Origin of the sequence: Legionella erythra, from assembly GCF_001467615.1 — a bacterium.
GTDB lineage: Bacteria > Pseudomonadota > Gammaproteobacteria > Legionellales > Legionellaceae > Legionella_C > Legionella_C erythra.
In genome coordinates this window covers 64,588-122,258 of record NZ_LNYA01000023.1, presented here as the reverse complement: position 1 = coordinate 122,258, position 57,671 = coordinate 64,588, and the positions used below count along the sequence as shown (strand labels likewise).

Genomic DNA, 57,671 nt, shown 5'->3' with positions numbered 1-57,671 from the left:
TCAATCACAATGAATGGTTTCTCTTCATAAACTGCTTCCCCGTATTGCCGATCGCGGGTTAATCCCGGGAAATCGGCAACCAAAGCATTCTGCGTACGCGTCAAACGATTAAAGAGCGTCGATTTACCCACATTGGGCCGACCAACCAGAGCAATAACAGGTATCATCGATTTAGCTCACTGTATAACGGCTTAATTTACCATTCGACGTCATGACATAAAGGTTATTACCTAATGCCAGCGGAGCGACGCTCACAGCACCATTCATCGGCGCCCTGGCGAGAAATTCGCCGCTTTGTGTTGACAACACATGCATCATGCCGGTTTTATCACCCACAAACAGGCGATCGCCCATTAACACGGGTTCTGTCAATCCTCGGGCTTTTAAGGCAACCTGTTTCCAGTTCACCTGGCCATTGCGGGTATTGATAGCCCAAATGACGTCATTGCTGTCAGTGAGGTACAAACTCCCTCCACGAACAACCATATTTTTATAAAGCGACACGGGTTTGCTCCACAGGAATTGCCCATCGGTCAGCGAAATGGCGCCAATATAACCCTGGTAACTGCCGAGAATAGCCACATTACCGCGAATAATCGGATCGGCATCAATATCGACTAACCGTTCAACATCGCTGGATCCTGTCGCATACACAAGGCTTTTTTGCCACAGCAAGTGCCCGGATTCCAAATCGACCGCATCCATTTTACCATCGGAGTAACCCACAACAACCACATTGCCCATGACCACAGGTGACGAGCTGGCTTTAAGAATCAGATTGGGAGCCCCATGCACAGAGACCCATTTTTTCTCGCCCGAGTGCACATCAAAAGCGTACAGGTTGCCGTCAATCGTTTTGGCGATGACTTTGCCATGAGAAATAATGGGTTTTGCCAATACTTCGCCCGATACCTTGGCTTTCCAGAGCTCGGAACCATCCTGTTGTTTTAAAGCAATGATGGAGGAATCATCAGAGGCCAGTATCAGGCTGCCATCACCAACTGCCGGGCCGCTAACAAGCGCATAGGGTACTTTTTTAGCCCACTGCTGAGCGCCGGTTGATTTATCAATAGCCTGAACATACCCGCTATGATCCGCACTGTACAGTACATTGCCAGCGACAGTTGGCCTCAAACGAAGGTAGGTCTCATTTTTTCTTGACCCACCAACAGGCGCATTCCATTTTTCAATCATTGCCACTTTGGCTTTGACTGGTTTTAACTCGGAGGGTTGCGGCGTATTGTCTTTGCCGAGCATGTAATCATCAATTTTACTACAGGCTGGCAATAAACCAATCAATGCCAGCGCCATCATGTTTTTACTTAACTTAAGAAACATAAAACCTCTTATTATGCAGCTTGTAAGGAATGATTATCTACAGTCGTAGACTGAGTCATGGCCGCCAATTCATTGGTTTTCATCTCAAGAAAGAGATTGCCCATGCCATGAGTACGAACCTCGGTAATGGCTTCCTTATAAGAAATAATCGCCTGCTGATATTTACCGGTGGCCGCATAAATATCGCCTTTCAATTCATTAATGACCGGCATGTAGGCATTATCATCCACAACGGACAATTCCGTTAAAGCCTTGTCATAGGATTTCTCCGCCACAAGCAAACGAGCAATGCGTATTTTGGCAATTTGTTTTAAGGCAGAAACCCTGGATGCCGAAGCGACCTGATTCAACAATTCCCGAGCTTCGTTATACTTTTCTTTATTAACCAGCAGCTTGGCCAGCGTCATTCTTGCCGCATCAGCATAAACCGTTTGACCATAGTCATTTATTAACTGTTTGGCATAGGACTTAATCCCTTTATTATCATGATTGGAAAAAGCAACCATCAGGTGCTCGTAGGCCGATGATGCCTGCGTATTTATTTTTTCCTGATGCCAATGCCAATATTTGTAGCCGGCAGCACCCAGCATGATAAACGACAGAATGACTGTTATTACCGTGCTGTAACGATTCCACCATTTTTTAATCGCTTCTAATTGCTCTTCTTCAGTCATATAAACCGACATCATCTTCTCCTGCCATCATCCAAGATAGTCTGTAAATGAGTTGCTAAATCCTGTTGTGGGATAGTGACCTGATCTTCCTGATTACGCAAGTTTTTAAGGCTCACTAACCCATTTTTTACCTCATCATCCCCTAAAATCAGGGCAAAATCAGCACCGCTCTTGTCGGCTTTCTTAAATTGGCTTTTAAATCCTCCACCGACTGTATTGGTCATGACACACCAGTCTGGATTGACATGACGTAACTCTTCAGCCAGGGTCAGTGCACGCATCAGCGCCTCATCCCCGCTGGCAATAAGAAACAGCGAAGGCTTTTTGCAGAATTCCGGCACGCGTTGTAATGTTTCCATCAACAGCAACAACCGCTCTTCACCCATGGCAAAACCAATGGCAGGCGTTTTATTGCCGCCCAAGTGTTCAACCAGCGCATCATAGCGCCCGCCAGCACAGACAGTCGCCTGACTGCCTAACTGATCAGTAACCCATTCAAATACCGTGTGACCATAATAATCCAGTCCTCTCACCAGAAAGGGATTAATGTCATATGCAATACCCAGCGTCTCAAGGCCTGCACACAGCTTATCAAAATGGCATCTGCTTTCACTGCCTAATGCATCGATGAGACGTGGCGCCTGGCTCACCAAAGCCTGTATATCGGGGTTTTTGCTATCCAGAATTCGTAAGGGGTTTTTTTCAAGGCGCCTTAAGCTGTCCTCATCAAGGACATCCAGATTGGCTTTGAAAAACTGCACCAGTTTTTCTTTATAAGCATGACGCTCTGACAGTTCACCCAGGGTGTTAATCTCTAAACGCACCGACTGCTCGATGCCGAGCGTCCTCCATAATCGGGCACAAAGAGCCAAAAGCTCAAGTTCTATTGCCACACCATCGATACCGAGGACTTCCACGCCAAATTGATTAAACTGGCGGTACCGTCCCTTTTGTGGCTTTTCATGACGGTACATTGGACCGATGTACCATAACTTCTGTTGCTGATTATGCAATAGGCCATGTTCAAGACAGGCGCGCAGACAACCTGCTGTTCCTTCCGGGCGCAAGGTGAGGCTATCCCCGTTCAAATCAGTAAAAGTATACATTTCTTTTTCGACAATATCGGTTACTTCACCAATAGTACGTTTGAAAAGCTGCGTACTTTCGACTAAAGGAAATCGTATTTCCTGGTAGCCATATTGAGACAGGCACTGGATGAACAAGGTTTCCAGATTACGCCACATCGCCGTCTGATGGGGCAGGACATCGTTCATACCCCGGATTGCTTGGATTCTCTCAACCAAATTACTTCTCCGTTGAGGTGTCTGAGTTTAATCGAAACATGGATTGCATCTTGGAAATATCCGTGAGCTTGACTTCAATCTGCTGTTCCACCTCATTGGCATCAGGTTTTTTGAGCGAAGTCACCTGGCTATCGTTTTTTGTAAAAAACAATGGCTTGTCGCTGTTTTTTTGCCACCAGAAACTCACCGCCGCCACCGCAGCAATAACAATGCAGGCTGTTATCCAGCGCACTGCACGCTCGCCACGATGCGATTCCCGCTTGCTTTGCCACAAAGCTGCCTTTTCAGGCTTGCGTTCAGCCACCACTGTTTTGTTAAAGGACGACACATAGGGTTCGGCTGCAACACCGAGTAATTTGGCGTAAGCACGAAAGTATCCCTTGACAAAAACCGGCTCCGGCATTTGTTCATAGGCATCCTCTTCAAGAAGCTCAATTAACCGCACCCTGAGGTGCAGTTTACCCGCGACGTATTCACGGCTGTACCCTTTCTTTTCCCGAATAAGGGCTAACTGGGCACCCGGGTTTTGGATCAGGTTATCTGCTTGCGCTTCATCCATTGGCACTGTCGAATTCATTTTTATCTCCGGCATAGTCGGTATTACGGGTTAATTTATTCAGGCGCGCTTGATAATCCGCAGCAACCTCTGTTTTCCCCAATTTGGTCGCGGCATCCGCCGCCAGGCTTAACAAAACAGGATCATTTAATGATAACTCCTGATATTTCTGTAAATACTTCAGCGCTTTATCCGGTTGATTTTGTTTTAAAGCGATCGTCGTTATCTCCAGCAACGACTGCTTGCGCTCCGGATCCTGCTCCAGCGCTTTGCTGAAATAAATTTCGGCCTTGGCATAATCCGGCACGGCGGTAGCGCATAAGCCGGCGTTCTCATAAGCGCCGGCGCTGTGCACGTAGTGAACATCACTCACCGCTTTTAAAAAATAGCTTTCTGCCTCTTTGTATTTACCGGCACGGCATAGAAAAGTACCGAAATTATTCAGTTGCGCACCACTGTTAGGCGCCAAAGACAAGGCCTTTTTGTAATAAATGCGGGCCTCCTCCATGTCGCCTGTTTTTTCAAGGAAATAAGCCATGGCGACATTCACATCCGGTGAATCCGGCGCCAACTCCAGGGCGGTGAGCAGCTTGCGTTTCGCTCTCGGCCTGTCGCCCTGCTTTAAATAGCCCATGCCTAACTGTACATTGAATGAGGCCGCGTCACTGAGTTTCTGAACGTTTTCGGCTTTTTGCCGTTTAGCCTCCATACTGTGCTGACAGGACTGCAGTAAGGTCAGCAGACCGCAGAACAGGAGAAAGCGGAACATGGCTTTAACCGACATGAACGGGGAATGGTTTGGAGTAAAACCGGCTATCGGGCCAGCCTGTTCTTTCAGTAAGTTCAACGGCAAGCGTAATTGTCTTAACACAGTAATCACAACGCGTTAGAAAAGATTGAGCATTATAACCATGAATACCTGAATTTCAAAACGCTTATGTGAAGGATTCTTCGTTAAATTCCTCGGGTTTTTGGGGCATAAAATGCAATTTCTGCCAGCGCTGGGAGCGACTGGTGCGATCATTGACCTTCCCCGCCAACTGGCCACAGGCAGCATCAATGTCATCACCGCGGGTTTTGCGGGTTATCGTGTTGATGCCTTTGGCAATCAATCGGTCCCTGAAGGCATCGATGGTTTCTTTGGACGAGCGCTCGTATTGCGTCATGGGGAAAGGATTAAACGGGATCAAATTCACTTTAGCCGGAACATTGTGCAGCAATTTGATTAATTGATTCGCATGTTCGGGTTGATCATTGACCCCTTTTAACATGACATATTCGAAAGTCACCTTACGCTTGGGCTCATCCTTGAAGTAAGTCCTGCAAACGTCCATGAGTTTAGCGAGAGGGTACTTCTTATTGATGGGTACCAGTATGTTGCGCAACTCATCGGTTGGCGCATGGAGCGAGACCGCTAGCGATACCGGGCTCACTTCCCTCAAACGGATAAGATCGGGCAGAACGCCGGAGGTGCTTAAGGTCACACGGCGCTTGGACAAACCGTAGGAAAAATCATCCATCATTAAATCCATGGCGGTGACCACATGATCAAAATTAAGCAATGGCTCACCCATGCCCATCATCACCACATTGGTCACTTTTTTGTCATGGTGTCCCTGACTTGTTGACAACTCACGAACAGCGAGCCAAACCTGACCAATGATCTCAGCCGTGCTTAGATTACGGTTAAACCCCTGCTTGGCGGTCGAACAGAAACTGCAGTTTAAGCCACATCCTACTTGAGACGATACGCACAAGGTACCGCGAGTGGCTTCAGGGATAAATACCGTTTCAATGGAGTTACCGCAGTCCAGCTTAAGCAACCATTTATGGGTCCCATCGCTGGATTTCTGGCAACTGATGATTTCAGGCAGGCGAATTTCAGCTACCTGTGAAAGCTTTTCGCGCAGGGTCTTACCCAAATTGGTCATCTGCGCGAAATCGTTGAAGCCAGCCTGATGAATCCATTGCAATACCTGCTGGGCACGGAAAGGCTTTTCACCGAGTTCGGTGAAAAAATCGCGCATTTGCTGGTAGTTAAAATTCAACAGGTTGACTTTACTGCTCATGATTTTCTCAATAACGGCTTATCGTGTGCACACGTCGTGCGGTTCAAAAAAGAACGCAATTTCCTGGTGTGCGGTTTCAGCGCTGTCTGAACCATGGACGGCATTGGCATCAATGCTGTCGGCAAAATCAGCACGAATCGTTCCGGGAGCAGCTTCTTTTGGATTGGTCGCACCCATTAAATCACGGTTTTTAGCAATGGCGTTTTCGCCCTGCAGGACTTGAATCATCACCGGACCTGAAATCATGAAGGTAACCAGATCATTGAAAAAAGGACGCGCTTTATGCACAGCGTAAAAGCCTTCGGCCTGTTCACGGGTAAGTTGAGCCATACGGGCGGCAACGATTTTCAAACCAGCTTTTTCAAAACGGGAATAAATCTCACCAATTACGGATTTGGCTACGGCGTCAGGTTTAATAATGGATAACGTGAGTTCTTGTGCCATGAATGCTACTCCAATGTTAAATAAAGGGGCATATTATACCTGAAAACCAGCGCGATTAGCTAATGATTAACGCAAAATATCTCCAGGAGGCCGCAGCCCTTCATAACCTGCCGTCAGGATTGATCGCCGATGCTGGCATCAAAGTGAAGTTCTTCCCGATTGATCTCGGTCTGAACCGGGTTTATTTTGTAGTCGGGCAGCTGAATTAAGAGTTCATTCGCTTTGATAATAGCGGCTTTAAATTCCTCGCGGTAACGCTTCAGCGTGTGTGACATCTCGGTTATGCGGTGGCTGAACGCCTGGGCTGCCTCATCCGTGTCGCGGTTAAATCGATTCAGTTGAGCTATTTTTTCAATAAAAACCGCCTTTATTTCGTTATTTAAAGTCAATCCCAATTGCGCGGCCACGCTTTGCCAATATGCTGCATCAGGCTCAGGGTGGTCAAAATCATGGTGTGCCAACAAGGACAAAACCGCCTGTTTGATTTGCTCATTACTTTGATTAATTCGATTGCGGCGTAATTCATCGCTAATTTCTTTGGCTACACGCAACAACGCCTCGTTCCAATTGGCAGCATGTTTAATCAGCATGGATTGACTTTGAGCAATCAGTTTGTCCTGCTTTAACTCCTCCTGATGAAAACTCTCGCCCATAGCCACGAGTTTCTCCCGTTCGGCATTTAAAGTTTCCCGCGTTTGAGCGCCCGGCGAGGTGTCGCTTTTACCACTTTCACCCGATAGCAGGTAATCAATGTATAATTTTTGCCCATAAACCTGATAATCCCGGGCCTGTTGAAAAATAATGCCGTTAAACACGTTGCGTAAAGGCAGTCGGAGCAATTGATGGTAAAATGTATGCGGTTTTTTGAGCGCGTTCAGCAGATCGTCATGGCTCAGCTTAATTTTATACCGCTCAAGCAGGCGTTCAACTGTAATCAATCCATAGGTGGAAAGCCACATTGATAAATCATTTTCCGTTTGCTCTTCGCTCATTCTTTTTCCAACTTGATTTTACAACTGTCTGTGATATAAGGCGGTTAAACCTATTATAGATTAATAATCTGATGCTAAACCCTCTCCCCAATGATTTGCAAATGTTAATTGATTTTTTAAAGACACCAACGCCTAAAGCCTGGATAGAGACGGCTGTCAATCACATTCCCCTCCTCTTGCTTGATCATGCCCATTGTGAGCGGAAAGCGGCGGCTACCGCAATCAACTTCATGAGCAAGTACCCCGAAAACAAGGCGCTGGTCGCCATGATGTCGCCTCTAGCAAGGGAAGAATTGCTTCATTTTGAGAAAGTGATTGATTTAATGGCCGCACGCGGCCTCACATTTGGCCCCCTGCACCCGTCTGCCTATGCCCAGCAACTGCATGCCCTGGTCATTCGCCGCGACGGCAAGCAGCGTCTGTGCGAGCAATTGCTGGTCGGCGCCATCATTGAAGCCCGCTCCTGCGAACGCTTCAACGCCTTAATCCCTTTCCTTAAAGACCAGGTGTTGCAGAAATTTTATCAGTCTTTAGTCAAATCAGAGGCACGGCATTTTGAGAATTACTTAAGTCTGGCATCTGATTGCGGGATTAATTTCAGCGAACGCCTGGCAGAATTTATCGAGCGGGAAAATGCGCTGATAACCAGCGGAGACAGGGTTTTCCGCTTCCACAGCGGCGTTCCCTGTCTTTAAAGGCTTGACGATTAAGGCGCGGGCGTGGAGGAGGTTACTTTATCCATTTCCGCATTCATATGATAGCGGTGAGAAAAGAAACTTTGCAGGCTTTTTTGGTCATCCGCGTTCAGCTGAATGAAGGTTTCTTTTGTCATGGGCTGTTGGGTGGTTTTGTTCTTTAAAACAGGAGGATTCTGACTGTTATCGATGACATAATCCCGTGTTTTTGCCCAAGCCAGGAAACCTGTCTTGAATACGTCCTGTTGCTCGTCAGGTAGAGGCTTGCCATCATAGGTGACAGACAGGGTAGTTCCCCCTTTGTCGGTGAAATCAATATTCAATTTAAGGGGAAATAAATCATCTTTTTTCCATCCTTTTTCGCGTAATTTGTCACCTATTTTATCACCCAGATGCAACCCCTTTTCATCCAGCATTTTAACCAGTGGGGCAAAACCCAGTTTGCTATCCAAAAGCCCCTTTACCAGCGGCTCAACTGGAATACCATCAAATGTCACACAAAGTGCGGCGTGCAAGGTTCTGCAGGCGTTAAGGATATTCATCATGATCGTCATCCATTCGTTATATCCTTCCATCCCGCGGGCCAACAGATCATCAGCAGCTTTTCCGACTTGAGCCCATTTTTCAATCAATTTGATATCGCGTTCTTCCTTGCGCAGCACATCCATCTCGCCTTTAAGTTGGGCTTGTTTTTCCACTTCCTTGTCAGTAAGTGCCTTACGGATGGAGCGGTCGCGTTCCTCCTCCAGGATTTTTTTGGCCTCTTCTTCTCTGGCTATCTGTTCACGGGTTTTCATAATCATTCCTCATCGAATAGGCTGTACAAATTCAAAACCTTTTGGTTTATCATAACACAGTATGCTGGGCGTGTCATCCCAATCACTGAGCACATACCGATAATAATCCAGCGCCTGTTCATGATAGGCGCTCAGTCCTGGTTTATGGGTATGCCCGTGTATCACCCGCTGCACACCATGATGGCGAAGGTCTTTAAGCACAATACTCACCACCACGTCCATCATGCGTTCATCCTTGTTGCGCTGTTGCTGGCTGCGTTGCCGGATATGGCTGACCAACTGGTTGCGGTAGCTAAAGGGTAACCTTAAAAAGAATGAAATGAACAGGCGGTTACGGGTTAAGCGGCGGAAACGCTGATGCGCCTTGTCCAGCGTGCAATAACGGTCACCATGAGTCAGCAAAACCGGTAAACCGTCCAAAGTAATAAGGTGAGGATCCGGCAAGAGCGTCATACCGGCCAGGGCGGCAAAGCGTTTTCCCAGTAAAAAATCGCGGTTACCGTGCAGGTAATAAATGCTTAATCCTTGCGCAGAAGCCTTCGCCAGCGAGCTGGCAATGCTTAAACTCCATTCGTCGATGCCATCGTCCCCTGGCCAGACATGGAAAAAATCACCGAGAATATAAAGTGTCTTTGCGTTGGCCACAGCCCAATTCATGAAGGCATGAAAACGCTGCGTGATGGTCGGTACATCAGGATGCAGATGGAGATCGGAAATAAAAACAGCCTCTAGCATAGAGGCTCGATCTGGATATGTTCATCCTGAAGATAGATCTGACAGGGTCCCTGATGCGGTTCAATGGCATCACTTAAGCGATAAAATCCGGCAATGGATACCAGCTCCGCTTCCAGTGACTGGCAGAATATCCTCGCTTGCCTGTCCCCGGACATGCCGGCTAAGGCCCGTCCCCGTAACGCACCATAAACATGGATGTTCCCGTCGGCCAGCAATTCCGCCCCATGACTGACCGAGGCGGCAATAACTAAATCCCCGCCTTTGCAAACCACCTGCTGGCCGGAACGCACCTGGGTCGTTAATAATTTACTTTTAATCGGCTCAGCGGCTGGGGCTGCATCATCAGAAACATCATCGAGCAAGGGCTTGTCATGAGTCGATGAGGCGTGGAGAACCGCAAGCCCCATGCATTGCCCGATTGAATTCAGCAAGGGGTTGGCCCCCTGGATGGCCACGGGTAAAATATTTTTTAAACGCAGTGCCTGGCAAAACGCCTGGAGATCAATTTCACTGTCTTGAATCGCCGTGAAATCCAATACGACCGGCGTATTATCAAACAATTTGGGTGCTTTGGCGATCACTTCATCCAAATAATGCTCAAAAACAGTGAGTTCCTGATTCAATAATTGCAGCACGGTAAACGTATAAAGCCTGCCTTTGAGTTTAAATGCTTGTGATTTCAACAAATTATCTGCCATAACTACGATATCCATCACTGACTTTTTTATTTATACTAGCATGAGGCAATAAATAACAGAAGGACATCATCGTGGATAGAATATGGTTGGCGCAATACCAAGAGGGCGTTCCCCATACAATTAATCCGGAAGAGCATGCCTCCCTTGTCTCTTTATTTGAAGATTCATGTAAGGCGCATGCCAAAAAAACAGCCTATGTGAATCTCGGTTGTGAATTGACCTATGAGGAACTTGACAGAAAAAGCTATCAATTCGCATTGTACCTGCAACAATTGGGATTAAAGCGGGGAACCCGCGTTGCTCTGATGATGCCGAATGTTCTGCAATACCCTATTGCTCTTTTTGGCTTGCTTCGCGGCGGATTTATCGCTGTGAACACCAACCCGCTTTACACGAGTGACGAATTGATTCATCAAATGAATGATTCCGGCGCCGAGGTCATCATCGTGCTGGCCAATTTTGCCAAAACGGTGGAAAAGGCCCTGCCCCATACCGGCATTAAGCACGTCGTGGTGACCGAGATAGGCGATGTTTTTCCAACGGTCAAGCGCATCCTGGTGAATGCCGTAGTCAAATACATTAAAAAAATGGTGCCGCATTTCCACTTACCCATGGCTATCCGTTTTAATGAAGCGCTGAAACAACACAGCGGTAAAACGCTCAAACCCGTGTCATTGAATCATCAGGATATCGCCTTCCTGCAGTATACTGGAGGCACCACTGGTGTTGCCAAGGGCGCGGTATTAACCCATGGGAATATGGTTTGCAATGTGTTGCAGGCCTACGCCTGGATTAAACCCATGCATATCGAGGAACAGGACATTATTGTCACCGCCCTGCCCCTTTATCACATTTTCTCGTTGACCGCCAATTGCCTGACTTTCCTTAAAGCCGGTGCGAAAAATATCCTCATCACCAACCCACGGGATATTCCGCATTTCATTCATGAAATCAAGAGCAGCCGTTTTACGGCCATCACGGGAGTTAATACCCTGTTTAATGCACTGCTTAATAATCCCAAATTCAAGGATGTCGATTTCTCTCAGGTTAAACTCGCGCTGTCCGGGGGCATGGCTTTACAGAAAAGCGTGTCCCTGCGCTGGAAAGAAATGACGAAAACCCGCGTACTGGAAGCCTACGGCTTAACAGAAACTTCGCCTGCCGTAACCATCAACCCCATGTACCTTGAAGATTACAATGGCAGCATCGGCTTGCCCTTACCCTCCACCGATATTTCCATCCGCGACGAAACCGGGCAGGAAGTGGCGCTCGGTACCCCAGGCGAATTGTGCGTGAAAGGGCCACAGGTCATGGCCGGCTATTGGCAACGGCCGGATGAAACCGCTTTGGTTTTCACCAAGGATGGATTCCTGCGTACGGGGGATATTGCCACGGTGGATGACAAAGGTTTTGTTTACTTAGTTGACCGTAAAAAAGACATGATCGTCGTCTCAGGTTTCAACGTCTATCCTAACGAAGTAGAGCAGGTGATCAGCATGCATCCCGGCGTTCTTGAAGTAGGCGTTGTCGGCGAACCGCATGAAGAAACCGGCGAGCGCGTTAAAGCCTGTATTGTCAAACGCGATCCGGAATTGACCTCAGAGGAAATTATCGCATTGTGCAAAGAGCATTTAACCGCCTACAAAATTCCCAAAGTGGTTGAGTTCTACCATGAATTGCCCAAAACCAACGTCGGCAAGATTCTGCGCCGGGCTTTGCGCGGGTAATTAATGGCTTAAATCAAGGGCGCACAACTGCATCATGATGCGTGCGGTTGCGCCCCAGACGAACCGGTCAGACTCACCCACATATCGGCAGGATTCAAACACCATCCCCTCACGTTCAATGCGAATCGGTTGGTAATTTGTTTTTCTGCACACCTCATTTAATGGGATACGAAATACATCGGCCACTTCCTGATCATCAAGCCGGTAAGGATGAAGGGCTTTGATTTTGGCAAGCCAGGGGTGGATAATAAAACCCGTCAACGTTTTTTCCACTGCCAACGGGACTTCGGAATGAATACGCCCGGCGTCAATCCCGAGCTCTTCCCACAATTCCCTTAACGCCGTGCGGTAAAAATCCAGATCACCAGGCTGCCAACGACCGCCTGGAAAACAGATTTCACCAGGATGGTTTTTGAGTTGCGGGCTTCGTTGAGTTAGGATCAATGATTGACTGCTTTCCTCAACCAGCACGATAACTGCGGCATCGTGCCCTGTCTTCTTCCTATCCATTTTTTTCAAGCTCCCGGCTGATGGCCGCAATTTTAGTAAAACATTCCTGATATTCTTCCTCACAATTGGAATCAATTACGATACCGCCACCAGCTGACAGGCTGACTTGCTGCTGCCCGGTTAGCAAGGTACGGATAGCAATGTTGGTATCCAGGCGGCCGTGGGCGGAAAAATAGCCGATGCTGCCGCAGTAAACCCCACGTCGGAAATGCTCCTGCTCAGCAATAACCCGCATGGACTCACGTTTCGGCGCACCCGTAATGGATGCCCCGGGGAAACAGGACAGAAAAGCGTCCACCGGCGAAACGCCCTCACGGCACTGGGCCTCCACGTCACTGACCAAGTGATGCACCGCCGCGAAACTTTGTAAATCGCATAGATGGCTGACATTCACTGTACCCGGTTTTGCGATTTTACTGAAATCATTGCGCATCATGTCGACAATCATCACATTTTCCGCACGGTTTTTCTCACTGGCCAGCAGGCGATTTTTATAGTGTTCATCGATGGCTGGATCAGGCGAGCGCCGTTCTGTCCCTTTAATTGGCGAGGCCAGTAAGGCGCCATTCTCCATTTTCATAAACCGTTCAGGGGAAAAGCTGACAATATCGCCTTCGCAAGTCTTAAGGTAGGCGGCAAAAGGGACCGGATTATTGTGCCTGATGCGAGTATAAAGATCCCAACTGCGTCCTTCATAACGGGCCAGGAAAGGTTGCGTATAATTGGCCTGATAACATCGACCTTCCTGCAGGGCTTGTTGAATCCGGGTAAACGCTGTGCGGTATTGCTCCCGGGTAATTAAGGGTATAAACGGGCTGATTTTCGCGGGGTAACGGCCCGAGGATGGATGATGCCAACGGGACAGGACTTCGGTAAGCAGCGCACGGGTCGCGGGCTGGCTATTGGCTGCGAACAGTTGCACCGTTTTCTGCTGGTGATCCGTAATGATGGCCCAATCGTAAAAACCCAATGCAGCCAGCGGCTTTGTTCCAGGTAGCGACGACGGCTGCTCAACAGGAATACCCATCAGAGCGCATCCCAAATCATAGGAGAAAAAACCAAGGGCGCCGCCTTGAAACGGTAAATTAAGCGGCAGGGAGCGCGACGGCAATGCCGCTTTAAACCGCTCGACAAACCAGTGCAAATCATCTGCTGTCCGCATAACCAGCGTGTCATAGGGGCAAGCGGTCAGGATGTCATAACGTCCTCGTATCCTGTCGACACTTTCCAGCAGTGCAAACCCGGGTAAATCCAACAAGGCCTGGTAGTTATCTATCAGGTCCGTAGAGTAGGGCAAATGAATAAGAGTATAGTCGGTCAACACGTCAATCCGCTAATCGGGTGGGCGGTCATAAAATAGGCTGAGTATAGGCTAATTTAGCACTCTGATTCCACCTTTACGCAACGGCTCTGTCATTTCCAGGCTAAACGGTCCCAAGGGTAGTTTTTGCAAAAAATAGTGAGTATTCTATGGCGAATGTTTGTGACAAGGAGAGAACCCGTGACGACCGTCGCCCGTTTCGAAATCACCTTTACTCAATATCTCAATGAAAAAGGTGAACAAAGCCATTCCCTGCCGGCATTCGCCAAAGAAAAAGCCGTGCTTCAGGAACTTTACCGCATCATGGTTCGCACGCGAACCTTTGATAAAAAAGCCATTGCCTTGCAGCGGACGGGGAAAATGGGAACCTATGCCCCCATTAACGGTCAGGAAGCCATCTCCACCGCCATCGGCCATGCCATGCGCAAAGAAGATATCCTGGTGCCCTATTACCGAGATTATGCCGCTCAATTTCAGCGCGGCGTCAAAATGTCAGAAATTTTAGCCTATTGGGGCGGCGATGAGCGCGGCAGCCAGTTCAGCTGCAATTCAGAAGACTTGCCCATTTGTGTTCCCATCGCTTCGCAATGCCTGCATGCCGCCGGCGTCGCATTTGCATTTAAATACCGTAAACAGCCCCGTGTTGCCGTGACCTGTATTGGGGAGGGCGGAACATCCGAGGGTGATTTTTATGAAGCCATGAATGTCGCCGGCGCCTGGAAATTACCGGTTGTTTTTGTCGTCAACAATAACCAATGGGCGATTTCCGTGCCATTGTCCAAACAGACCGGCACCGAGACTGTTGCTCAAAAAGCCATTGCCGCCGGTTTTGCCGGGGTCCAGGTTGACGGTAACGATGTCATTGCCTGCCGGGAAGTCATTGGTGAAGCCATCGAAAAAGCCAGGCGCGGCGAAGGCCCGACCTTGATTGAAGCCATTACTTACCGCCTTTGCGATCACACCACCGCCGATGATGCGACCCGCTATCAGCCTCAGGAAGAAGTTGAACAAGCTAAATTAAAAGAACCCATCGGCCGTTTCAAGCACTTCCTCGAACAACAAAAATACTGGTCAGCAGAGGACGAAGAGGGATTACAACAGGAAGCGGCCGATTTGGTGCAGGCTGCCGTTGACGAATACCTGGCACGTCCTGGCCAACCCATTACCAGTATTTTTGATTACCATTACGCACAATTGCCAGAATATCTGGTCGAACAGCGTGCGATAGCCATGGAGGAAGCAGGTCATGCCTGATATAACCTTGATTGAAGCGGTGACACAAGCATTGGCTTATGAATTGCAACACGATGAGAATGTCGTCGTTTTCGGCGAAGACGTGGGTAAAAACGGCGGCGTGTTTCGCGCCACCGTAAATTTACAGGAACGTTTTGGCGAACACCGCGTCTTTGATTCACCGCTGGCTGAATCGATGATCGCAGGCTTAGCCATTGGCATGTCGGTGCAAGGTATCAAACCAGTGGCCGAGTTTCAGTTTATGGGGTTTATTTATCCCGCGATGAACCAGATCATTTCCCATGCAGCCAGAATGCGTAACCGCACGCGCGGACGCCTGCATTGCCCACTGGTATTCCGAGCACCTTTTGGCGGTGGTATCCGCGCGCCGGAGCACCATTCGGAAAGCACCGAGGCCCTGTTTGCCCATATCCCGGGTTTGCAGGTGGTTATCCCCTCTTCACCCAAACGAGCCTATGGCCTGCTGCTCGCAGCTATCCGAAACCCGGATCCCGTCATTTTCCTTGAACCCAAACGTATTTATCGACTGGTTAAACAGCCCGTGGAAGACAATGGCGAAGCCCTGCCCTTAGGCCAATGTTTCACTTTGAAAGAAGGCGAGGACGTAACGCTTATCAGTTGGGGAGCCAGCATCCATGAGACGCAACAAGCAGCCGCCCAACTGGCAGAGGAAGGGATTTCCTGTGAGGTCATTGATGTAGCCACAATCAAGCCCTTAGACATTGAAACCATTCTGGCTTCCGTTGAAAAAACCGGCCGTTGCGTGATTGTCCATGAGGGCGCAAAAACAGGCGGCGTGGGCGCTGAAATATCCGCCCAGATTATGGAACAGGCAATGGATGCCCTGCTGGCGCCGGTTCAGCGCGTCACCGGATATGATGTGGTTATGCCCTACTTCCAGCTGGAAAAACACTACATTCCCAGTGTCAAACGAATCAAAGACAGCGTCTTAAGCATAATGGAGTGACCATGAATATTTTTAATTTACCTGATCTGGGCGAAGGCCTGCCGGATGCCGAAATACACGAGTGGTTTGTCAAGGAAGGCGATACGGTGAAAGCCGATCAACCCCTGGTATCCATGGAAACCGCCAAAGCGGTTGTCGATGTACCCTGCCCGGAAGCAGGCACCATCGTCAAGCTATTCGGCAAACCCGGCGATGTCATTAAAACCGGCGAGCCCTTAGTCGGTTTTGCCGCCAGCGACAGCATAAAAAAAGCCGACAAGGGTACCGTCGTTGGTAATCTTGAAGAAAGCAGCGAAGTCAGTGAAGATAATTTTATTATCGGTGCCAGCCGCAGTACCTCACAACGCATCAAGGCAACACCCGCGGTCAAAATGCTGGCTAAAAAACTGGGCGTCAACCTGCAGACCCTCACCGGGACAGGTGAGCACGGGGTCATCACCCGTTCGGATGTAGAAGCCGCAGCCAATAAACAAACTGTTTTACCCGACGGTTTTGAGCCGCTGCGCGGTGTGCGCCGCGCGATGCTAAACAGCATGGTGCAATCGCATCAGGAGGTCGTTCCAGTCAGTATTTTTGATGAAGCAGACATTGACTGCTGGAAAGAAGGCAATGATATCACAGCCCGCCTGATTCGAGCCATTTGCGATGCGTGCAAGGTGGAGCCCGCGCTCAACGCCTGGTTTAATACCCAACACAGTGCACGCCGGTGTTTTGACGAGGTGCATTTGGGACTCGCCATGGACAGCGACGAGGGCTTGTTTGTTCCCGTTATTCATAAGGCTGAACAATGCTCACCGGAACAATTACGCCAAATCATCAATGATTATAAGCAGGCCGTCCGAGACAGAGCGGTTGCGCCGGAGAAACTAAAAGGCGCCACCATTACCCTATCGAATTTTGGTAAATTTTCAGGGAAGTTTGCAAGTCCGATTATTGTGCCGCCCATGGTCGCTATTTTAGCGGTAGGCCGCCTATACCAGGGCGCGGTGGTTGAAAACGGCGCGTTGAAATCGCACCGCCTGTTGCCCCTGTCTTTAAGTTTTGATCACCGGGCGGTCACCGGTGGTGAGGCGACCCGTTTTCTCGGTGCCGTGATTCAATCCCTGTCGAAACCTGTATGAAGCGGAAAAATGTTGGGCTTAAGCCCAACATGTCTTCTTGTTAAGCAGCAGGTGCTGCCAATTGCGTTAATGCCTCATCGACGTCATCCACATTCTTCTCACGTTGGCTCTTGCTCATGAAAAATGTTGCGTACCCCTGGGTTAACTTCGAACTGGCGAGCTTAATGCCCAAGGCGATACCCAGAGTGAATAATCCGGCGACGATGTTGGCAGCAATCGGAGCCAGCCAGGAGCGTTCACTGTGCATTGTATCGTCTTGACTGCGAAGAATATTGCGCATTTCCTTGGTAAAACTGGTCAGTTCCTCCGTAGTAACCTGATTCTCTCCCTCAAGCTTATCCTCAACAAAATCATCCAGACGTTTTTTAAGCTGACTGGATACTTCCGTTACCGCATTAACGACATGCTCCGGACGCTTATCCTTCAATTTCTGGGCATAGGCTCCCATTGCCTCAATTCGGCTGTAAAGGGCATCCAGAGCATTCTGAACATCGCCCTTTGTTACCTTTTTAGATGGAACGTCGTTGTCATTGACCGGACCCGCCTGCTTCTCAACCAGTGCCTGCCTGCTTTCCTGCAGAACCACCAGTAAACGCCGCAACATAGGTCTAAGCGTCCAGCCATGGAAATCGGCACAACCTGACTCCGCTTTTTGATACAGTTCATCCAGGCTTGATAAATCGCCTCGTTGTTTAAAATTATTCAGTTTGACATGAAGTTCATCAATATACTGTTCACGCTGCCTGGCATCCCTTTTGTCGATGGAGTCCTTAAAAGAAAATCGTTTAGCACGCTGCGTCTTATAGCCATTGAATAATTGGGTAAACTCATCCATGGACCTCACCCGTTGCTGAATGCGTTGCCGGGTTCCCTGAAGGACTTCCTTATTATCTGTTATGTTCTTATTCAGTGTGCTAATGCTCTGATGTACTTTATCGAGTGACTCTTGAAGGTCATCTTTAAATCCTGACTGAGATACCGTCTTGTCGAAAGCCTTGAGTGGTGCGTCGATTGTGTTGAGATAGGCTTCAATTGCTTTTCGCTGCTCCTCTTGCACGTTATCTTCTGCAAGACTGTTGTAATTAAATTTAAGCGATTGGTTATAGAGTTCAAGCTGGTCAGCCATCTCGTTCAAAAGTGCCTTATTGTCTTTAAGCAATTGCTGTTTTGACGCCTCACTTTCCTCAAGGACTGCTTTTAATGGCTCTTCTTTTTTATACTCTTTGAGGGCCTCTGAGTCATTTAGGGCCTCAATTTTCTCAGCAAACGCTTTTTCTGCTTTCTGCAATTCCAACAGGTCTCTAAACAACACATTGAAATTAAATAATATGGACGATGCTTTGGATAAGCGCTCAGGCACCGTTTCGGATTCCCTGGTGCTGCTTGCCCGCGCATCCTTTGCAAATTTTTCCTGCAATACCGTCGCAGTCGATTGAATAGACTCCAGTTGTTTTTTGATCAATCCTCGGGCAAGAACCTGCAATTGCTCAAGATTAGCGGCCAATTGTTTATTAATGTTTTGCTGGTTGCTGACATAATCCTCGGCATTGGGAATGTCTTTTAACTTTTCCAGAAGCCATGAATAGACTTTCGATAATTTATGGTATTGACCATACAAGGTTTCAATTTTAGCTTCAGCATCCTTGTCACGAATGGCTTCTCCAAGCTGGGTTATTCCCTCTGTTAATTGAATAATCAATCCGACTATCTCAACATTGGGCTTAAGCGTTGCAATCATTTCTTGCGATGAAATAATGCCTTCATCCTGTTTAAGCTTGTCTTTATTCAGCTTTGCAAGCTCCTTTTCGAGTTTAATGAGTTCTTCCTCTGACCCGGCTAATGACTGAGAGACTAAGGACAAGCTTTGATTAATCCTATCAAAATGATCTTTTTCCTTTACGAAATCAGTATCCAACGGCTGCCATGCCAAAGCCAATTCCCTGACCAGCGCCTTTTTCTCAAGAGACTCTCGTTTCCTAACAAGCAGACTGTTAAATAAAAAAACAACTTCCTGGTATGCCTGGGAATTGATATCCAAATTGCCTTGCTGCTGTTTAAATTTCCATAAACTCTCAATTTCTTGAGTACTGGCATCCAAAAAAGTTAATAAGGCATCAAAGCTTACTTTTTCCGAGTCAAAAAAACGTCCCTTGAATCGCTCGATACCCATCATTGCTTTAAAGTTGACACTGTTTTTGGTACTCATAAAGCATCTATCGATTTCCGACATCACCTGCCTGTCTGAAGCGATCGTATCGGGATACGCCGCTGGTTCTTCGGTGTATTTATTAAAGGCATCTTTGAATGTTTGACCGCTTGATTCAACAGCTAATTTAAAGCCACTCACCTCATTAGGCGTCCTGAAATCAAAGGATAATACCGGACCCCTGGCATTCTGGATTAATTCAGCCAACCTGGCGGCTGATTTTTTCGCCAGTTCCAATTGGTCATTACGGTTTTTCTGCAGTTCCGGAATCATTTTTTCATGCTGTTGCTTAGTGCTTTCAGCTGCAGATATAGACTTATCCGTCTTGATGGCATCCTCGCTGAAAGTTTTCAATTGCTTTTCTGCATCAACTAATTGCTTTTGTTTCTGAGCAAGCAATTGTTTTATACCCTCCAAGTTGGTTGAGCGCATGCTTTCTCTAAATGCCAAAGCGGATTGTGCTTTTTCTAATTGAAACGCGAGCTTCTCGCAACGACTCAATAGACCGTGTTGCAGACGGTCAATGCGTTCACTCAGGGCGGCCCGTACATCCTGTTGCGATTTATAAATTGCCTTGATTTCATCATTTAAAGCGGGATAAAAAGCAAGAAGATCCCCTGTGTCGCGTACAGGGATTGCAGCTAATTTACCCACGGTTTCTTTATCACGAGCTAACTGCTCAAGAGCGCCGCCTAGTTTTTCCAGTTCCGACTTCAACGCCAAAACCTGCCCGTCAGGATCAGGCGGTAATTCAAGCGTAGGATTATAGGCGTCGAACTGATTTAAACTCGTATTCATTTCTTCCAGTGTCATGCCCAACGCGTCGCGTTGCTCTTGATGAAACGCAAGCTCGTTTTCATGCCAGGCTTTATGAATAACCGGTATGTTGTCGTTTAATTGACTGTGAAGCTGCTGCAAACTTTGTTGCTTTTCTTCAATATTTTTTATTGCCTTCGCATACTCTGCCTGCATCATTAATCGTGCAGGCACCAGTTCCAGCCGGTTATTGTCCAGGAAGAACTCCGGTATGGCTTCTTCATCAGCAGGGCCACTCACGCTTACATTGGCCATTTCCTGCTTTAATTTTTTTAAAAACTCTTGTGCCAGCGCCATCAATTGTTCCGTCTGCCTGATTCGCTCGTGCACCACATCCACTTGTCTGGCATAAGCCGCTTCCTGCAGGCTGAGTGGTTTTGAAACTTCGGTAAATTGTTTATTAAAGTCTTCAGTCAAGTCATGCAGGGCATGTTTTGCCTTCTTAAAACGGCCTTGTTTGTCACTCTGTCTTTTTGCTTCAGCAATGCCTTCTTCAGTATCTGCAATCCGCTCTAGATAGTCTTTGAGACCCACCTTAATCGCACTGTCAGCCATGCCGCGATTGCTGCTTAACAGAAACTGCAGATCAAACGTTGATGACAGACCATGACTTTCTATTTTAAAGATATAATGCCGCTCAGGTTCTTTACCGGGTGTATAAGTGGCAGAGAATAAAGCCGGGATCTTGATTGTCAATGCATCCGGGTTTAAGAAAGAGAATAATTCGTCGATGGTCTCAGGCAAGGTTTGCAAACCATACCAAAACTCGGTCGTCAGGTCATAGCTCATGGGATGCGAAACATAAAACATGTAGGGAAACGTGACATCCAGTGCTTTCAGTAACGCGTCTCTGAAATCCCCTGCTTTTGTATTTTCGCTAAAATCCCATTCGTCAACTGTGTTATCCACTTGCTTAAGAATCGACTCTAAATCCATACCGGGAATACGAAGGGCTTGCTCGTATATTTTTGCCTTCCTCAATGCCTGTTTAAACTGGAGGCGAAAGGCCTCCAGCGTGTTCGGAGTTATTTTCTTTATTTTTCCCGCTTTGCAGGCCTCTTGGCAAAGCGTATCAAAATTCCTTTTGATGGCGCCTATCACCGCATGTTCAGGTGTAGAAAAAACACTCAGGTATTTTTTTGAGACCTCCTCCATCGTGCTTTTAATGCTCGACCACGTAAGGATGCCGGGGCTTTTACCGGATGCAAACTCAGGCAAGATCTTTTCCTTTAAGGCCTTGACTGCCGCGGCAACGGCGGCCACCTGGGATTTGGCGTAATCTAATTCCAGCGATTGGGGCGCATTGGCATACGTGTTGTTCAACGCCTCGATTTTGCGTTGAAGACGATTTAAAAACTGACCTAAACCACTGTCATCAATGGTTGTAAACGGTTTTCCTGATGCTCGACGCCCCATATGACTTACCCCAATCTTAATGATGGATATACTTTATAGCAGGAAGCTTAAGCCATTATTAAGACGACTTAAAAAGAAGCATGTTTTTTAAATAAAAAGCAATTATTTATTTGGCATAATTGCCAGCCCTTTGCTCTATTCTGTGCCGCCCCGGACAAAGAAAAAACTGCACTATCTTTCATTGTTTATTAAAATTTCTATTCAAATTGCGGACCCCATGGGGGAAGGAAAAAATTTGAACAAATCCTCGGTCTTCTGGCCTCTCACCCACACCCTACAGATTAGCCGTTATTTTAAATTGGCAGCGGATACAGGTATTATACTTTTATATTCAAGCCCTTTGACCACGACAAGGATACCGATGCATGAGCAGGAAGCCGTCTCTCTTCCCCTTGGCCTTGCTGTTATTATCAGCCCTTTTGGCCGCCGCCTGCGGCTCTTCGCCACAAAGCACCAACATGCCACCAGCCGAGGTGTATGTCGCCCATCCGCTGAAAAAGAAAATTGTTGATCTGGATGAGTACACGGGGCGCTTTCAGGCCATTGAAGAAGTGGATATCCGTGCCCGGGTCACCGGCTATCTGGATGCCATTCGTTTCAAAGACGGCCAAAAAGTTGAAAAAGGGGACGTGCTTTTTATTATCGATCAGCGCCCTTTTCGTTATGCCTTGACACGAGCCGAAGCACAACTGGTTTTAGACAAACGTCAATATGAGCGCGCTACCCAGTTAAAAAAAGAGAGCTTTATTTCCAATGAAGTCATTGATCAACGCTGGCAGGAAATGCAAACTGCGCAAACCCGGCTTGATGAAGCAAAACTCAATCTCGAATACACCGAAATCAAATCGCCGATAAGGGGTAAGATCAGCCGCTATTTTGTCAGCGTCGGCAATCTCATTCGCATGAATGAAACGGTTTTAACGCGGGTGGTATCGACCGATCCCATTCATTTTTATTTCGAAACCAGCCAGAATGAACTGTTGAAGTACATTCGTCTCGAACAATCCGGCCAGGGATTACGGACTGAACAAGGCGGCAGCACAATCCGCATCAAACTGCAGGATGAACAGGAATTTATTCATCAGGGTAAAATGGATTTTATGGATAACGTCGTTGATACCGGCACAGGCACCGTCCAGTCACGGGCGATTGTTCCCAATCCTGATGGCATTATCTACCCTGGTTTGTTTGGACGGGCACGCTTGACAGGCAGTGCCGAATATGAGGCATTGCTGCTACCGGATAAAGCCATCAATACGGAACAAACCCGTAAATTCGTCTATGTCGTTGATGATAAAAACCGCGTTCACCGTGTTTATATTGAATTAGGCCCTCAGCGTGACAGCGGTTTTTATGTCGTGAAGAAAGGGTTAAGCGGCAATGAATGGGTAGTCATCAACGGCATCCAGCGTATTCGCGCGCCGGATCAGGACGTGAAGCCTGTTCAAATTACCCTGGACGAAAACCAATAATGCACACAAAAGGATCGATTGCATGAAAGTGGCCCATTTTTTTATAGATAGACCTATCTTCGCCACAGTCATTTCGATCATCATCGTGCTGGTCGGGGGCCTGTCTTATTTCAATCTGCCCGTTGAGCAATACCCCCAGGTTGTGCCGCCAACGATTCAGGTTACCGCATCCTATCCTGGGGCCAATGCCAACACCGTAGCGGACACCGTGGCTACGCCCATTGAGCAGGAAATTAACGGGGTTGAAGGGATGCTCTACATGAGCTCGCAATCAACCGATGACGGGCAAATGCGGCTGACCATTACTTTTCAACTGGGGACAAACCTCGATCAAGCTCAGGTTTTGGTACAAAACCGAGTCGCCATCGCTGAAGCGAAACTTCCCGAAGAAGTCAGGCGTTTAGGCGTAACCACGGCCAAAAATTCGCCCGACTTATTGCTTGTGATTAATTTATTCTCACCCAATGGCCAATATGATCAGACGTTTATTGGTAACTACGCGGTGCTGCAAATTCGCGATCGCATCAAACGCATCGAGGGGGTCGGCGATGTGCGTCTCTTTGGCGCCAGTGAATACGCTATGCGCTTATGGCTGAATCCAGATCTCATCGACTCTTATGAACTGACACCCAATGACGTGCTTCAAGCCCTGCGCTCACAAAATATTCAGGTCGCAAGCGGCGCTCTGAATAGACAGCCGCAAAAAAAACAATACGGCATTGAATACAATATTGAAACACAAGGGCGTTTGATAAAGCCTGAAGAGTTCGAAAACATCATTATCAAATCAGGCGAAGGCGGGCGCATTCTTCGCCTTAAAGACATTGGCCGGGTTGAGCTTGGCTCTCAGGATTACCTCACCCGCGGATACCTCGGCAAATACCCTGCTGTCGCCCTCCCCGTTTTCCAGCGCCCCGGCACCAATGCCCTGGCCACGACCAATGCCATTATTGACGCCATGAATGATTTGGCGACCCGTTTTCCCAAGGGAATTGACTACAAAATTGCCTACAACCCCACGGAATTCGTCAAAGAATCCATTCGTGAGGTGTCCAAGACCATTTTTGAAGCCATTGTCCTGGTTGTTCTTGTCATTATTGTTTTTTTACAGTCCTGGCGTGCCGCTATCATTCCGGTTGTAGCCATCCCCATCTCCTTAATTGGTACTTTTGCCGTGATGCAGGCCATTGGTTTTTCGCTGAATTACCTGACCTTGTTCGGATTGGTTTTAGCCATCGGCATAGTTGTTGACGACGCCATCGTCGTGGTTGAAAACATGGAGCGGAATATTGAAGCCGGCCTTGGCGCACGCGAGGCCGCCAGAAAAACCATGGGTGAGGTGGGGTCTGCATTGGTTGCCATAGGCCTTGTTCTTATTGCCGTCTTTTTACCCACTATCTTCCTTAAGGGTATTTCAGGACGTTTTTACCAACAGTTTGGTACGACGGTTTCTGTCGCCACAGCCATTTCAGTTTTTGTGTCCCTAACCTTAAGCCCAGCGCTGGCAGCTCTCCTGCTTAAAGCGCATCATCAAGTTGATGGTGAACCGGTTTCCGTTCTGAAAAGGCCTTTTATGGCCTTTAACCGCTTGCTGCAATCCATATCCAGACGTTATGGTAAAGTCATTAGCACCTTAACGCGCCGCACCAACCTGGTATTGGCTGTCTATGTGGTGCTCATCGCCATTACCGCCCTGCTCTTTTATCTGGTACCGCGTGGATTTATTCCCAGGCAGGATCAGGGGTATTTTATTGTGTCCATTCAATTACCGCCGGGTGCGTCGCTGAGCCGAACCGACAAAGTCGTGCAGATGGCGATTGCCAAAATTCTTGAAACACCCGGGATTGCCAATGCCGTAGCCTTCACTGGTTTTTCAGGTGCAACTTTTTCAAACGCCTCCAATGCCGCCGCGATTTTTCCCGTTATGAGTTCATTCCGTGAGCGCCTGGGCTTAAGCTATAACGACATGTTGGCCGCCTTAAGGCAAAAGCTGAATACGATTAAAGAGGCCATGATTGTAGTCATTCCACCACCGCCTGTCCGGGGGATTGGTAATGCCGGCGGATTTAAAATGATGATTCAGGATAGGAGCGGCCGCGGCATCGATGTATTAACCGAAGCGGTGGCCACGCTGGCGGACCAGGCCAACAAATCAGGGGCAGCCACGTCAGTCTTTACGTTTTTTGAAAACAGCACGCCAAGAATACGTCTTAAACTTGACCGGGAAAAAGCCGAGCGGCTGGGCGTGCCGGTGGCGAGGATAACCGAAGCATTGGAAGTTTATTTTGGTTCGGTCTTCATTAATGACTTTAATTATTTAGGCCGCACCTTTCGTGTCATCGCCCAGGCTGATTCAGACTATCGCCATACCGCCGACGATTTGTTGCGTATCAGGGTAAAAAACAACCAGGGAGAGATGGTTCCGATTGGTTCAGTGGCCACCATGGAAAACACCATCGGCCCGACTCGTTGGCCTCGATACAATTTATACAATGCCATTGATCTGCTGGGTGATATTGCCCCGGGATACAGTACCGGCGATACGCTCGCCACCATGGAAAGCCTGGCGGCTCAATACCTGCCCGATGGCATCGGCTACGAATGGACTGAGATTGCATTTCAACAAAAAGCAGTCGGGCATACCGCAATCATTGCATTTGTATTAAGTGTGATTTTTGTGTTTTTAGTATTGGCTGCTCTCTACGAAAGCTGGATTTTACCCCTGGCTGTTATCCTGATTGTACCCATGTGCCTGTTTTCCTCCATGATAGGCATTCAAATCCTCGGCATGGAAAACAACATCATGACCCAGATTGGTTTTATCATCCTTATTGGGCTTGCCTGTAAAAATGCCATTTTGATAGTCGAATTTGCGCGAAAACTGGAGTTAGACGGCGTCAATCGCTGGAAAGCAGCCATTCAGGCAGCGAAATTGCGGCTTCGCCCCATTTTGATGACCTCTTTTGCTTTTATTTTAGGGGTATTTCCCTTAGTCATTGCCGCCGGAGCTGGTGCAGAAATGCGCCGGGCCTTAGGCGTGGCCGTTTTCAGCGGCATGCTCGGCGTTACGTTTTTTGGGTTAGTTTTTACGCCGGTATTTTATGTGCTGACCAGCCGCTTCAGCCGCCGTAAGCGGGCTCAATCCTTAAGTTAACTCAATTTCAGCGTCGACATGGCCTTAAGAGCCAGGGATTCGTTGACCCACTGATTAAGACCGGCCATTCGATGAGACCGGATGGCTGCACCGATTTGTTCGATCAGGGCCGGTTTCTCTTCCTCAGAATCAAACTTAAGTGAATGGGGCTTGGTTGAATTTTTCTCATCTGGGGATTCTATGTCGGTTTGCCCTGACAATGTGGCGACATGGGCCCGCAAGCAATTATTCTGTTGTTTCATTTTGGAATTAACCCGTAAATTACGCTCTTCTTTCTCCCCATAGCGATCTTCCACAATCAACCGATAGCGTGAAGTGGATAATTTAAACGTCACGCCGCCGGCATTGACCACCTTATCGCCTGACGTACTCAGGACGTCATCAATAATCGGCAATGATTGTGTTGTTCGTAGCAATCTCGGTGGCAATGGACTGACCACACAACGAAAATCATGGATTTCTCTCATTTCCTCGTCATCAAAACACCCGGTCAAACCGGTTTTATAAAAGTCAATTAATTTGGTGTATTCGTCTTTTTTAACCGCATTTTCGTGGTCTCTCATATATAGATAGAGATTTTCAAACTGAGATTGGGTAGACAACATGGCAATGCTGTCTAAAGCAAAGTAAGGGCAAGTGCGCCCGGCAATCTGCAGGGTTGTCGTCGGTAAATACACGGTTATGTCACAAAATTCAGCTAAGCCGCCCAGTTTCATCGTCCGGCTAAACAGTAAAGCGAGCAAGACCGATTGCTTAAGACCCAGGGGATCACAAATGAAAATACTGCATTCTGGCTTGCCTTGGGGGTTAGCCTTAAATGCAAACTCCATGAAAGACCAGTGCGTTAATTCCGAACCCTTGTTGCCAACCGCAATCTGAAAAGTAAAGTCACAGGCATTGGCATCAATGATGGATACAAACACGTCATCGAGCTCACTGATTTCCGAAGTGAGCATTGCAAACGCATGCAAATCACTCCCTTTCTTTTGACGTGTGTGGCGTTTAGCGTGCAAAGACAAAGCCATCGCTTCAACCGGGATATCGCCCGGTTGGCCAAAATCTTTAAGAAGGTTTTCAATATCAGCCAAGGATTTCATGGGGGTACTCTATTTTTAATACCCTATTATTATGCCTCACCATATGTCCAAATTACAATCAATTTGTTGTGTTTTTGAAAATGATATGAAGCAAAAAGTCATTTTATGTTGCAATAATTTCCATTTGGTGTAATATTTACACAGTTATGAAGCTGAAACTCTTATCGATTATTACAGGGATAGCGATTGCAACCTTAAGCCTTACCGTCTGGCTTAAAAAACCCAATGCGCTCACACTTCGGCCCATGCCGTTCACGGCACTTGTGGGTTGGCAACATGCAAACTTAGTCCCATCATTCACTGCGTTTAAATACTCATGTAAACCCTTTATGCGCCTGGATCCATTGAGTCAGGCGGGCAGCCACCGGATCCCGCTTCTAGTCAAGGATTGGCAGCCAGCCTGCCAGGCAGCGCTGGGCATGCGAGAGATCAATAATCAATCGGTCCATGCTTTTTTTGAAAAATGGTTTACCCCGGTTGAATTTTACAACAACCGTCCGGTCCAGGGGCTGTTTACCGGCTATTACATGCCGCTGCTGCATGGGAGTTTGACCAAAACGGACAAATTTAATGTGCCGATTTACGGGCTTCCGACCAATTTGGTGACGGTGAATCTCGGTGATTTCAATCCTCGGTACAAGCACTCCCATGTTATCGGGCAGATTAAAGGCATGCGGTTGGTTCCCTATCCTACCCGAAAGCAAATCAATGAAGGGGCAATTAAAGGCAAGGCTCGCGTTCTAGTCTGGGTTGACAGCGCCATTGATCGCCTGTTTTTGGAAATTCAGGGTTCTGGCGTCGTGCAATTAGCCGATGGACGCAGGCTGTATCTCGGGTATGCCGGTGAAAATGGCGCACCCTATACGCCGGTAGGCCGCATCTTGGTTGAAAAAGGCATCATGACCAAAAAAACAGCCTCCATGCAAGGCATCCGGGCTTACCTTGAAGCGCATCCAGACGAAATCGACACGGTTATTAACCAAAACAAATCTTTTGTCTTTTTCCGCATACTCAAGCAAACGGCCGCCCTGGGCGCTCAGGGTATTGCCCTAACCCCTGGTTATTCGCTGGCCGTTGACAGGCAATGGATCCCCTTAGGGGCGCCTTTATGGCTCAATACCACCCACCCGGACAAAACACATCAGGATAAACAAGTTCTTAAGCGTTTGATGATTGCCCAGGATACCGGAGGGGCAATCCGCGGTATAGTGCGGGGGGATGTTTTCTGGGGGGCCGGCGAAGCAGCAACCCATATCGCAGGGAAAATGAAAAACAAGGGACAATACTGGCTTTTATTGCCCCGGCATACAATTAAACACCTGCCTAAAACCTTTTCTTAATAATCAGCAGGGGTGACAGCATGAACATAAACCATTGACGCACAGACACACGCCATATAAGCTTAATTGAGTTCAGTCTCCAATCATGGGTTGCTTACTTATGATGCCTGGCTTTAACAAAGCAATGCGAGTCAATTCCTTTAGAGTAATCATGATTGAATATCTGCAAAATCTGCCTATTCTGCTTGGGTTGTTCTTTGCATTGCATAGTAACCTTTTATATGCCAGTCTTTTTTATTTAATGGCCGGCTCGCTATTAACAGCCTTTTTAATTTATGAGACAGAGCATATCAAGCTGCCCATAGCCAGGGACACGCCAACGCAGTTTATAAAAAATATAGCTGCTTTTGCAACGGCATCCGTTCTGTTCTACCTTTACTGGCATGCAATACGCTTGAACATGCCTGTATCGCCGATTGTAGATATTATTCTCGGGCTTGTATTTGGGTTTATAGGCGGCCTTATACAAGGCATAGGCAGTAACGAGTGGAGAAAACGCCATACAATAAGCCTAATGGCTGCAGGCGCAGTCATCTTTTTGCTCATCAATATGCTTCAATCGTTTCATCCCGTGATTGCCGCCTTATTGTTAGATGGTCCAATGACTCTCATGATTTGTTTCATCGATTACCCCTATATCTTTAAATTTTCAAAATAAATGGTATCAAGAACCTACTCTGCCAGTTCATAAACCTTTTAATCGAAACAGTTGATTTATTTTAATAGCTCTCTCGCATATTCACTGAATTCATCCATTTCCGCACGAGTCACCTCGAAAACAGGAAATTCATAAGGATGAGCCGTTACAAGCGCCTTGATAACATCTTTAATGCAATCATCTGGACATATCATTTCCACTTTATGTTCTGGAATACGCTGCAGGGCGTCTTTTTCCGCATGATGCGGACTGCTGCCAGACAAAGCCCGATATTGTCCTACGCCAAGACTTTGCCAGGCGCAACATTCGTAATTACCAAATTTTCCGGCTCCTGCAGCAAACATGGCATTTTTTATTTCTTCCGTGTGGGTTTCCGGTGCATAAAAACAGATTTTATACATATTGACAATCTCCAGAGAAGTTTGCGGGAATCCTATCAATGGTGCTGGTAGATTTATCTGCTATCTGCCATATTATAATATAAATCGAATTGTCCACATGTAAAAATTGGGGTTATTATGGATTATAATCGCTTTATGTCATTGGAAAACAATGAAATCGCAGAGATTGTTAAGGAAAACGGCCCCAAAGTCTGCGTCTTTCCCATCAATGGGACCAGACGATGGTTTACCCTTGAGTTTTCCAATGTCGGTCCGGACAATTACTTCAAGGAATACTTAAATCAAACGCTACACAATCACCTTTACCTCTACAGGTTACTCTATGATCATGGCATTGACATGTTGGTCACGCCTGAAATGGGTACTGATACTTTAAAAAGAATGCTGGCTGATGATCAATACGGCGACTTAATGTATGAAGGTATTCATCATTTCACCAGTGATGCTTATTTGAATTTTTTTGATCGCTATGACATAAAAGTTAATTTTTACGGGGCTTATAAGGAGAGCCTTAAGAATACAAAATATGAAACCATTTTTACTTTATTTGAAAAAATAAGCGAACACACGAAAGATCATACGCAGAGAAAATTATTTATGGGTTTTTTTGCGGGCGACTACCTGGACTGCATAACAAAATTTTCCTGTGATTTTTATAGTAAAAACAACCAATACCCCAGCAAGCAGGATCTCATCAAATTCTATTACGGCGATGATGTTGGTGAGGCCGATTTGTTTATTGGATTTGATCACTTTACAGCATTTGATATGCCCCTCATTGCAACAGGAAATGAGATTTTATATTTCATGATTTCCCCATCACCTTATATGACCAGCACGACCCTCCGCAAGATATTATATGACTTTATCTACAATCGAAGCATCAACGATGATTACCGAGATTTATCAACCGATTCATTAAATAAAATAAGAGAATTTTACCAAGTGAACAGGGATAATGTTCTGGGTATTGGTAACGTAATATTGAACAATAAATTGTGGATCCCTTCCTCAGGCATCACTGATGAAAAATTAGACCGAATCTAACCTTGGCATCACACTTTGAATTTTGGATTAGCACAGACTTTAATTAACAGCAGGGTCTGAAGACAATCGATTCGACAAGGCATATCGTGCCGCGAGTATGGCCGACTCTCTTATCAGGGTTGGGCAATAAAGCACTTTATCAATCCACAGTGATTCTTTTCTTCGCAAAGCATCCGCCTCATTTAAAAAGTCAAATGCATCGGTTAATTGCTGATTATTAATGGGGTAACCTTTCCTCCCCCAAAAGCAAAGGGCAAGTACGACGTAGGCCGTTTCTTCATACGTGGATTCATCACCGGCACCCCAGCCGCCATTGCGTCGTTGTTGTCCAGTTAGCCAGTTAATGCAGTTTTGCGCTAATTCCCGATCAAAATCATATAGACAAAAAACCGCCCGTGATGTGCCGTAAAAACAGGAGGTATGCCATTTGTCGTGGAGAATGATTTGATTATCTAACCGGTCAAGATTATGTTTAATCCACAGATAGGATTTATCGATTATTTCATTGATCGCTGGCGATTGATTTTTGAATAAATTCAGGGCAGCCAGTGCATGGAGATTAACGCTGATAGAAGGCGTTCTTTCCCCTTGATAAGCATGAAAACAACGGCCATTAAAAAATGCGAGTAATGGTTCAGGGCTTACTGGATATCCAGCCAGCGAGGCTGCATACAGCCCTGTCGCCGTGTCATCTGCATCAATTAAAGGGAAATGGGATGAAAATCCTATACCGTTCCTTTTATTTAAACGGTTGAGTAATTTTTTAATAATGGAAGTAAACAATGGATCAGTGGCATCCATTCCTGCTTTGAGGAAGAAATCCAGCCCAAAGCATAATTCAAACTCATTCAATTGGGCATAAGCAGGGGGCACCACCCTGTTTTTTTAACATTGTTTTTAAATAGTCTTCAGCAGCAGGGAGATCATGCCCTTCTCTTCGCGCCGCCAGCAAGGCATAAGCCGTTGCGGCGGGTGATGCGACAATAGAGCCATTCTCTTCCAGAACATGAGGATTTATATCGCAAATCAATATTTCCTTGGCATCATCAGGCACCGTATTTAATACTTCCAGGCTATGCCACCAGGTTGCGGGCATGTTTTTACCCACCTTTTTTTGATAAGCCGCAATTAATTGGAGTTTTTCTTTAAAATGGCTTTGAAAATTACAGTAGTTATCGTAGGGCAGATCAAGATACCGCTGACGGGCTTCTGCGAGTAAAGAGGGTAATAACAGTTCAAACCCGACGGTTTCGTGATGCTCTTTTGTTAATTGCTCAGCCAGATTCCATAACGCATCCATGCCTTTTTTGATATGGGATGAATCGTCATTGTCTTGCCAGCTGCCCAGGGCTAATACAGCGGATAAGGTACTTAAGGTATTGGCTTGTGCATGAACAGGCTTCATGCTTCCCCAACTTCCATCTGAAAGCTGATTATTCCTTAAATAGTGCAATGCCTCAGGAAAGCAAGGTTTGGCATGATCATTTAAACGGGGTATGCGTGCTATCCAGGCTGTATCATAAGCGGTCGGCTCAACCAGCCCTTCACCTAAACGGTTTATCAATAATGTGATCTGATTCATTAAAGACATGCTCATCCTTAAGTTGAAATTTTGATAACTTATTGCACAAATAGGTTGCAAACCTGATAATTATAGAACATCAATCAGGTATCGGGAGAAAATTTCAGCGGACCCTGTATTAATTAAACGCCACTGACCACACCACAATCAATCCATTGCAACTCCCATAACTCGTAGAGAAACAATTGATTATCCTTGTTATTCAAATACGGGGTCAGTTCCGTCAAGGGCACAAACTGTTTGTCAGCAATCAATTTGATTAATTTGGCCGATACACCCTCTGTATTCCAGCCGCAGCCATTGATAAAAAGCGTCAGCATTTCATCTTTTTCGATTTGATAGGCAAAACGGCATAAACTGTTGCGTGTCAAACCGGGACTGTTTTCAAGTTCCGATAAAAAAAGCGACAGATCGTCTGTTTCTTCATTAGGAAGCGGCAGTAGTTCCTCGGCCTGCTGGTCCAGTCGGGTTACGAAACAGCCGAACCAATGACGAAGCCTTTCCTCGTCATCGAGGATGTTCTGAAGGACGCGCTTAGCTTCATGAATTGCCTCCTCAGGCAATTCCCCGCTGCCTTTCAGGTTACTCCAATCCGGATCATGGAATAACTCATGGTGCAGACTGTTTTCGGCCAGGTACTCGCCAAAGCTTTCCCAGAGTTCCAGCGACTGATAACTTCGGTAACCAAAAGAGTAAGTCATGCAATCGGAAGACTGGGAAATACCATGATGGGCGATATGAGGCGGTAGATAGAGCATGTCTCCCGCCTCTAAAATAAACTCCTCTTCAACGAGAAATTTATCCATAATGCGTAATTCGACATTGGGTAAATAATTTTCTATTTCACAATGTTTGGATGTCAGCAACCATTTTCGCCGGCCTTGAGCCTGAAATAAAAAAACGTCATAGTGATCATAGTGAGGCCCCACGCTACCCTGCTCTACCGCATAGCTAATCATCACATCATCAATGCGCCAATGAGGTAACCAATTGAAATGCTCAAGCAAGGCCGCCACTTCGGGGATAAAACGATCGACACCCTGCACCAGCAACGTCCAATGACTGGGCGGCAATTGGGTGAAATCACGTTCATGGAAAGGGCCGCGCTTTAAATGCCAATACGGCTTTTTTTCCGGCGTATGAATAACCAGGCGACTTTCCACTTCCTCCTCAAGCGCAAGCCCTGCCAATTCATCGCCGCTTAAAGGATTAACAAAATCGGGCAGCGCCTTTCTAAAAACCAGGGGCTTCTTCTGCCAGTATTGCGAGAGAAAATCCTCTTTACTCAGGTTTTGAAAATTAATCATATCCCATTCCTTAAGGGCACTTAGGCCGTATGACAAATGACACGCCCGGGAAGAGGGCCCTTGCTGCCCATCACCTGGTTTTGATAAATCACCTCGCAATCGGTTAGATTACCTGGCAGTTTTTTAGTCAGAGCAATAATGGTTTGATTATACTCACACAACATATAAATCGAATCGTTTGGAGAAAAAGTCCATTTTGCCCGGCGGTTATTACTGATATCCGGTTTAAGCAAAGCCAATTCGTCAGGCTTGCCGGAATAAAAAGAAATGCCGTCAAGAAAATAGGTCGCTGCAGGCACAAAAGCGTCCCATCCGCGATATGTTTTTTCAAGCGCCTGGGTGACGGCAATGGTGGGCAAACAGGCAGGCGAGATGCTGTTGACCCGACTCACCGGTGAAATGCCCTGTTCTGCAAATGCCGGGTGTTGAAACATCAAGGTAAATGCTATCAACAAACTGCCGGGTATCGTCTTGTTCATTACTAATCCTTTTGGTGCCATAGCAGAAAATGCTATCTATACTACCAAACATCCGGGTAATAAAAACGGTCTGTACAAAATTAATCTTGAGGACCATCCATGCCAACAAGCCTGCGCTTTGTTTTAAGGTAGGCGCTTGACTATAATTAATTTGGTCAATATGTACAAAGGAAGGTCATCATGAATGCCCAATATAAAAAGCCAAGGTTGTTATCCATGGCACTGACCTTAGCTATCTTACTGCCGTTTTCTTTCACTGAGGCTAATGCCGAAAGCAGAACAGCAACGCCGACACAATCCTTGCCGGCTGGCAAGCAATTGGCATTTTATTTCATGTATAATCAGGGGTACTATCCACCACCCGCTTACATTTACTACGGCCCTAAACATCGCTATCGCTATTACTGGACAGGTTGGCAGCTCATTTATTGGCGTCATGGCATCCGTTGCCAGCAACGTTGCCTGATTAATCAATGGAACGGACGCATTATCCAATGCGAGCGACGTTGCTTTTAGGCTGAAAAAGTATTGGTATAGGTAAACAATTTATCCCAGTGTTTTTCAGGAGAACGGCCGCCTCGGCTAAAGAAACCGGGTAACAATTTCTCGGAGTACAGCGTACTTTTTTTAGTATTTGCGTTAATACCCTCGAGCAGGGAGTCAAGGCCGTTTTCTTTGTAGAGCCTTTCAGTCTGTTCGTAAGCTGACTGCAATTGGTGCGGCAACATAGGAAGCTGTTCTTTTTTTTCAGGTAACAGGGTCCTGATGAAATCCATTTTTTCCTTGACCGCAGCCAGGTAATTATTACGCATGGTATTGTATTCAGCTGGGGCCTTGTCCGCAGGAAAAGCCAGGAGTTCTTCAATGGAAAATTCTTTCTCCTGGGCTGCCTCTTTTTTGTGGGAATGCGCGTGTTGCGGCTTTACTGCCGAACGGATTTTATGCCCGTGGTAGATCTTGAAATGCTTTTGAGTCAACACATCACCTTCGCGGCCTTCAGTGGCATACATCGCTTGTTTTTGTGCTTTTTTCTGATTTTTCCAGGCAATGAGGAACTCATTCATGGCCTTTTGTAGGGTATTTAAATTTTCATCAATGAAAGTCAGATCCTTACCTATCACGGTGACCAACGGAAAACTGTTCTCGGATTGATGATCCTTAATATGCTGCCTTAACCGTTTAAAATTCCCAGCCGGTGAATACATATCCAGAAGGTGATTGAGTTTTTTCCTGCTTACCGCCGGTAACTCGTCTTCGCATCGAAGATAACTGTCAAGCAGATTTAGCGTGACGGATACTAACATCCCTCCTTCATAACAATGCCTGGAAAACAGGATATCCGCCACGTCTATCCAGCGTCGGAATGCATTCAGTCGGGCCGCCCGGCTCGTATGCTCAAGGATGTCGCGTCTTAGATAATATTGCAGCGTGTGGTGTGCATGAAAATACGCTTTTTGCCGGGGAGTCGCTTTTTTATCGTTGGAAAATCCCGCCGTATTAGCCAGATCATCTTCCGTGAGGTTGTTGAACGCCTGGCGCAATGTGATCTTAATTAATTTGGCCTGTTGATGAGCAAGCGATGATTCGACATAACTATAAATTTCATGCGCTTGTTTATCCTTTCTTATTTGCTTTTGAATATCAGCATGCGAAATCAACCGGTCCCAACGAATGGAAAAGAAAGGATCTCGTTGATTGCTAATGTTTTTTTCAATCCAGGTAAGAAAGTGACGTTTTGCCATTCTGCATCCTATTGTACTAAAGATAAGCTTACCTTATCAGTCAATCAGGAATTACGCAAAATAATCAATCAAACCCTGGCTGTTTTTGCTTAAGTTCGCGTCTTGGCTGCCTTCCTCTATCGCGTGAAGTGTGCTCATACCGGGTTGTTGTGCCTGACTTTGCTGCTGACCGGCTTGATGCTGATTGGCATTGGATTCGATATTGAATTGCGACAGATTAATACCCTGTTCAGACATCATATCCCGAAGCCTGGGAATGGCCTGCTCAATCATATCCCGCACGTGCAGGGTATGGGTCATGATCGTTAATGAGGCCTCATCCTTATGAAACTTGATATTGACTTCCAATGGTCCTAACTCCTGAGGATTTAAGCGAATCACGGCCCTGTCGATTTTTTGCTGGCCAAGCCAGGTAATCTGTTGGGAAAACTGATTGCCCCACTCCGGGCTATCCACTAAAACCGGTAATTCAAGGCTTTTCGCAGGCATTGGCAGCGTGGGGGGCGGCGCAGGCGTTCTAGTCTGGTTTACCGCCGACATGACCCCATTAAAATGATTTACAGCAGCATCCGTGCTTAAGCGCTTGTCCAGACGAATGGTCGACTCTGCCATGGATAACAGCGGATCGTCTACCCCCATGCCGGCGACTGCTTCTTTTTTATTGCCGGACAAATCCTTAAGGAGAGACAAGGCATCCACGTCATCTCCTTTAGCCGGCGTGTCTGAAGCTAATGCCTCCGTATTGCCCTTAACGGGCGGAACATTTCCGGCATTGCGGGAAGGCGGGATCAGAAATACCTGCCCCTCAGAGATCATGGCCGCATCGGTCTCTCCAGAACCGGCATTCAGGGGTATGGTTTCATCCAGTGGCATGGATTTAGGCGGTTCAAACCCTGTTGCCGCAAACCAGGCTAAATGGGGGCTTTCAGTCACGGTTAAAGGCACAGGTGCTTCCGCCAGAGGGGCTTCGCCAGCAATCATCGGTATTTGCGCAAGGGTGGGAAGTTCAGGCGTTACTGCTACTTGCAAATTTATTGGTAACGCTGCAGGCAGGGCCTCTGGCTCCGTGTCGGTTGTCGTTTGGGTTGAGGCAGGATGCTCAGCTTCCTGATTAAGTTCTTCGCCCGCCAACACATCCTTCATTACATTGTTGAACTCGTCATTCTCAACAAATTGACCATTTTCGTCACTTTCAGTGCCGGAAGAGGAAATAGTGTCTGGGTTTGTCACCTGTGTGACAGGCAATTGGGTCACATCCATCGCTATCCTGCGTTGCGTCGTTGAATGGTGATCTGTGCTGCAAAATCCATACCATTTTCAGCAAAATTAATTTTTTGTTAATTATTATTTCTCAGCTGTAAAACAGCGCACGGTAATCTTTTGATGCGTCAAAGACCATGATAGTGTCCTTTCATCGGAATATAGGGATTTAACACCATGATCTATCGCTTTTTTCAAACCAGTGAAGCTTACACAGAGACTCAACTCCATGAGTTATCAAGCGCCCTCATCAGGAAATTGCGCGAGCGCTTTCCCACCGCCAAAAATCTCAGCTTGTTTTTTCAGCTTCTTAACCAGCGTACAACCGCTTTTGATTACCATATCGACCATGCCCTTCTCGCCGCTGAAAAACAACAATTTATTAACGCCAAATATGCGTTTATCGAGTGCCTTAACGATTGCCTGACCGAATACGATAAAGCAAAAAAGGCACAGAGCGGGGAATGGGTGGAAATTTTGGATCGGGTCAACCAGTACTACAATTCCCCGCATTATCTGCGGGTTGGAGGAAGTCAGGGTGAACATACCATTAACGGGTTTGATCAGGCAGCTGGAGGGCTTATATTTTTAAGCAGTGTTGTCATCGTTGCAAGCCTGGTGCTGTTTGCCTTTAATTTCCCCATTGCCCTGATTTTAGCCTCTGTGGCGTTGACCATTCTGGCACCCAGCCTCTTTTATACCGTTGCCGAAACCCATACTCATGAAGCGGCTGTGAACAAAGAGGAAGAAACTTTGTTTTTAACATTGGATGAGATCATCAATCACCGGGAGTCATCAGTTAATGAATTACACCCTGGCGTTGAAAGCACCTTTTCCCCTGCTTAAATGGGAATAATTTTCATTTCAATTTGATCATGCAGAAAACTTCTTTTTAAACTGTAAAGTTAATCGTTTTAGGGCTATGATTGACGTTTTTAGCATGCAGGAGTGATGTATGAAAGTGGGTCACGATAGCCTTTCTACCCAATGTGAATTGCAGTTAGATGGCAAGACATATCATTATTACAGCTTAAAAGAAGCCGAAAAAAATTTTAAAGGCATTAACCGCTTGCCTTATTCGCTTAAAGTGCTGTTTGAGAACCTGTTGCGGTTTGAGGAAGGCAATACGGTTACGGTTGATGATATTAAAGCCCTTGCCGGCTGGCTCAATACCCGGACCTCCCAGCATGAAATCGCTTACCGCCCGGCCCGGGTGCTGATGCAGGATTTTACCGGTGTTCCGGCTGTGGTTGATCTGGCTGCCATGCGTGCTGCCCTTGAGAAAATGGGCGGCAATGCCAATAAAATTTCACCCTTGTCTCCGGTTGATTTGGTCATTGACCATTCCATCATGGTTGACAAATTCGCAACCCCTGATTCCATGCGCGTCAATACAGCGATTGAAATGGAACGCAACAAAGAACGTTACGAGTTTTTGCGTTGGGGCCAAAAAGCGTTCGCCAACTTCCAGGTCGTGCCGCCTGGAACGGGTATTTGCCATCAGGTGAATCTGGAATACCTGGGTAAAACCGTCTGGAGCAGCGAATGCGAAGGTAAGGACTATGCTTATCCCGATACCCTGGTGGGAACCGATTCCCATACGACCATGATTAATGGCCTTGGGGTTCTTGGCTGGGGCGTAGGCGGCATCGAAGCAGAAGCGGCCATGCTTGGACAACCGGTTTCCATGCTTATTCCGGAAGTCATCGGTTTCCGTCTGACCGGTAAATTACGTGAAGGCATTACCGCCACCGACCTGGTGTTGACCGTGACCCAAATGCTGCGCAAGAAAGGGGTTGTCGGTAAATTCGTTGAATTTTATGGTCCGGGTCTTGCCGACCTGCCTTTGGCGGATCGTGCCACCATCTCCAACATGGCGCCAGAATACGGCGCCACCTGCGGCTTCTTTCCCGTGGATAAAGAGACATTGCGCTATCTGGCATTGTCCGGACGCGATGCCCATACAATTGCACTGGTGGAACATTACTGCAAAGCACAGGGGATGTGGTACGAAGCCGGCAGCGAAGATCCGGTCTTTACCGATACGCTGGAACTTGATTTATCAAGCGTCGAACCGTCCTTAGCCGGCCCCAAGCGCCCGCAGGACAAAGTGAATTTAACCACCCTGGCCGCCGAATTTAATAAATTCCTGGTTGAAGCCGGCAAAGATCACGAGAAAAACCAGTCTTTCCCGGTCAAAGGTGACGATTTTAGCTTACAGCATGGGCATGTGGTGATTGCAGCCATTACAAGCTGCACCAACACCTCCAATCCCAGTGTCTTGATGGCGGCAGGTCTTGTTGCTAAAAAAGCCATTGAAAAAGGCCTGACCCGCAAACCCTGGGTTAAATCGTCCTTAGCGCCTGGCTCCAAAGTTGTGACCGATTACCTGCATAAAGCCGGTCTTTCTCAATACCTGGATCAGTTAGGCTTCAACCTGGTGGGTTATGGCTGTACCACCTGCATCGGCAACTCAGGCCCATTACCGGACGCCATTGCCGCCTCAGTCAGCGATAACGACGTGGTGGTTTGCTCCGTGCTGTCCGGTAACCGTAACTTTGAAGGGCGCGTGCATCCGCAAGTACGGGCTAACTGGCTGGCTTCGCCGCCGCTGGTTGTCGCTTATGCCTTGTGCGGGACTACCACGGGTGATTTAAGTAAAGATCCCCTTGGTCAGGATAAAGCGGGTAATCCTGTTTACCTTAAAGACATCTGGCCAAGCAATGAAGAAGTGGCCGCCGAAGTCGCTAAAGTAACAGGTGCCATGTTTCGCAAGGAATACGACGAAGTTTTCAAGGGCGACGAACACTGGCAGGCGATTACAGTCAACAGCGGCTTGACTTATCAATGGGATGCTGACTCCACTTACATTCAACACCCCCCCTTCTTTGAGAATTTAAGCCGTCATCCGCAGGCTATTCAGCCCATTGAAGATGCCTATGTCCTTGCTTTACTGGGTGACTCCATCACCACCGACCATATCTCACCCGCTGGCTCCATTAAAGCCAATTCCCCCGCAGGCCTGTACTTGAAATCCAAAGGGGTGAAGGAAGCAGACTTTAACTCGTATGGCTCACGCCGTGGTAATCATGAAGTCATGATGCGGGGTACCTTTGCCAATATCCGTATTCGCAATGAAATGATTCCAGGCATTGAAGGCGGCATGACGCGTCATGTGCCCAGCGGAGAAATCATGTCCATTTATGATGCGGCCATGCTTTATCAGGCTCAACATCAGCAATTGGTCATTGTGGCCGGTAAAGAATACGGCACCGGCTCTTCCCGCGACTGGGCTGCCAAAGGAACTAACCTGTTAGGGGTTAAAGCTGTCATCACCGAAAGTTTTGAGCGCATTCACCGCTCCAATTTAATCGGAATGGGCATTTTACCTCTGCAGTTTGAAGAAGGCACTACCCGTAAAACCTTAAACCTGGATGGCACCGAGCGATTCAGTATTGCCGTTGATGAATCACTAAAGGCCGGCACAACGCTGCCCGTCATTATTCGACGCCAGAACGGCGAAAAGATCACGGTTCCTGTCCTTTGCCGTATCGATACGGCCAATGAACTGGAATATTACCGTCATGGCGGCATTTTACAGTATGTTTTACGCAACATGATCTGATCGTATGCGGGGCTGGATGCGGCAGTTCGATGCGATGCAAACACAGGACAGACGCGTTTAAACGTCCTTTTATCCAATAGCCTGGGTTCCACGTGTTATGCGGGGAATCCAGTTAACTCTTGCTTCAGGATCGAATGAATGCCCTGCATACACGCAACATCGCGGATTGTCCCCAACACCGGATCCCCTGCTGCTCATCCGTTGATTTTGCCGCACTTAACTGTTAAATTTCGCCGTTTCCATAAACGACTTGCAGTACCTCATTGGTATTGGCATCACCAGTCTGTGTCACCGTACCAGAAGGAACATCCATGAATCGTAATCAGAAAGTTTTGTCGGTTTTTTCCCTGGTCATGATCAATGTGATTGCCGTGGACAGCCTGCGTACGCTGCCAATGAGCGCGAAGCTGGGTTTGCCGCTAGTTTCTTATTATGTGGTGGCGGCCTTTGCCTTTTTTATTCCTGTTGCTCTGGTTGCGGCTGAACTGGCAACCGCTTATCCCAATACCGGCGGTCTGTATGTCTGGGTGCGGGAAGCATTTGGCAAGCGTGCCGGATTTATCACGATCTGGCTGCAATGGATTTACAACGTCGTCTGGTACCCCACTATTCTCGCCTTTATCGCCGCCACCCTGTCGTACCTGTTTGCCCCGCATCTGGCGAATAACAAATTCTATCTTTTAAGCAGTGCACTGGGCCTGTTTTGGCTCTTTACGCTGCTCAATTGCTTTGGCATGCGCCTGTCCAGCATTGTCAGCACCATCGGGGCAATTCTTGGTACCATTTTACCGATGCTTGGCATCATTATTCTTGGCGGTTTATGGCTGTTGCAGGGAAGACCTACATCCATCGAAGCACCCTCCTCCTGGATCCCTGATTTCAGTTCCCTAGGGAACCTGTCCTTGTTTTCAGCCGTGTTATTTGGACTTATCGGTATGGAGATGTCGGCGGTGCATGCCGAAGAGGTGCGCGATCCGCAACGGGACTACCCTCGAGCCATTCTCTACTCCACGCTGATTATTTTTTCAACCTTAATGTTTGGCTCCCTGGCCATTGTCATTGTTGTCCCCAATGCCCAGTTGAGTGTCGTCTCAGGCCTGGTTGACGCCTATGCTGTCTTTTTTAAAACGTACAACATGCCATGGATGACTTACATCATCGCTGTTTTAATTATTTTAGGCGGCTTAAGTGGCGTCTCAGCCTGGATTATTGGCCCGACCAAGGGGTTGCTGGTGTCAGCCCGTGATGGCTCATTGCCTGAATTTTTCTCACGCGTGAATCGACACGGCGCACCGGTGAATATTCTCATCACGCAGGGACTTATCTTTTCCTTGCTGTGCAGTGTATTTATTTTGCTTGATTCGATTAATGCGGCCTACTGGATTTTAAGTGACTTAAGCGCACAAATGGCTCTCTTGGTCTATGTATTTATGTTTGCCGCTGCCATTAAACTCCGTTATAGCCAGCCTGATCGGCACCGCAGCTATACCGTTCCCGGCGGTAACTGGGTTATGTGGTTAGTCGCAGGGACAGGCATGCTGTGTTGCCTGTTGGCCATGGCTATTGGGTTTGTTCCGCCAACCCAAATTCCTATTGATAATATTTCCTTTTTTGAAGCGTTCTTAGTCGGCGGGCTTTTCCTGTTTGTCGTCCTGCCCTGGGTTTTTGCCAAACGGCATGATTAAAGCAGTTGGGCTTCACGCCCAACTATCGTTGATTTATATCCCTTCTGGCAAGGACATCAAACTGGCATTTCCCCCAGCCGCCGTTGTATCAACGGTGTAGGTACGCTCATGACAAAGGCGCAGCAAATAATAGGGACCGCCAGCCTTAGGCCCTGTGCCGGATAACCCTTCACCACCAAAAGGCTGTAAACCGACAACCGCACCAATCATATTGCGGTTAACATAGCAATTACCGGCATGAACGTGTTGACGAATATACTCCACGGTTTGATTAATCCGGCTATGAATGCCCAATGTTAAACCGTACCCGGTGTTATTGATTTCTTCAATCACTTTATCCAGCGCTTTTCGCTTGTAACGGATAACATGCAAAACCGGTCCGAATACTTCTTTTTCAAGCGATGCAATCGAATCAATAGCAATAGCCGTTGGCGGCATGAAATACCCTTCACTGCATTCTTCCGGCAGGCTGCATTGATAAATAATGTCATGCTTTTTCTGCATGGTGTTGACATGCGCTTTCAAGACACCCAGTGCGTCATTATCAATCACAGGACCAATATCGGTTGACAACCAGCGTGGATCACCGATTTGAAGTTCCTCCATAGCCCCTTTCAGCAATTCAATCATGCGCGGGTAAACTTCTTCCTGGACGTAAAGAACTCTGAGCGCCGAACAACGCTGACCTGCGCTGCCAAAGGCTGAGGTAATCGCATCCATTGCCACCTGCTCAAGCAGTGCCGAGGAATCGACAATCATGGCATTCTGACCGCCCGTTTCGGCAATAAGCGGAATAATTTCACCGCCGCGGCTAGCGAGGGTTAGATTGATGAGATTGGCCGTTTGGGTGGAACCAGTAAACAACACGGCTTTAATGCGCTTATCAGCAACCAAAGGCGCACCGACCGCTTCGCCCGTCCCAGGCAGCAATTGCACGACGGCATCGGGAACACCAGCCTGGTGCATCAATTGTACCGCAAAAGTGGCAATAATCGGCGTTTGTTCCGCCGGTTTGGCAATGACGCAGTTGCCGGTCACCAAAGCGGCGACCACCTGACCTGTAAAAATAGCCAAGGGAAAATTCCAGGGGCTGATGCATAATACCGTGCCTCGTCCATGAAGGCTCAATTCATTGAGTTCCCCGGTATAGCCATGCAGGGAAAGGGGTTTGGCCATTAATTTAGTGGCCATCGCGGCATAATAACGGCAAAAATCAATGGCTTCGCGCACCTCGGCTACGCCGTCATTCCAGGTTTTTCCTGCTTCAAGGCAAGCCATGGCCAACAACGTCGCCTGATTCTCTTCCAACAAATCGGCATAACGGGTAAGGCAGGCAGCACGCTCGTTCACCGGCCTTGTGCTCCAGGCGGAAAATGCTCCTTCGGCCTGCGTTAATGCCCAATCGATGTCGTCTGAGGTGGCATCGCTGACCCGCCCGACTGGCCGTCGGGGATTTTGCGGTGATGTCACGCTGCGATCAACCTGACCGCCATCGCGGCCAGCAATTAATGGCTTGCCCTGCCAGTGTGATAAATCCATTTCCGCGTATTGTTGTTTCAGCGCGGCCACTGCTTCTCTGTCGGAAAAATCAAAACCTGCGGAATTTTTTCTCTCCGGCGTAAAAATCGCCGAAGGCAATGGGATATTCTGATTGATTTTGCCAAGCAATTGATTGGCTTTGCTCACGGGGTCTTCAACCAGCGTACTGATGGGGGCTTTTTCATCGACGATGCGGTTAACGAACGAGGAATTAGCGCCATTCTCAAGCAATCGTCTGACTAAATAAGGCAACAAATCTTCATGGCTCCCTACTGGTGCATAGATGCGGCAAGGGATGCCAAGGCGTTTGGCAGGCACAATCTGCTCGTACAATTCTTTACCCATCCCATGCAGACACTGAAATTCAAAATCCCGGTAGTTACCGACAATATTAAGGATCATGGCCACAGAATAAGCATTGTGCGTGGCAAATTGAGGATAAATGGCATCGGTCATCGTCAGCAGTTTTTTAGCGCAGGCCTGAAAGGATACGTCAGTAAACACCTTGCGGGTGAACACCGGGTAACCGGAAAGCCCCTGCATCTGGGTTTTTTTAATTTCACTGTCCCAGTAAGCCCCTTTAATCAGGCGTACCATCATGCGCCGCTGTTTGCGGCGAGCCAACTCTGCTACCCAGTCCAGTAAGTAAAAGGCCCGTTTCTGATAGGATTGCACGGCCATACCGAACCCATGCCAACCGTGCAGGCTATCATCACAGAATACCTGTTCAATCACATCCAGTGACAAGTCGAGGCGCTCGGACTCCTCCGCATCAATGGTCATAGCAATATCGTAACTCTTGGCCGCCTGGGCCAATGCCAATAATTTTGGCGGTAATTCATTCATGACCCGTTCACGCTGCGATTCATTATAACGGGGATGCAGAGCGGATAATTTAATCGAAATACCCGGGCGCTGATAAATAGTCATGTCTTTGTCGGCATGACGACCAATGGTTTCAATCGCCTCTTTGTAAGCGAGAAAATAACGTGCCGCATCCACCTTGGTTAAGGCGGCTTCACCCAGCATATCGTAAGAATAACGGTAGCCGATGGTTTCTTTTTTGCGTGCCCGCGACAGGGCTTCACTGATGGTTCGCCCCATCACAAACTGTTTGCTCATGATGCGCATCGCCTTGTCCACGGCTTTTCGGACCACCCCTTCGCCACTGCGGTTAATTAAACGAAAGATGGCTTTACTGAGTGTGGACTCTGCCGATTCGGGTGTTAATACCTTGCCTGTCAGCATCAAGGCCCAAGTCGTGGCATTGACAAAAAATGACTCACTTTGTCCGCGATGCGCCTTCCAGTCCGCCGCTGTCAATTTATCTTTAATGAGGCTGTCAATGGTTGCATTGTCTGGGACCCGTAAAAGGGCCTCAGCCAGGCACATTAAGGCAATGCCTTCATGACTGGACAGCGAGTATTCTGTTAAAAAGGAATCGATACCGGTGCTTTTTTTACGTTCATACCGTACCTGCTCCACCAACTGGGTAGCCTGGTTACGGATAGCTTTAGTCTGTTCATCGCTTAAAGCGGCACTGGCAATCAACTCATTCATCAGCGTGAGTTCGTCAATGCGATAGGCTTTATTGATCTGCGCCCGGGTTCCCTGCGGTTGTTGTGATGAATAACGCTCAAGCATGTTATGCCTCCGAATAAAGCCATTAAATAAGCTAGAAATGATAATGCAGAATGGTTGCATTGGGAACGGATTCTTACAACAGAAACGCAGGAACTCAGGTTAACAATCGAACAAAACGAGTGGCCAAAGCGGTCTGAAATCGCACAAAAATTGATCTAATTATTGCAAAACAGATCTAATTTTGTACTATTATTAACCCTTTTTGCGCTGCGTTTAGTTTAATATTTGAGTCAATCGTATTAAATTAATACAAACGGAAGCCGACCAATTATCACAAGCCACTGAATTGATGTAATTTTTTTCTAGTTGGTAAATATTGACCCTATGAATTTTACATTTACCCTGGTTGTCAATATAATCAGCCGTCCTTTGACAACCTTGATTCGAAATTCTAATTAGAAAAAAGGAGCATTATGAGTATTCTTAGTTTTTTGTCTGCCGCCCTGTTTTCCGGCAGCGCCCATGTTGCCGCACCGGCAACTAAAGTGAATGTAGACACCAACATTCAACTGCAACACCTGAGTCGTAAAGCACCACAGCTTAACAAAAAAGTATTGAAAATGGCATTGAGCGCTTATAAAAAAGCATCGGCCAAAGGCGCCGTTAAAAAGCCGGTGCTCACGGTCATTGACTATTCACTGCCTTCTTACAAACAAAGAATGTGGATATTTGACTTACGGAAAGAACGTTTATTATACAACACCTATGTTGCCCATGGTAAGAACTCCGGTATGGATGTTCCTCGCCATTTTTCTAACCGTCCGTCCAGCAAAGAAACCAGTCTCGGCACTTACGTGACCCGTGATACCTATTATGGCTCCAAAGGTCTGTCTCTGAATCTTCAAGGTCTTGAACGAGGATTTAATGACAACGCTTACAGCCGCCGCGTAGTCATTCATGGGGCCTGGTATGTTGAACCGGATTTCATTAAACGTGCCGGACGTGCCGGACGCAGCTGGGGATGCCCATCCATTGCCAAAACGCTGGCAAGGCCGGTCATTAACACCATTAAGGGCGGTTCTGTGGTTTTCGCTTATTACCCTGACCATTATTACCTGTCCCACTCAGGCTATGTCATGGCCTAAAATAATAAAGCCAGGGCAACGTGCCCTGGCTTTTCGCAGTCTTCCAATTCAGAACATCATGTTCTGAAAAAACGGTCCGTGTTTATTATTTCCTTATAATTACAAATCCTTTTGCTACGACTTCTATCCTTGAAGTCTTAATTAAACTCTAGCAAGTGCCCTTTCTGTGTGCAAGCCGGTTTACAAGAGGGCGATCACCCTGGTTTAAGCGCACCAGAATGAAATATTAAAATTATTCAATGCCTTATAAAATACCAATTCACTTTCTTAAATAGAATTGACCATTATCCGCAGAGAGATTGAGACATTTCTTACAAAAAAGTAAGACGACAAGCGAGGCTAAATTCTATCCCTTAACCCAAGACAGGGCATTCAGTGCCGCCCGCTTTAACCACAATTTGTTTTGAAGATGAAAATCCCTTGGTAAACTATCGCATTTCAACTTGCCAAAGGCTAAAATTATGAGATAGTTTAATCAGAGTTTTTAAACCGTGTCATCTCTGCAAAACGGTATCTTTTTTATGGACTTAAGACCCTAAGCCGGATTACCGACTGCATGAGGCGCGATACCCGATAAAACCCTTCGCAGGCTTTAATAGAGTAGGATCATGAATCAACAAGTCGAAAGCGCTAAAAAAGAAAAACTGATTATTATTGACTGGCTGATAGAGCATTTTCCTAATGCCTTTTTTAAAAAGGCTAATCAGGTAAAACCCTTACAAATTGGTATTTTTGACGAAATCGTCGATTTTTATGATCGCCTAGACTCCCCACCTTTCAGTAAGAAAGCCTTACGGGAAGCCTTAAGTTATTACAGCTCATCACCCGCCTACCTCAATTGTCAAAAACCCCAGACGGCGCGAATTGACCTGTATGGCAATGAAGTCGATATCGTCACAGACGAACAGGCGAAATATGCCCATCAACGTTACCAACAGCGTTACACTGAGAAAAAGAATCAAGGCTTAAAGCAGGATAATAAATAATTAACATCAACGGAATCTTTAAGGCCGGAACATCGGGCAAAAGGATTGTAATCAATACCTTTTAAACCGTTAACCTCCAATCCCGCACGCCTGACCATGGCAGCCAGTTCGCTGGGTTTGATAAATTTGTCATATTGGTGGGTTTGTCTCGGCAGTAAACCAAATAAATATTCCGCCGCCACAATCGCTGCAGCATAAGCTTTCACCGTGCGATTAATGGTCGATAAAAAAAGATAACCGCCTGGTTTCAGCAATCTCGCGCAGTGGCGAATGACTTCCTCAGGATGGTTCACATGTTCAAGCATTTCCATGCAGGTTATAACATCAAACACGCCATCGTTGTAGTCTTCAATGGCACTTGCGACATAATCCAGGGTTAATTGGCTTTGTTTTGCATGCTGACGGGCTGTTTCAATGCTGTCTTCCTCAGCATCCAACCCCGTCACTTCAGCACCCAGACGGGCCATGGCCTCACTGAGAATCCCCCCCCCACATCCCACATCAAGAACGCGCAAACCCTTCAGGCCGGTATATTGCTCAATGAAGGCTAAACGGGCCGGATTGATGTCGTGCAGGGTTTTAAGGGGTCCATTCTTATCCCACCATTGCTGGGCGAGCGCGGCAAACTTGGCAATTTCCTGTTGATCAACGGTGTCTTTCATGGTAACTCAATAAATCTAATGGTTTAAAAAAGGCTACAACGTCGGGGTTATTGATAAAACTGAGATTATAAGGATGCTCCGCAACAAGACAAGAAAAACGCTCGGCATTTTTCACTTGCGCGGCAATTTTGCCAAATAAAATCAGCTGAATGTCCGGATAGGATTGCGCCAGCTGGTCAAACAGGCTATTCATAAAAGGCTGCCACTGTTTTGAATGATAGGGCACCTGATTTTCACGGTAAACCAGCGAGGCATTCAACAGTAAAAAACCCCGCTCCAACATGCCACTAAACAGTTGCTTCGCTGTCTGTATGTATTGACTTTTATCCAAACGGGCAATAGCGGCTTGCGAACAATCCTCCTGAAGGTCCCCCCGGGCCACCAGAAGCATTTTCATCAGATTACGCAAGGACGTGGCGCGATTGACCTGAAGGCTGAATCCCTTGTCGCTAAACAGAGGCCCAACGGCATTATCCCAAAAGGCATAGCCATTGGCCGATTGCGGGCGCGGATAGGGCGATTCCCCCAACAAAAGGAATTTTATTTGCTCTGGCGGGCAGTTGAAGGCCGCGAAAAGTTTGTCCTTGCCCGGCAGCCACGCGGCATCCTGCTGCAAGTTCGCCAGGTACTCCTGATCCACGCAATCAAGCGCTTTATCCAGCATGTCATGCCATTGTCGATGGGTTTTTTTGATTAGTTCCCGCACGGCCCGCTACCTCATCCCTTCAAAGTCAAGGATTATACCCTTAAAAACCATGGAAAAACCATGCTATTTAATGCCAAGCGATCTGATTATTATTCAATCAATGTGCCCCCGTATATTCCAAATACTATTTATTCATAGTATAATAGGCAAGACTTCAAATCGGTTGATTTACGAGCATGGCCAGAGGAAAAGTATCTTGCGATACCCCAATCAGCAGCGATAAACTGCATAACAGGAATTGCTTTGCCTATCTGCGAATTATTCGCAGCAAGATTCCTGCTGACCTTCTTAAGGCATTCAAACCCGATTTGGCTGACCGCCTGGACAAAGTCACCGGTCAATACAACGACGATACTGCCTATGGGATCCTTTACAAAGATTTCTTTGAGTATATTGAAGAAAATTTGACCGAATTAATCATCAAGCCACTGAACGCTCTCTACCTGGAAGCAAAAAAATCCCCACAACAGCAAGAAAAGAACAGCCTCCCCTCGTTATCAAATAGCCACAGCATGATGCAGACAGCATTCGAAAACAGCCCTGAGGCCCTTCATAAAAAAATTGATGATTTCGAAGCGTTCATTCATTGCATTTACCATAACGACAGCAGCCTTCTGCCCAGTACCTATCAACACATCGAACAGACCATTCTGACCCATCGCCCCTCTGACTCTAAAAAGCTTGAGAAAAAGATCTCCAGTTATTTAAAAGACGACGGCCGAGTTATTAATAAAGGCCTAACGCCCGCCACCATGGGCTCCGTGATAGGTCGCTTTGCTGCGACTTATGGCAGCAATTTTAAGCCTCAGCACACCACCAGTTTAGCCACCGTTCGACATTTTGATTATAAAGAGCCCAATGACCCAATCGAGTATCGTTTTGGCACCCAGGGGCAGCGACATGACGAAATCGCCCGTGTGAGCCCTTTGTTCAGAGTCTGGCTGGATGTTCAACGCATTCGACGCCTCCGCTCTAAACAGCCTGATACAATCTCACACATCTACTTCAACCTGCTCGGTAAAGATCGCGATGACAGCGAAGGCACTAAAGAAGTTGATTTAACCTGCGTCCTCCACCAGCTTGAAAATGATCACCCTAACATAGCGGTCATCACACTGCCTGCTGACCAAGGCCTCATGGCAGCCGACAAATACCGTGATACCGAACCGGAATATTCCCTCAAGCAGGTTTTTCGGGAATTTTTAAATATAGCGTGTGAGAATGGTAGAGCCCAACTGACGATTCAGGATTTTTATATCAGTGAGAAGATAAGAAAACTGGTTTTCACAGAAGATGGCCTTTACAGCAAAGCCATTGAAAGAAACATCCTTGAAAAGTTACTGATTCAAAGTTTTGAGCATCTCAATATTAAAGCAACTATTATTTCTGCTGCCGAATACCAGGCCGTCTGGTTCCACTTTAACAAATACATTTTACCAGACTATCTGATTACGAGACTGAAGCCGCAGAGTATTAACTTCACCTGCAAAGACGCCATTGACAGAGGCGGCGTTGCGTCAGCCTATTATAACCTTATCAAGTCATTTAAAACGGAGTCCCCCCTCACCCGCAAAAAATTCGAAGAGAACCTGCATGCGGCCGCGGCCATGGTGAAAGGACGGGGACTGAACCACCAATTAAAACTCATCTGGAACGCCATTGATGCTTATATCAACGCCAATTACCAGGACATCGTATCAAATCCTGCAAAATATTGGCTCATTCAATGGCGCGATCTGAATTGCCCGCATGAACGGGTCAGCGGCTTGCTCGCCAGGCGCATTGAAGAAAGCATCGCCGAATTAAATTCCCTTAAGCACAAGCCTGACTCATTGCCGGTTGTGTTCAAGAATCCTGATGAGATTTTAAACAAAGGCATCGCCATCCTTGAAAACATAAAAACTCAGGCAACCACTGGCTTGAGTGGCCAGCGCCTGCTGCTTGAAACAGCCTGCGACACGCTTAATCTTATTAAATCACCCTCGACAGCCAGCCTTACCCGCTATGAAAAACTGACCCATGACTTGACCATTAATTATCCTTCCCTTTATATCCTGGTCGGCTTAATGAAATCCCTGGTTGGCAGTTTGTTGTTTGTTGTCACATTCGGTTGCGCACAACATCCTATGACATCAGGCTGGGCAACCTTCCGCACAGGAATTAATGCCCTGAAGCGCGACTCGCAAACCCAAGTGATGAAGGAGCTGGCTCAGGAGATGTCAGGAATGGTTTCATTACACGATGACATTAACAGGCTGGAAGATGATTTAAAAGAAAAAGCGCCCACTGGCACTCTGGAGACCGGCCTCACGATTGGACCCTGATTTTTTTCTGACAAGTCACCCGTCATACCCCCGCCCACCTGGTTGCTAACACCTTTAATTTAAGCTAATGTCATATCTTTGTAGCGGGACTTACATTAATGAACAAAGCACGCGAGGAACTGGTTTACTCATTACAGGCAAGTAATCTAACCATGCTTGAGCAGCTGCATCAGTTCTGTGCAGTCAACTCCGGGACTCACAACCTGGAGGGCTTGCAACGTATCCATGATGTATTAAGCAACGCGTTTGAACCGATTGCCGATCAAATTGACTCATTGACTCTACCCGCAGTGACCAGCCTCAATATGAACGGTGATACCACAACGGAATCCTGCGGCAAAACCCTGTTTATCCGCAAGCGGCCATCGCTGAAACGACGCATCCTTCTGACTGGCCACATGGATACCGTTTATGGCGTTAACCACCCTTTTCAAACACTCGATTACATCGACGCCAATCATATCCGCGGACCAGGAGTGGCCGACATGAAAGGTGGCCTGATTGTCATACTGCATGCTCTCTCTGCCTTTGAAAAGAGCAACCTCTCCTCAACATTGGGCTGGGATGTTTTGATTAATAGCGACGAAGAAATCGGCTCACCGGCTTCAAGTGTTGTTTTTGAGCGAATAGCCGGCAATTATCAGGCCGGTTTAATTTACGAACCCGCTATGACGCCTCAGGGCACACTGGCTAAAAATCGTCGCGGCAGCGGCAAGTTAACCCTGATTGTCACCGGCCGTGAGGCTCATGTCGGCCGCGCTTTTAACGAGGGGCGTAATGCCATTGCCTACCTGGCAGAAGCCGTGCTGGCCATCCACCAACTCAATGGTCAACGAGACGGTGTCACCATTAACGTGGGTAAAATAGCCGGGGGGGAAGCATTAAATGTGGTGCCCGCCAAAGCGATTGCCAAGCTTGATGTTCGCATCGCCAGACCAGAGGATGAGCAATGGGTCAAACGACAGCTTGACCAAATAATCAAGCAACTACAACAACCCGATTACACCTTAAGCGTACACGGCCATTTTGGTCGCCCAGTGAAGCGGGTTTGCAAAGCCACCGAACGCCTGTTTCAACGTATTCAACAAGCGGGCAGATACCTTGGGCTTGAACTGGACTGGCAAGACAGCGGCGGCTGCTGCGATGGGAACAATCTTGCACAACATGGCTTGCCGGTAATCGATACCCTGGGGGTGAGAGGCGGCCATATTCACAGTTCAGAAGAATACATTATTGTAGACAGTCTGCCGGAGCGGGCCGCCTTAAGCGCTCTGTTACTATATGATCTAGCCTCAGGGGGGCTTGAGGAGCTGGCTTTATGATGTTATTTCGCAGTGCAAATGCAGGTGACCTTGACGCCATCCATACCCTCGCCCAATTAAGCGGTATCGGCATGACCACCTTGCCCAAGGACAAGGATCTGCTACAAAAAAGGCTGCAATGGTCCTGTGACTCCTTTAAACGAATCATCCAACACCCGCACGATGAATATTATTTTTTTGTCCTGGAAAACCCCGCCACTGGCGAAGTCGTTGGCACATCGGCCATTGAAGCCTCCACAGGGCATGAATTGCCTTTTTATTCATACAAAGTATCAAAACGGACGCGGATTTGTCATTCGCTCAATATCCGCAGCGATTACGAAGTATTAAGCCTCGTCAATGACAACCAGGGAAAGAGTGAGATATGCACCCTGTTTTTGCAGCCCGAACACCGCAAAAATCACAATGGCCTGCTGCTTTCCCGGGCACGATTTTTATTTATTGCTGAACACCCGGAGCGTTTTGCACCGACCATCATTGCTGAAATGCGCGGCATTTCAGATGATTTAGGGCATTCCCCCTTTTGGGACAATGTCGGGCGACATTTTTTCCACATGCCGTTCCCCGATGCGGATCGCCTAACCATTTCAACCAACAAACAATTCATTGCTGATTTGATGCCACGCAATCCCATTTATATCAAATTGCTCTCCCCTGCAGCCCAAGCGGCCATCGGCCAACCGCACCAATCAACCGTGCCCGCTATGAATATCCTTTTACGTGAAGGGTTCCGCTATAATTCCTATGTGGACATTTTTGATGCAGGTCCGACCATTGAAGCGCCAATCAATCAAATCCGGACGGTAGCAGTCAGCCGTGTCATGACGATAAAAAATTTAAGCGATGAAGTCAGCAGCAGTCCTTATTTACTGGCCAATACGCAGCTTGATTTTCGTGCGACCATCAGTCAGATGATTTTTAATAACTCAAACCATACCTGCACGCTGAGCAAATCCACAGCGGCTTTATTGCAGGTCCGTCAGGGTGACAACATTCGAGCAGCCCCCCTGGTTGAAGCTGCGCTCTTTTGAAGGAAGACAATGAAGAAACAGCACTATTCAGGCAAACATTACATTGCTGGCCACTGGGTTGAAGGCTCCGGTTTAGCTTTTGTCTCTAAAAATCCGGCTACGAATGAAATCCTTTGGGAAGGAAAGGCAGCGGCCACTGCGGAAATCAATCAAGCCGCTGAGGCCGCTCACGCAGCCTTAGGTTCCTGGAGCACATGCCCCATGGAAGAGCGCATGATATACCTTAAGGCATTTGCCGACGAGGTGGGCCAACGGCGGGATGAATTGGCCAAAGCCATTGCCATGGATAATGGAAAACCCTTTTGGGAAGCATTGACTGAAGTTACGGCGGTCATTGGTAAAATCAATTTATCTATTCAGGCGCAACTCGAACGAAACGCAGAAAAAATAACCACAGCGAGCGATAGCAAATCCTGCCTGCGTTATAAGCCTCATGGCGTTGTGGCTGTGCTGGGACCCTTTAATTTTCCAGCCCATCTGAGCAATGGCCATATTGTTCCCGCTCTCCTGGCAGGGAATACCGTCATTTTAAAACCGAGCGAACTGACCCCCTTGGTGGCTGAAATGATCATGGCCTGCTGGGATGCCACAGGCATTCCCGCCGGAGTCATTAACTGCGTGCAGGGGGATGCCGCGACGGGCAAGGCATTACTTAATGCCGATATTCAGGGGGTTTATTTTACCGGAAGCTACGCGACAGGCAAACGCATCAATCAGCATTTTTCTGAACGCCCCGAAGTCATTCTCGCCCTTGAAATGGGGGGCAATAATCCCTTAATTATCGATGAAATCGGTGATATTGAGGCTGCTGTTTATCAGACCCTGCTTTCATCTTTTATTACGTCGGGTCAACGCTGCACCTGCGCCCGCCGGCTTATTATTGCTCAAAATGCCACTGGGGATCGCTTCCTTGATAAGCTTTTGGCAGCCAGTCGGCATCTTCGTGTGGGAGACTGGACTATGCAGCCTGAACCGTTTATGGGCCCTGTCATCAGTCATGATCATGCATTGGGCCATTTGAAGGCACAGGACAATCTGCTTCAGTCAGGAGGAAAGGCAATATTACCCATGACCCTGCTTAAAGACGAAAGCGGCTTATTGTCACCTGGACTCATTGAGATGACCCGCGTCAGCCATCCTGAAGACATTGAGCTGTTTGCACCTTTGGCACAGATTTACCGCTACCATGATTTTGATGAAGCCCTGTATTTGGCCAATCAAACCCGCTATGGCTTGGCGGCAGGCTTATTAAGCGATAACGCGGCGCATTATCAGCGATTTTATCAACAGGTTCGTGCCGGTTTAATTAACTGGAATAAACCGACGACAGGTGCGGCCAGCAACTTGCCTTTTGGCGGTGTTGGCCTAAGTGGCAATCATCGCCCCAGCGCCTATTTTGCTGCGGATTACTGCAGTTACCCTATCGCCAGCCAAGAGCAGGAAATCCTGCAGCGACCTGAACAATTACTGCCCGGTATTTTTTTGTAATCTTGTTATCGAGGAAACATTGTGGATGTCTTTGAATTAAATCTTGATGGTTTAGTAGGCCCAACCCATCACTACGCAGGACTCGCTGAAGGCAACATAGCCTCCATGGCTAATGCACAAACCGCCGCCAACCCGCAGGCAGCTGCCCTGCAGGGTCTGGAAAAAATGCGGTTTCTTCATGCGCTGGGACTCAGACAAGCTCTCCTGCCGCCGCATCAACGGCCAAACCTGCATTTGTTGCATCAGTTGGGTTTTCGCGGCACCCCTTCCCAACAAATCAGTAAAGCCTTCAAAGAGGCGCCACAAATCCTGAGCGCCGCTTTTTCCGCATCAAGCATGTGGGCCGCAAATGCCGCTACGGTTTCGTCGAGCCTGGATACAGAGGATAATAAGGTTCATTTTACTGCGGCCAATTTAATCAGCAATTTACACCGCCACCAGGAAGCCTCGTTTTCAAGCCGGCTGCTTCAACGGCTTTTTCATCAGGAGGCGTATTTTAGACACCACCCGCCTTTGCCGCCGAGCCTGATTACTGGCGATGAAGGCGCTGCGAACCATAGCCGGCTGTGCAAACGGCATAACACGCCAGCCATTAATCTGTTTGTTTATGGCAAGCAGGCCATGGGCAACACACTGAACTCGCCAACTCATTATCCCGCACGCCAAACGCTTGAAGCATCCCAGGCCATTGTCCGCTCCCATGGCCTTAATCCAGCCAAAGTCGTGTACGCCCATCAAAACCCTAAGGCCATTGACCAGGGCGTTTTCCACAATGATGTGATCAGCGTGGCCAATGAATCCGTTTTTCTCGTGCATGAAGATGCCTTTAACGAGCAAACGCTGGTGTATGACGAACTGAAGCGCAAGGCGGATTTTGATCTTCAGATTATCGAATTCAAGCGTGACGAGATTAGCATTGAGGATGCCGTCAGTTCTTATCTGTTCAACTCCCAGCTGCTTACCTTGCCTGATTCTTCCATGGTGATTGTGGCCCCCAAAGAATGTGAAAACAATGAGCGGGTACGCAAAGCGCTGGCCGAACGGGTGAGCGATCCGCTAAATCCTGTTAACCAGCTTCATTTTCTTGACGTCAAACAAAGCATGCGAAACGGTGGGGGCCCTGCCTGTTTACGATTACGAGTGCCTCTCGATGAAAACGAACTGGCGGCCATGCATCAGGGCGTCATCATTAATGAACCGCTGCTGAAAAAACTAGAGGAATGGGTGGTGAAGCATTACCGTAGTCATCTCACCACAAGCGATTTGGCCGATCCGCAACTCCTCAATGAATGCTTTACCGCACTGGATGAATTAAGTCAGATTTTACAATTAGGCAGCATTTATCCTTTTCAATGTGAGTCTTACCCATCATGATTTGGAAAACGTTTGCTGGCCGTTGCATTTATCAAAGCGAAACCGGAACACGCGTTTATGAAAACCCGATTTTCAGGTGGCTTAAATTTGATAGTAAGGCCATCCAAACCTTGGTCAACAAATACTATCCGTCAAGCCCTGCTCTGCATTACATCAAGCCCTTGATATTCATGGCTCAACAGTTTCCTGATCATTGCTGTTTAATGGGGCTTGGCGGTGCAGGAGCAGCCCACGCCCTCTCTCCCATTCTAAAGCAATTTAAGATCAGCGCCGTGGAAATCAGCGAGGAAATTGTGGCTATCGCTTCCCGTTTCTTCATGCTCTCAAGGCTCGCCAATCTTGAGATTATCCAACAGGATGCCTTGCAATTTATCGAGTGTACGCAAAGGCAATTTCGTCATATTATTGTGGATTTATTTAACGCCAGCCATTTCCCGCCGCATTGTTACAATGACCGATTTTTTGCCTTATGCAAAAGCCACTTAAGCAGCGATGGCATACTCGCGGTAAATTTAGCCAACCCCCAGGAACAAAGGCCCGTTTTTGAAATGATGCAGCGGCAATTCGGTAACAACATGGTCTCCATACCGGTTGAAGGCTGCGCCAATCTGGTTATTTTAGCCAGTAACTCAGCCGATAATCAGTTTCTTAAGCATTTTTTTACAGCCCATAAACAGGTTAAGCGCATGGCCTGGGATGCGAAATGGGGTCATTTAGCGGCCATCAAGTGAGCTGATGTTCAGCCCAAGACAACGTGATTGATCATGGGTATACTCTGGAAACCTTGCGACCGCCAGCAAAGCTATAATGAGCCATAAGCCCTGCCTGTGGGGTCTTGCTCAGGCAAGGCAATAATCTCCTGACGTTTTGCCCTCAAGCAAAACGCAAAGACCGTTGGATGTCTTACTAAGGCAAGGGTCTCTTTCCTAATGTCTTGCCCGCGCAGGCGGGCATCCATCCATTGGCCAGCAGGCCTATGAAGAATAATAATCGACACCAATGGCAGCCATTGCCGGACTAT

Annotated in this window: 49 protein-coding genes (1 of these 49 running past the window's edge); 22 read left to right on the top strand and 27 right to left on the bottom strand. The window is 47.4% G+C overall.

All coding sequences use genetic code 11. The features are described from left to right. The 9 genes from der to Lery_RS05415 all read right to left on the bottom strand — a co-directional run. On the bottom strand, positions 1 to 167 hold the start of the coding sequence (der, locus tag Lery_RS05455) for a ribosome biogenesis GTPase Der (RefSeq protein WP_058526248.1). Its footprint begins 1,222 nt before the window's first position; the window shows 167 of its 1,389 coding nt (coding positions 1-167); it begins with the start codon at positions 165 to 167; the stop codon falls past the left edge of the window. Between the two features lie 4 nt (positions 168 to 171). Continuing rightward, positions 172 to 1,338: an outer membrane protein assembly factor BamB gene (bamB, locus tag Lery_RS05450; RefSeq protein ID WP_237759152.1), complete on the bottom strand. Its 1,167-nt coding sequence runs from the start codon at positions 1,336 to 1,338 to the stop codon at positions 172 to 174. An 11-nt stretch (positions 1,339 to 1,349) separates the two neighbouring features. Continuing rightward, a complete protein-coding gene (locus Lery_RS05445) occupies positions 1,350 to 2,024 on the bottom strand; it encodes a YfgM family protein (RefSeq protein WP_058526247.1) in 675 nt (224 codons plus the stop codon). Next, complete coding sequence (gene hisS / locus Lery_RS05440; RefSeq protein WP_058526246.1) at positions 2,024 to 3,316, bottom strand: histidine--tRNA ligase; 1,293 nt, start codon at positions 3,314 to 3,316, stop codon at positions 2,024 to 2,026. Before hisS ends, Lery_RS05445 begins: the two co-directional genes overlap by 1 nt. A 1-nt stretch (position 3,317) precedes the next feature. Next, entirely contained in the window at positions 3,318 to 3,893 is a 576-nt protein-coding gene (locus Lery_RS05435) for a helix-turn-helix domain-containing protein (RefSeq protein WP_058526245.1), read from the bottom strand. Continuing rightward, entirely contained in the window at positions 3,868 to 4,743 is an 876-nt protein-coding gene (gene pilW, locus Lery_RS05430) for a type IV pilus biogenesis/stability protein PilW (protein ID WP_237759150.1), read from the bottom strand. The genes Lery_RS05435 and pilW overlap by 26 nt, the downstream gene beginning before the upstream one ends. 64 nt (positions 4,744 to 4,807) lie before the next feature. After that, positions 4,808 to 5,941: a dual-specificity RNA methyltransferase RlmN gene (gene rlmN, locus Lery_RS05425; RefSeq protein ID WP_058526244.1), complete on the bottom strand. Its 1,134-nt coding sequence runs from the start codon at positions 5,939 to 5,941 to the stop codon at positions 4,808 to 4,810. Positions 5,942 to 5,959: 18 nt separating this feature from the next. Further along, positions 5,960 to 6,385: a nucleoside-diphosphate kinase gene (ndk, locus tag Lery_RS05420; RefSeq protein WP_058526243.1), complete on the bottom strand. Its 426-nt coding sequence runs from the start codon at positions 6,383 to 6,385 to the stop codon at positions 5,960 to 5,962. A 113-nt stretch (positions 6,386 to 6,498) separates the two neighbouring features. After that, positions 6,499 to 7,377, bottom strand: a complete 879-nt coding sequence (locus tag Lery_RS05415) for a hypothetical protein (protein ID WP_058526242.1) — start codon at positions 7,375 to 7,377, stop codon at positions 6,499 to 6,501. Between the two features lie 71 nt (positions 7,378 to 7,448). Between Lery_RS05415 and Lery_RS05410 the strand changes: the two genes are divergently transcribed. Next, a complete protein-coding gene (locus Lery_RS05410) occupies positions 7,449 to 8,072 on the top strand; it encodes a MiaE family protein (RefSeq protein ID WP_058526241.1) in 624 nt (207 codons plus the stop codon). An 11-nt stretch (positions 8,073 to 8,083) separates the two neighbouring features. On the opposite strand, the gene Lery_RS05405 is transcribed toward Lery_RS05410, so the two are convergent. Genes Lery_RS05405 through minC form a run of 3 tightly spaced genes read right to left on the bottom strand, consistent with a single transcriptional unit; the run spans position 8,084 to position 10,302 of the window. Continuing rightward, positions 8,084 to 8,869: a hypothetical protein gene (locus Lery_RS05405; RefSeq protein ID WP_058526240.1), complete on the bottom strand. Its 786-nt coding sequence runs from the start codon at positions 8,867 to 8,869 to the stop codon at positions 8,084 to 8,086. Positions 8,870 to 8,878: 9 nt separating this feature from the next. Beyond that, the gene (locus Lery_RS05400) at positions 8,879 to 9,604 is read right to left on the bottom strand and encodes a UDP-2,3-diacylglucosamine diphosphatase (RefSeq protein ID WP_058526239.1); all 726 of its coding nucleotides are present in this window, start codon (positions 9,602 to 9,604) and stop codon (positions 8,879 to 8,881) included. Further along, the gene (gene minC / locus Lery_RS05395) at positions 9,598 to 10,302 is read right to left on the bottom strand and encodes a septum site-determining protein MinC (protein ID WP_058526238.1); all 705 of its coding nucleotides are present in this window, start codon (positions 10,300 to 10,302) and stop codon (positions 9,598 to 9,600) included. Before minC ends, Lery_RS05400 begins: the two co-directional genes overlap by 7 nt. A 71-nt stretch (positions 10,303 to 10,373) precedes the next feature. On the opposite strand from minC, the gene Lery_RS05390 reads away from it, so the two are divergent. Next, positions 10,374 to 12,029, top strand: coding sequence for an AMP-binding protein (locus tag Lery_RS05390; protein WP_058526237.1), 1,656 nt, complete (start codon positions 10,374 to 10,376; stop codon positions 12,027 to 12,029). On the opposite strand, the gene Lery_RS05385 is transcribed toward Lery_RS05390, so the two are convergent. Beyond that, positions 12,030 to 12,539, bottom strand: a complete 510-nt coding sequence (locus Lery_RS05385) for an NUDIX hydrolase (protein WP_058526236.1) — start codon at positions 12,537 to 12,539, stop codon at positions 12,030 to 12,032. Continuing rightward, entirely contained in the window at positions 12,532 to 13,860 is a 1,329-nt protein-coding gene (pabB, locus tag Lery_RS05380; protein ID WP_058526492.1) for an aminodeoxychorismate synthase component I, read from the bottom strand. Before pabB ends, Lery_RS05385 begins: the two co-directional genes overlap by 8 nt. A 180-nt stretch (positions 13,861 to 14,040) precedes the next feature. Between pabB and pdhA the strand changes: the two genes are divergently transcribed. From pdhA to Lery_RS05365, 3 genes are read left to right on the top strand one after another with little or no spacing between them, the layout of a single operon-like run. Continuing rightward, positions 14,041 to 15,114, top strand: coding sequence for a pyruvate dehydrogenase (acetyl-transferring) E1 component subunit alpha (gene pdhA / locus Lery_RS05375; RefSeq protein ID WP_058526235.1), 1,074 nt, complete (start codon positions 14,041 to 14,043; stop codon positions 15,112 to 15,114). After that, entirely contained in the window at positions 15,107 to 16,081 is a 975-nt protein-coding gene (locus tag Lery_RS05370; protein WP_058526234.1) for an alpha-ketoacid dehydrogenase subunit beta, read from the top strand. The genes pdhA and Lery_RS05370 overlap by 8 nt, the downstream gene beginning before the upstream one ends. 2 nt (positions 16,082 to 16,083) lie before the next feature. Continuing rightward, positions 16,084 to 17,202 (top strand): dihydrolipoamide acetyltransferase family protein, encoded by a 1,119-nt coding sequence (locus Lery_RS05365; RefSeq protein ID WP_058526233.1) that lies wholly within the window; start codon positions 16,084 to 16,086, stop codon positions 17,200 to 17,202. A 40-nt stretch (positions 17,203 to 17,242) separates the two neighbouring features. On the opposite strand, the gene Lery_RS05360 is transcribed toward Lery_RS05365, so the two are convergent. Continuing rightward, positions 17,243 to 21,640: a hypothetical protein gene (locus tag Lery_RS05360; RefSeq protein ID WP_058526232.1), complete on the bottom strand. Its 4,398-nt coding sequence runs from the start codon at positions 21,638 to 21,640 to the stop codon at positions 17,243 to 17,245. Positions 21,641 to 22,005: 365 nt separating this feature from the next. Here Lery_RS05360 and Lery_RS05355 point away from each other — a divergent pair, with 365 nt between their 5' ends. After that, positions 22,006 to 23,112, top strand: a complete 1,107-nt coding sequence (locus tag Lery_RS05355) for an efflux RND transporter periplasmic adaptor subunit (RefSeq protein WP_058526231.1) — start codon at positions 22,006 to 22,008, stop codon at positions 23,110 to 23,112. Positions 23,113 to 23,134: 22 nt separating this feature from the next. Next, positions 23,135 to 26,266, top strand: a complete 3,132-nt coding sequence (locus Lery_RS05350; RefSeq protein ID WP_058526230.1) for an efflux RND transporter permease subunit — start codon at positions 23,135 to 23,137, stop codon at positions 26,264 to 26,266. Here the strand turns inward: Lery_RS05350 and Lery_RS05345 are convergent. Continuing rightward, complete coding sequence (locus tag Lery_RS05345) at positions 26,263 to 27,363, bottom strand: hypothetical protein (RefSeq protein WP_058526229.1); 1,101 nt, start codon at positions 27,361 to 27,363, stop codon at positions 26,263 to 26,265. The two genes, Lery_RS05350 and Lery_RS05345, sit on opposite strands and share 4 nt — an antisense overlap. 146 nt (positions 27,364 to 27,509) lie before the next feature. Here Lery_RS05345 and mltA point away from each other — a divergent pair, with 146 nt between their 5' ends. Together mltA and Lery_RS05335 are read left to right on the top strand one after the other, a co-directional pair. After that, positions 27,510 to 28,703: a murein transglycosylase A gene (gene mltA, locus Lery_RS05340; protein WP_058526228.1), complete on the top strand. Its 1,194-nt coding sequence runs from the start codon at positions 27,510 to 27,512 to the stop codon at positions 28,701 to 28,703. Between the two features lie 100 nt (positions 28,704 to 28,803). Then, positions 28,804 to 29,361, top strand: a complete 558-nt coding sequence (locus tag Lery_RS05335; RefSeq protein ID WP_058526227.1) for a hypothetical protein — start codon at positions 28,804 to 28,806, stop codon at positions 29,359 to 29,361. Between the two features lie 56 nt (positions 29,362 to 29,417). Here Lery_RS05335 and Lery_RS05330 read toward each other — a convergent pair whose 3' ends face one another. Beyond that, positions 29,418 to 29,762 carry a YqfO family protein gene (locus tag Lery_RS05330; protein WP_058526226.1) on the bottom strand — a complete coding sequence of 115 codons (345 nt, stop codon included), beginning with the start codon at positions 29,760 to 29,762 and terminating at the stop codon, positions 29,418 to 29,420. Positions 29,763 to 29,903: 141 nt separating this feature from the next. Between Lery_RS05330 and Lery_RS05325 the strand changes: the two genes are divergently transcribed. Further along, on the top strand, positions 29,904 to 30,809 hold the full coding sequence (locus Lery_RS05325) for a hypothetical protein (protein WP_131750944.1): 906 nt from the start codon (positions 29,904 to 29,906) through the stop codon (positions 30,807 to 30,809). 39 nt (positions 30,810 to 30,848) lie between these two features. Here the strand turns inward: Lery_RS05325 and Lery_RS05320 are convergent, their stop codons facing one another. The 4 genes from Lery_RS05320 to Lery_RS05305 all read right to left on the bottom strand — a co-directional run bounded on the left by Lery_RS05320 (position 30,849) and on the right by Lery_RS05305 (position 34,177). Continuing rightward, the gene (locus Lery_RS05320; protein ID WP_131750943.1) at positions 30,849 to 31,610 is read right to left on the bottom strand and encodes a prenyltransferase/squalene oxidase repeat-containing protein; all 762 of its coding nucleotides are present in this window, start codon (positions 31,608 to 31,610) and stop codon (positions 30,849 to 30,851) included. Between the two features lie 43 nt (positions 31,611 to 31,653). Then, a complete protein-coding gene (locus tag Lery_RS05315) occupies positions 31,654 to 32,400 on the bottom strand; it encodes a hypothetical protein (protein ID WP_058526223.1) in 747 nt (248 codons plus the stop codon). 113 nt (positions 32,401 to 32,513) lie between these two features. Then, complete coding sequence (locus Lery_RS05310; RefSeq protein ID WP_058526222.1) at positions 32,514 to 33,698, bottom strand: JmjC domain-containing protein; 1,185 nt, start codon at positions 33,696 to 33,698, stop codon at positions 32,514 to 32,516. A gap of 20 nt (positions 33,699 to 33,718) precedes the next feature. Continuing rightward, entirely contained in the window at positions 33,719 to 34,177 is a 459-nt protein-coding gene (locus Lery_RS05305; RefSeq protein WP_058526221.1) for an STY0301 family protein, read from the bottom strand. Between the two features lie 180 nt (positions 34,178 to 34,357). Here Lery_RS05305 and Lery_RS05300 point away from each other — a divergent pair, with 180 nt between their 5' ends. Next, positions 34,358 to 34,693: a hypothetical protein gene (locus tag Lery_RS05300; protein WP_058526220.1), complete on the top strand. Its 336-nt coding sequence runs from the start codon at positions 34,358 to 34,360 to the stop codon at positions 34,691 to 34,693. Here Lery_RS05300 and Lery_RS05295 read toward each other — a convergent pair. Continuing rightward, positions 34,690 to 35,919 carry a RasGEF domain-containing protein gene (locus tag Lery_RS05295; protein WP_058526219.1) on the bottom strand — a complete coding sequence of 410 codons (1,230 nt, stop codon included), beginning with the start codon at positions 35,917 to 35,919 and terminating at the stop codon, positions 34,690 to 34,692. The genes Lery_RS05300 and Lery_RS05295 overlap by 4 nt on opposite strands. A 51-nt stretch (positions 35,920 to 35,970) precedes the next feature. Further along, positions 35,971 to 37,179, bottom strand: a complete 1,209-nt coding sequence (locus tag Lery_RS05290; RefSeq protein ID WP_058526218.1) for a flagellar hook-length control protein FliK — start codon at positions 37,177 to 37,179, stop codon at positions 35,971 to 35,973. Positions 37,180 to 37,356: 177 nt separating this feature from the next. Here Lery_RS05290 and Lery_RS05285 point away from each other — a divergent pair, with 177 nt between their 5' ends. The 3 genes from Lery_RS05285 (at position 37,357) to Lery_RS05275 (ending at position 42,489) form a co-directional block, all read left to right on the top strand. Continuing rightward, positions 37,357 to 38,025: a hypothetical protein gene (locus Lery_RS05285; RefSeq protein WP_058526217.1), complete on the top strand. Its 669-nt coding sequence runs from the start codon at positions 37,357 to 37,359 to the stop codon at positions 38,023 to 38,025. Positions 38,026 to 38,134: 109 nt separating this feature from the next. After that, complete coding sequence (gene acnA / locus Lery_RS05280) at positions 38,135 to 40,804, top strand: aconitate hydratase AcnA (RefSeq protein WP_058526216.1); 2,670 nt, start codon at positions 38,135 to 38,137, stop codon at positions 40,802 to 40,804. Between the two features lie 311 nt (positions 40,805 to 41,115). Further along, positions 41,116 to 42,489 (top strand): APC family permease, encoded by a 1,374-nt coding sequence (locus tag Lery_RS05275; protein WP_058526215.1) that lies wholly within the window; start codon positions 41,116 to 41,118, stop codon positions 42,487 to 42,489. Between the two features lie 33 nt (positions 42,490 to 42,522). On the opposite strand, the gene putA is transcribed toward Lery_RS05275, so the two are convergent. Continuing rightward, positions 42,523 to 45,672: a bifunctional proline dehydrogenase/L-glutamate gamma-semialdehyde dehydrogenase PutA gene (putA, locus tag Lery_RS05270; protein WP_058526214.1), complete on the bottom strand. Its 3,150-nt coding sequence runs from the start codon at positions 45,670 to 45,672 to the stop codon at positions 42,523 to 42,525. A gap of 410 nt (positions 45,673 to 46,082) precedes the next feature. Here putA and Lery_RS05265 point away from each other — a divergent pair, with 410 nt between their 5' ends. Both Lery_RS05265 and Lery_RS05260 read left to right on the top strand, forming a co-directional pair. Then, positions 46,083 to 46,757 (top strand): murein L,D-transpeptidase catalytic domain family protein, encoded by a 675-nt coding sequence (locus Lery_RS05265; RefSeq protein ID WP_058526213.1) that lies wholly within the window; start codon positions 46,083 to 46,085, stop codon positions 46,755 to 46,757. A gap of 608 nt (positions 46,758 to 47,365) precedes the next feature. Beyond that, positions 47,366 to 47,743: a ProQ/FINO family protein gene (locus tag Lery_RS05260; RefSeq protein WP_058526212.1), complete on the top strand. Its 378-nt coding sequence runs from the start codon at positions 47,366 to 47,368 to the stop codon at positions 47,741 to 47,743. Here the strand turns inward: Lery_RS05260 and ubiG are convergent. Next, positions 47,716 to 48,405, bottom strand: a complete 690-nt coding sequence (gene ubiG / locus Lery_RS05255) for a bifunctional 2-polyprenyl-6-hydroxyphenol methylase/3-demethylubiquinol 3-O-methyltransferase UbiG (RefSeq protein WP_058526211.1) — start codon at positions 48,403 to 48,405, stop codon at positions 47,716 to 47,718. The genes Lery_RS05260 and ubiG overlap by 28 nt on opposite strands. Beyond that, on the bottom strand, positions 48,389 to 49,069 hold the full coding sequence (locus Lery_RS05250; protein ID WP_058526491.1) for a uracil-DNA glycosylase family protein: 681 nt from the start codon (positions 49,067 to 49,069) through the stop codon (positions 48,389 to 48,391). The genes ubiG and Lery_RS05250 overlap by 17 nt, the downstream gene beginning before the upstream one ends. Positions 49,070 to 49,287: 218 nt before the next feature. On the opposite strand from Lery_RS05250, the gene Lery_RS05245 reads away from it, so the two are divergent. The 6 genes from Lery_RS05245 to Lery_RS05220 all read left to right on the top strand — a co-directional run bounded on the left by Lery_RS05245 (position 49,288) and on the right by Lery_RS05220 (position 57,381). Beyond that, positions 49,288 to 51,435, top strand: a complete 2,148-nt coding sequence (locus tag Lery_RS05245) for a hypothetical protein (protein ID WP_058526210.1) — start codon at positions 49,288 to 49,290, stop codon at positions 51,433 to 51,435. Between the two features lie 98 nt (positions 51,436 to 51,533). Beyond that, complete coding sequence (locus tag Lery_RS05240; protein ID WP_082657130.1) at positions 51,534 to 52,757, top strand: hydrolase; 1,224 nt, start codon at positions 51,534 to 51,536, stop codon at positions 52,755 to 52,757. Beyond that, entirely contained in the window at positions 52,754 to 53,788 is a 1,035-nt protein-coding gene (locus Lery_RS05235; protein ID WP_058526209.1) for an arginine N-succinyltransferase, read from the top strand. Before Lery_RS05240 ends, Lery_RS05235 begins: the two co-directional genes overlap by 4 nt. 9 nt (positions 53,789 to 53,797) lie before the next feature. Continuing rightward, a complete protein-coding gene (gene astD / locus Lery_RS05230; protein WP_058526208.1) occupies positions 53,798 to 55,276 on the top strand; it encodes a succinylglutamate-semialdehyde dehydrogenase in 1,479 nt (492 codons plus the stop codon). A 21-nt stretch (positions 55,277 to 55,297) separates the two neighbouring features. Then, positions 55,298 to 56,650, top strand: a complete 1,353-nt coding sequence (astB, locus tag Lery_RS05225) for an N-succinylarginine dihydrolase (protein WP_058526207.1) — start codon at positions 55,298 to 55,300, stop codon at positions 56,648 to 56,650. Further along, positions 56,647 to 57,381 (top strand): spermidine synthase, encoded by a 735-nt coding sequence (locus Lery_RS05220; RefSeq protein ID WP_058526206.1) that lies wholly within the window; start codon positions 56,647 to 56,649, stop codon positions 57,379 to 57,381. The genes astB and Lery_RS05220 overlap by 4 nt, the downstream gene beginning before the upstream one ends. 71 nt (positions 57,382 to 57,452) lie before the next feature. Here the strand turns inward: Lery_RS05220 and Lery_RS15600 are convergent. Further along, positions 57,453 to 57,671 (bottom strand): hypothetical protein (locus Lery_RS15600; protein WP_237759149.1); only part of this gene is annotated, 219 nt, incomplete at its 5' end.

Bases quoted from the DNA above. Each gene is read 5' to 3' on its own strand.
- Lery_RS05235 (WP_058526209.1), top strand. From the start codon at position 52,754: ATGATGTTATTTCGCAGTGCAAATGCAGGTGACCTTGACGCCATCCAT.
- Lery_RS05245 (WP_058526210.1), top strand. From the start codon at position 49,288: ATGGCCAGAGGAAAAGTATCTTGCGATACCCCAATCAGCAGCGATAAA.
- Lery_RS05300 (WP_058526220.1), top strand. From the start codon at position 34,358: ATGAATGCCCAATATAAAAAGCCAAGGTTGTTATCCATGGCACTGACC.
- Lery_RS05385 (WP_058526236.1), bottom strand. From the start codon at position 12,539: ATGGATAGGAAGAAGACAGGGCACGATGCCGCAGTTATCGTGCTGGTT.
- bamB (WP_237759152.1), bottom strand. From the start codon at position 1,338: ATGTTTCTTAAGTTAAGTAAAAACATGATGGCGCTGGCATTGATTGGT.
- Lery_RS05250 (WP_058526491.1), bottom strand. From the start codon at position 49,069: ATGCTGGATAAAGCGCTTGATTGCGTGGATCAGGAGTACCTGGCGAAC.
- Lery_RS05435 (WP_058526245.1), bottom strand. From the start codon at position 3,893: ATGAATTCGACAGTGCCAATGGATGAAGCGCAAGCAGATAACCTGATC.
- Lery_RS05315 (WP_058526223.1), bottom strand. From the start codon at position 32,400: ATGTCTTTAATGAATCAGATCACATTATTGATAAACCGTTTAGGTGAA.
- ndk (WP_058526243.1), bottom strand. From the start codon at position 6,385: ATGGCACAAGAACTCACGTTATCCATTATTAAACCTGACGCCGTAGCC.
- Lery_RS05345 (WP_058526229.1), bottom strand. From the start codon at position 27,363: ATGAAATCCTTGGCTGATATTGAAAACCTTCTTAAAGATTTTGGCCAA.
- Lery_RS05285 (WP_058526217.1), top strand. From the start codon at position 37,357: ATGATCTATCGCTTTTTTCAAACCAGTGAAGCTTACACAGAGACTCAA.
- rlmN (WP_058526244.1), bottom strand. From the start codon at position 5,941: ATGAGCAGTAAAGTCAACCTGTTGAATTTTAACTACCAGCAAATGCGC.
- Lery_RS05260 (WP_058526212.1), top strand. From the start codon at position 47,366: ATGAATCAACAAGTCGAAAGCGCTAAAAAAGAAAAACTGATTATTATT.
- Lery_RS05295 (WP_058526219.1), bottom strand. From the start codon at position 35,919: ATGGCAAAACGTCACTTTCTTACCTGGATTGAAAAAAACATTAGCAAT.
- astD (WP_058526208.1), top strand. From the start codon at position 53,798: ATGAAGAAACAGCACTATTCAGGCAAACATTACATTGCTGGCCACTGG.
- mltA (WP_058526228.1), top strand. From the start codon at position 27,510: ATGAAGCTGAAACTCTTATCGATTATTACAGGGATAGCGATTGCAACC.
- Lery_RS05330 (WP_058526226.1), bottom strand. From the start codon at position 29,762: ATGTATAAAATCTGTTTTTATGCACCGGAAACCCACACGGAAGAAATA.
- Lery_RS05370 (WP_058526234.1), top strand. From the start codon at position 15,107: ATGCCTGATATAACCTTGATTGAAGCGGTGACACAAGCATTGGCTTAT.
- Lery_RS05365 (WP_058526233.1), top strand. From the start codon at position 16,084: ATGAATATTTTTAATTTACCTGATCTGGGCGAAGGCCTGCCGGATGCC.
- Lery_RS05275 (WP_058526215.1), top strand. From the start codon at position 41,116: ATGAATCGTAATCAGAAAGTTTTGTCGGTTTTTTCCCTGGTCATGATC.
- Lery_RS05355 (WP_058526231.1), top strand. From the start codon at position 22,006: ATGAGCAGGAAGCCGTCTCTCTTCCCCTTGGCCTTGCTGTTATTATCA.
- Lery_RS05335 (WP_058526227.1), top strand. From the start codon at position 28,804: ATGATGCCTGGCTTTAACAAAGCAATGCGAGTCAATTCCTTTAGAGTA.
- Lery_RS05320 (WP_131750943.1), bottom strand. From the start codon at position 31,610: ATGGATGCCACTGATCCATTGTTTACTTCCATTATTAAAAAATTACTC.
- Lery_RS05415 (WP_058526242.1), bottom strand. From the start codon at position 7,377: ATGAGCGAAGAGCAAACGGAAAATGATTTATCAATGTGGCTTTCCACC.
- Lery_RS05360 (WP_058526232.1), bottom strand. From the start codon at position 21,640: ATGGGGCGTCGAGCATCAGGAAAACCGTTTACAACCATTGATGACAGT.
- Lery_RS05405 (WP_058526240.1), bottom strand. From the start codon at position 8,869: ATGAAAACCCGTGAACAGATAGCCAGAGAAGAAGAGGCCAAAAAAATC.
- acnA (WP_058526216.1), top strand. From the start codon at position 38,135: ATGAAAGTGGGTCACGATAGCCTTTCTACCCAATGTGAATTGCAGTTA.
- Lery_RS05290 (WP_058526218.1), bottom strand. From the start codon at position 37,179: ATGGATGTGACCCAATTGCCTGTCACACAGGTGACAAACCCAGACACT.
- Lery_RS05310 (WP_058526222.1), bottom strand. From the start codon at position 33,698: ATGATTAATTTTCAAAACCTGAGTAAAGAGGATTTTCTCTCGCAATAC.
- Lery_RS05305 (WP_058526221.1), bottom strand. From the start codon at position 34,177: ATGAACAAGACGATACCCGGCAGTTTGTTGATAGCATTTACCTTGATG.
- putA (WP_058526214.1), bottom strand. From the start codon at position 45,672: ATGCTTGAGCGTTATTCATCACAACAACCGCAGGGAACCCGGGCGCAG.
- minC (WP_058526238.1), bottom strand. From the start codon at position 10,302: ATGGCAGATAATTTGTTGAAATCACAAGCATTTAAACTCAAAGGCAGG.
- Lery_RS05410 (WP_058526241.1), top strand. From the start codon at position 7,449: ATGCTAAACCCTCTCCCCAATGATTTGCAAATGTTAATTGATTTTTTA.
- Lery_RS05240 (WP_082657130.1), top strand. From the start codon at position 51,534: ATGAACAAAGCACGCGAGGAACTGGTTTACTCATTACAGGCAAGTAAT.
- ubiG (WP_058526211.1), bottom strand. From the start codon at position 48,405: ATGAAAGACACCGTTGATCAACAGGAAATTGCCAAGTTTGCCGCGCTC.
- Lery_RS05400 (WP_058526239.1), bottom strand. From the start codon at position 9,604: ATGCTAGAGGCTGTTTTTATTTCCGATCTCCATCTGCATCCTGATGTA.
- Lery_RS05350 (WP_058526230.1), top strand. From the start codon at position 23,135: ATGAAAGTGGCCCATTTTTTTATAGATAGACCTATCTTCGCCACAGTC.
- Lery_RS05445 (WP_058526247.1), bottom strand. From the start codon at position 2,024: ATGTCGGTTTATATGACTGAAGAAGAGCAATTAGAAGCGATTAAAAAA.
- Lery_RS05220 (WP_058526206.1), top strand. From the start codon at position 56,647: ATGATTTGGAAAACGTTTGCTGGCCGTTGCATTTATCAAAGCGAAACC.